The organism is Collinsella aerofaciens, assembly GCF_025289055.1.
Taxonomy (GTDB): Bacteria; Actinomycetota; Coriobacteriia; order Coriobacteriales; family Coriobacteriaceae; genus Collinsella.
The window spans coordinates 1-57,671 of record NZ_JAESIQ010000018.1; the positions used below are offsets into that span (position 1 = coordinate 1).

Genomic DNA, 57,671 nt, shown 5'->3' on the forward strand with positions numbered 1-57,671 from the left:
GCCACGGCGTTGCGGAATAGCCTTAGGCGCAGGGGGCGCTGACGCGGCCCCCCCCTCTTACACCACAAAAATTCGCGCGATCTCCCAATGAGAGCCAACCGGAAACCACGTCCCAGAATCAGCCCCCAAAGTGGGACGCACTTTCCCAACGAGCCTCAACCGGAAAATACATCCCGGAATCCAGCTGAATAGTGGGACACACTTTCCCAATCGGGTCCCAAGCGGAAACTGCATCCCATTCCAGACAAGAATTCCGGGACACACTTTCCGCAAACAAAGAAGGCCACATAACGTGGCCTTCAACTTATATATGTTCGGCGATACACCCAAGACAAGCCACGCCCCAACATCAGGGAGTCTGTCCAGGCGGAGGCATATAAGGTTCATCGCGAGTTCCGCACGCAAAGAAGGCCACTTAATGTGGCCTTCGTCTTGCGCAGGACTGACCGAGCAGGGAACCTTACGTTCCGCGTCGCCGGGCAGACGAACCAGTTATGAGCGACCCGCTACTTGATCTTGGTCGTGCCCGGTGCCAGGTTGGGGTCGGTCTCGTTGGCCTCGGTCTGGAAGTGCTCGGTGTACACGTTCTTGCCGTCGCGGAACATCTCGTAGTACTGCATCTTGGCGTAATCTTCGCGCGCCTTGGTGGCGGCTGCGGCGGCGGCATCGTCACCGGTGACGTTGGAGGAAAGCGCCCAGCGCAGGCTGGCGTCCTCGTAGCCCACCGAGTTGATGGCGGGCAGCGACTCGCGCAGCGTCATGTGCGCTTTCTGGTAGTCGGTCAGCGGTGCGCCGATCAGCTGCATAAGCTGCGTGGACAGGTAGTTGGTGGACAGGTCGTCGACCTCGCTCGTCTGGTCGCAGCCGGCAACGTCGTAGTTGGCCCAGATGATGTAGTCGGTCTGCCACAGACGTTCCTGGTGCGTGGCATCGTCCTCGCCGGTAAACCACTTGTCGTTGAACTTGGACGGGAAGAACGGCTGGTGGTCGCCCCAGAACACCACGACTACCTTACGGTCGAGCTTGCTCAGGGCGTTGAGGAAGTAGCGAAGCGCCTGGTCGGACTGCTCGATGCACGAGACATACTCGTCGACATCGGAGAGCGTGCCGTCCTCGACGGTCTTGGCATCCAGATCGGTCGTATCGATATTCAGGTGCATCTGCTTATCGACCGGCAGCAGACCCGTATCGTAGCCCGAGTGGTTCTGCATGGTCACGTCGAAGATAAACTGCGGATCGGCGTTCTGGTCGAGCAGCTCAAGAATCTTGTCGTAGGTAGCCTGGTCGGTCACCATGCCGCGCAAGGTGTCGGCTCCCTGGAAATCGTTGATGGACAGGAACTGGTCAAAGCCAAAGTCCTTGTAGACGTTCTCGCGGTTCCAGTTGGTTGCGTGATTGGGGTGCATAGCCGTGGTGGAATAGCCGAGCGATTTGAACTGCTCTGCCAGGTTCCCGGTCGTTTCCATGTTGTAGATGGTGTAGGGGTACACGCCCGAGCCCAGGTTGGCCATGGAGTTGCCGGTCATAAACTCAAACTCGGTATTGGCGGTGCCGCCGCCGTAGGCGCTCACGTAGAGCTTGCCGCGGCTGAGGCAGTTGGACAGGCTCTTAAAGTACTGCGGACCCTCGTAGCCGGCGCGCATGTTCTGGTAGATCGACAGATCCGAGAACGTCTCGTTCATGATGGCGATGACCGTGGGCTTCTCGCTGTCGAACTGCTCCTGGGCGGCGGCGCGCTCGTCGCTCTTGGCCGCGTCGGACTTGTCGTAGGCCTTGGCGTACTTTTTGAGCGTGGCCTTGGCATCGTCGACGGAGTAGTCGGCGGGTTTGGGTGGCTTGATGGACTGTGCCGCACTAATAAAGGCAGGCAGGTAGCCCTCGCGCCAGTAGCTCTCGAGCGGACGCCAGGTGTAGACGGTGATGCCGAGAGTGTTGTAGTAGTCGATGAGCGTAACATGCGCGGTCACACCGCCCAGGCACAGCACGGCCACGAGCAGGTTGGTGAGCAGCATGCGCTTGGCGTTGGCGGCGCCCTTCTGACGGTGCGGTGCCACCAGGCCAGCGTACTCGCACAGCAGCATGGCGATGGCGGTAAAGCCCATGGACAGCACACAGAACAGCGAGATGGAGAAGGTGTAGCCGGTGCCGGCGACCGCGGCGGCGGTGGAGATGGCCGAAAGGTCGCCCGGCTGGATGGGCATGGACTTAAACGTGATAACGAAGAACTCGGCAATGCCCAGGATAAAGAGGGCAAAGGCCAGGACCGCGGGGGCTGCGCCGTGGCGCTGGAATAGGAAGAACAAGCCGACCATGAGCGTGGTGATGATGGCCCACTCGAGCAGGATGCACAGGGGGTAGACCCAGGTAAAGTCGTGGTTGGACGATACCTCCATGCCCAGCAGCGCAAAGACGCCGGCGAGCAGCAGGCACAGGACGGCGGCGACGAGCGGTTTGCCCACAAAGGCGCCGCGCAAGCGGGCGAGCTTGCCGGTGGGGGCGGGGGCGTCGGGCGCGGCGAACGCAAAGACGCGCGGGGCGATGCGGTCGCGTGCGATGCTGGCCCAAGCGCAGCCGGTGAGGATGGCGTTGGTCAGGATGAGCATCACAAAGGCGAGCGGCTCGTTTTGAGCGACGAGGCCCACGGCGCCCCAAATAGTCAAAAAGACCTGGAACAGGCCGAAGGCGACGCTCCACCCAAGAGCGCTTTTGGCAACGGTGCCCGACTGAGCGCGAATGGCCTTGGCCTCGCGCAAGACAAGGTAGACGGTCGCCGCAAGACCGACGAGCGAGATGGCGGCAGCGAACATGCTGAGACTCCTCACAAACTAAAACGTACGAAAGCGGGGGTTTACCCGATTGTTACCAAGATATGCGCTGCAATTGGTGTCTGCGCACAACAACCAGCCATATTAACGCGCACGTGTGGCGGTGTGGCGCAATGTAGTGGCGACCTGCGCGATAATGGACGGGAATTACACGGAAACGTAAAGGCTTCTTAAAGAATTAGCGAGGATGAGGCGATGAACGAGCAGGTTTGCACCAAGGCTGTGGATACGTGTGGCTATCCGGTCGAGACCACGGGCAATGCGGTGCTGGACACGTTGGAGCACCGTTCCTCCACGCGTGCCTTCGCGCGCGATGACGACGGCCGCCCCGTGGCGGTGACCGACGAGCAGCGTGCGGCGATTCTGCACGCAGCGAGTCGCGCTCCGTCGGCGGGCGCCATGATGATGTATTCCATCGTGAGCATTCGCGAGCAGGCTACGCTGGACCGTCTGGCCGACCTGTGCGACCACCAGCCCATGATCGCCAAGGCGCCCTGGGCACTAATATTTGTGGTCGATTATGCCAAGTGGATCGATCTGTTTGAGCACGTGGGCTGCTTTGAGCCCGAGTTTGTCGAGCGTACGGGCAAGGCGCCCCGCCGCGCGCCGGGTTTGGGCGACTTTGCCATCGCGGCCCAGGACGCCGTGATCGCTGCGCAAAACGCCGTGGTTGCCGCCGAGGCCCTGGGGCTGGGGAGCTGCTACATCGGCGATATCGTCGAGAATGCCGAGGAAGTTGCCGAGCTGCTGGACTTGCCGCCCTATACCATGCCGCTGTCGATGCTCATCATCGGCACGCCCCGTAAGGAGCGTCCGGCCATTGCGCATCCCGTGGTGAACCTGGTGCACGAGGAGCGCTACTGCCGCGCCGATGCCGCGACCATGGACGCGCAGGTGGCCGAGATGGACGCGATGTTCCGTCCGCATGCCCGCGAGGTGGGGGAGCGCGTCGTGGACATCTATACCCGTAAGCACACGAGTCCCTTTATGGCCGAGATGAGCCGCTCCATGGAGTGGTGGTTCAAAAATTGGCTTGGAAAATGACGAATGTGACAAAGGGAAAGTCCCTTTGTCACATTCCATATCGCCGAGGTGGCTTAAAGGCTGTATAAATGTTTATCTAGCTGGGAAAACAGTGCCATTCAAACATGGGCCGATTACCTATAATTCCTTCGAACATTAAAGTTGGGAGGAAACCGGCTTATGGAACAAAAGGCCAAGGAGGCAGCTTCGCACGCTGCGATTCCTGTGAGCATCTCGGCGATGCTCGTCACGCTGGGCGTGGTGTACGGCGATATCGGCACCAGCCCTATGTATGTAACCAAGGCGCTCGTTGCCGGCAACGGCGGCATCGGAAGCGTCACGGAGGAGTTCGTGCTCGGCGCGCTCTCCCTTGTCGTGTGGACGGTCACGCTGCTGACCACCATCAAGTATGTGCTCATCTCGCTGCGCGCCGATAACCATGGTGAGGGCGGCATCTTTGCCCTGTACAGCCTGGTCAAGCGCTGCGGCAAGTGGCTTATCATCCCCGCCATGCTGGGAGGCGCCGCGCTGCTCGCCGACGGCATCCTGACGCCGGCCGTTACCGTTACCACGGCCATCGAGGGCCTGCGCACCATCCCGGCGGTCCATGCCGTGCTGGGCGATGACCAGGGCCGCGTCGTCGCCATTACGCTCGCCATCATCATCGTGCTCTTCTTGGTGCAGCGCATCGGTACGGCCAAGATCGGTCACGCCTTTGGCCCCATCATGACGCTGTGGTTCCTGTTCCTGGGCGGCACGGGTCTGTTCTTTGTCTTCCAGCACCCCGCCGTGCTGCTGTGCCTCAACCCGGTGCGCGGCATCGCCTTTTTGCTGAGCCCCAACAACCACGCGGGCATCATGATTCTGGGCAGCTGCTTCCTCGCCACCACCGGTGCCGAGGCGCTCTACTCCGACATGGGCCACGTCGGCCGCGGCAACATCTACGCTACCTGGCCGTTCGTTAAGTGCTGCCTGCTGCTTTCCTATATGGGCCAGGGCGCTTGGCTTATGAACAACGCTGCCAACCCCGAGCTCATGGGCATTGCCGACCTCAATCCGTTCTACCAGATGCTCGCCCCGGGCCTGCGCCCGTTTGCCGTCGGCCTTTCCACCGTCGCGGCCATCATTGCCTCGCAGGCGCTCATCACCGGCGCATTCTCGCTGGTGTCCGAGGCCAGCCGTCTGGACCTCATGCCGCACATGCAGGTCTTCTATCCTGCCGAGACCAAAGGCCAGCTCTACATCCCCATGGTTAACAACGTCATGCTTGTCGGCTGCGTCATCGTGGTGCTGCTGTTCCAGAACTCGGCGCATATGGAAGCCGCGTACGGCCTTGCCATTACGCTGACTATGATGTGCACCACGCTGCTGCTCTTCTTCTACCTGCACGAGGAGCGCAAGCTCAAGGTTGCTCCGTGGATCTTCGCGGCTTTCTTCCTTTTGCTCGAAGGCTTCTTCTTTGTGAGCTCGCTCACCAAGTTCTTCCACGGCGGCTACTTCACCATTCTCATGGCTGCACTCATCATGGGCATTATGGTGTGCTGGTACAACGGCACGGCGGTCGAGCAGCGCCAGTTTACGCTGCTGCCGCTGCGCAGCTACCTGCCGCAGCTCAAGCGCCTGCGTGACGACGACCGTTACGAGCGCATGAGCGACAACGTCGTGTACCTGACCAAGGACACCCATACCGACTACATCGACCGCGATATCGTCTATTCGATTTTGGACAAGCATCCCAAGCGCGCCCGCGCCTGGTGGTTTGTGAACGTCGAGACCATGGACGAGCCGCATACCTTTGCCTATTCGGTCGAGACGTTCGGCACCGACTACGTGTTCCGCGTGCATCTGTACCTGGGCTACAAGATCAACCAGCGCGTCAATGCCTACCTGCGTCAGGTTGTTCAGGACCTGGCTGCCACCGGCGAGCTGCCGCCGCAGACGCATGACTACTCGGTCTACAAGGATCCGGGTAACATCGGCACGTTCAAGTTCGTCCTGATCCGTAAGCTTCTGGCGCCCGAAAGCGATGTGGAGCCCAGCGAGCGTACGGCCATCACGCTCAAGTACATCATCCGCCGTGCCGCCGGCACGCCTGCACGCTGGTACGGCCTGGAGAACTCCAACGTGAGCTTTGAGTACGTGCCGCTGTTCACCAAGTTCAAGGCCGTGAACAAGATGCAGCGCCTGGCCCCCAATGAGCGGCCGTAGACGCCGGTGGCTACACGGAGTTAGTTTTTGATGGATAAGCATGAGGCCGGGGAGGCAAACATGGATACAAAGGCGCTCGATGGCCGTGAGGCGGTGGTCGAAATGGTTCGTGAGGCGCGCGTTGACGCCGCCGAAGATCGGTTCTTTACGAATCGTGCCAACATGGACATGGCCGATCGTGTGATTTCGGTCGTGGTGACGGTGTTTGCCGTGGCGTGCGTTTGCGCGCTGCTCGCGCACGTGCTGTTTGTCTAACGATCGCAGGCTGCAAAGGCTATACACTTGGAACCACCACAAGGGGAAACCACCACAAGGGTGCCTGTCCCCTTTGTGGTGGTTTTTGTTTTTGAGAGAGGGGCGGGGCGCTGATGGACGTCCGTACGGACGGCGATATTGCCGATAGCTTTTGGTGGCGGCGCACAACGCTGACGCGCCGCACTCCTCTGTATGACGCCTGCGTATCGGTGGGGCTGCTGGTCGCGGCGACGATTGTGGGCGCGCTGCTCGACCATCCGGGTCTCGCGCCGAGCATCATGATCGTCTATGTGTTCGCCGTTCAGCTGTGCGCATTCTTTACCTGGAGTCGCCTGTATTGCTTGCTGAGCTCGGCTGCCGCCGTGGCGCTCTACAACTTCTTGTTTGTCGACCCGCGCTACTCGCTGTCGCTTATCGACCGCGGCTATCCCGGCATGTTCTTCATCATGTTCGTGGTCTCGCTTGTGTCGAGCTCGATTGCGTTGGCCCTGCGCCGCGCCTTGGCACAGGCTGCCGCCAGCGACCGCCGCACGCATATGGTGCTCGAGACCAACCGCATGCTGCAGCAGTGCGCCGATCAGCATCAGATTGTCCATGCCATGGCCACGCAGCTGGCGCGTCTTTCGGGCTGCCCGGTCGTGTGGTACAGCGCCGACGCCGAGGGCGATGACCTGCTGCCGCGTGCGACGTACACGGCCGTGGGCGATGCCGCGCCGGTGCACGAGCTGGCGCCGCAGATGCCGCCGCGGCTCTCGGCGTCCGCCTATGTGGGAACGCCGCTCGATGCCACCTATGGCGGCTCGGCGTTTTATGGCATCTACCTGACGGTTCGCACAGGCGACGGCTTCGTGCGCTCGGGCGACCCCGCCTCGGTGGTGGGCGTGCTGGCTATCGTTGCCGAGCCCGACGTGCTGACGCATGAGGAACGGACACTTGCCGATGCCATCGTGAGCGAAGGCGAGCTGGCGCTCGACCGCGCCCGCGCCATGGAGGCCCGCGAGGAGGCGGCGGTGCTCGCCAAAAACGAACAGCTGCGCGCCAACCTGCTGCGCTCCATCTCGCACGATCTGCGCACGCCGCTTACCAGTATTTCGGGCAATGCCGATGTCCTGCTCGACCAGGGTTCGACCGGCACCGCGGTGCTCGATGCCCAGACGCGCCGCGGCCTGCTTCTATCCATTCGCTCGGATGCGCTGTGGCTCAACGCCACTGTCGAGAACCTGCTCGCCATCACCAAGCTCGAGGACGGCGGCATGCATCTGTCGACTACGCTCGAGCTCATGGACGATATCGTCGAGGAGGCGCTGCGCCACGTGAACCCTGCCGTGCGCGAGCACGACCTTAAGGTGGTGGCGTGCGATGAGCCGGCGCTCGTCAACGTCGACGCGCGCCTCATGGTGCAGCTGGTGGTCAATCTGGTGAACAACGCCATCACCTATACGCCCGCAGGCTCGCATATCGTGATTTCGATTGGCGTCGACGATGGATGCGTGGCGTGCTCGGTGGCCGATGACGGCCCAGGCATTGCGCCCGAGGACCGCGAGCGAATCTTTGAGTCGTTCTACACCGCCAACCACGGTTTGGCCGACAGCCATCGCAGCGTGGGCCTGGGTCTTTCGCTTTGCCGCTCCATTGCGCTGGCGCATGGCGGTAGCATAGAGGTTGCCGCGGCGGACCCGCACGGCTCGGTCTTTACGATTGAGCTTCCCGTCGCCGACGTTTCGTTTGATAAGGAGTAGCGCCGTGCCGAACTCTGCCGTAAAACCGCTCATCTTGGTCGTTGAGGACGACCCCGCCGTTCGCAATCTTATCGTTGCCGCGCTCGAGGCGCACGGCTTGCGCCATATGGCCGTGGAGACCGCCCATGCCGCCATCGCCGCCGCCTCATCGCAGGCACCGAGCATTGTGCTGCTCGATTTGGGCCTGCCCGATATGGACGGCGTCAAGGTGGTGGAGTCGGTGCGCGCATGGTCGGGCATGCCGATCATTGTGGTCTCGGCGCGCAGCGAGGATGCGGACAAGATTCGCGCACTCGATGCCGGCGCCGACGACTACCTGACCAAGCCGTTTTCGGTCGAGGAGCTGCTCGCGCGCATTCGCACGACGCTCAGGCGTCTCTCGTATGCGCAGATTGGCATGGGTACGTCCGAGGGCTCGTTCGATACCGGTGAGCTGCATATCGATTTTGATGCCGGCATCGCCACGATGGATGGCGAGGAGCTGCATCTGACGCCGATCGAGTACAAACTGCTATGCCTGCTGGCGCATAACGCCGACAAGGTGCTGACGCACCAGTCTATCCTGCACGAGATTTGGGGCACGGCAACCAAGAGCGACCTGGCGAGCCTGCGCGTCTTTATGGGCACGTTGCGTAAGAAGATCGAGTCCGACCCCGCGCACCCGCGCTATATCCAAACGCACGTGGGCATCGGTTACCGATTGGTCACCCAAGGTTAGATCGCCAACCACCATCCCAATATGAGTTGCGGTGAAATAGTTCCTGTTTGGGCCTTTACCAGGCTTTTTAGGAACTATTCCACCGCAACTTTGTTATTTGCCCTTGGGCTTGCTGGCGTAGAACTTCTTCTTTTTGAGCTTGCCGGCAGGAGAGGGTTTGCCGGCAAAGTTCGACTTGCCGTTGCCGGCCTGCGCGTGCGCGGGTACTGCCGCACGGGGCTTGCAGGCCTCGGGATTGCGCAGTTCCTCGGTTCGCTCTGCAATCTCCTCGGCGCTAAAGCCGACCTCGGCCATGGCGTCCTCGATGGGCAGGCGGCGCACGATATAGCAATGGTGCACCTTCTGATTGCGCGCGAAATCCTCGGGGATGGTCTGTGCCGTAATGTCCTCCAGCACCACGCCCGCGCGTGCGAGCTTGCGCGTCTCGGGACGGAAGCCGCGCAGGTTGCAGCTAAAGATGGCATGCCCGCCCTGTGCGAGCAGGCGGGATACGCCGGCCAAAAGCTCAACATGGTCGCGCTGGACATCCCAGGTGCGGCGGCCCATCTTGGACGAGTTCGAGAACGTGGGCGGGTCGACAAAGATCAGGTCCCAGCGGTTGCGCGTCTGGCGCTGGTCACGAATCCAGGCGAGCACGTCGTCGCGCACAAAATGATGCTGCGGTCCCACAAAGCCGTTTTGGCGCATGTTGCGCTCGGCCCAGTCCAGGTAGGTGTTGGAGAGGTCGACCGTCACGGTCTCCTCGACGCCGCCGTCCGCCGCGTAGCAGGTGGCGGTGCCGGTATAGGCAAACAGGTTGAGGAAGCGACGCGCCTGCTTGGCGTGCTCGCGCACCAGGTTGCGGGTGACGCGGTGGTCCAGGAAGATGCCCACATCCAGATAGTCGTCAAAGTTGACGGCAAAGGTGAGTCCACCCTCTTCGATGAGCGGCAGGCGACGGCGAGCGATGTTGGCGCGCTCGCCCGATCCGCCCTTGCCGGCGCCCTGCTTGCCGTACTGCGAGCCGCCGCGCGAACGCATGCGGGCCTTGGCGTGCACATGCTCGGCCGGAACATCCAGGATACGCGGCGCGATGGCCAAGATGTCGAGCATGCGGGCCTGGGCCAGCGCGGGGTCGATGGTCTTGGGCGCGGCGTATTCGGCGATGATGAGCCAGCGGCCCGGCGTCTGCGGGCAGCCCTCGTACAGGTCGATGGCGGCGGAGTAATCGGGCAGGTCGGCATCGTAGACGCGGTAGCAGCTCACGCCCTCGCGCTTGGCCCACTTGCGGCGCAGACGGGCATTCTTGCGCAGGCGGTTGGCGAACTGCTCCGACTCCGGGATGAGCACGGGCAGTGGCTTGCCGTCGCCCAGGTCGAGCGTGGCGGCAGGTTCGGGCGTGGGAGTATCGGCGGCTTCGTCATGAGCGTCTGCGGTCTGTTCCTCGGCATCTGCGCTGATTGCTGCTTCAAATGCCGCGGCGGCGTGGTCGATCGAGGGCCAAATCTCAATAGCCGCCTCCTCGTTGTTGGGCATGACGGCGATCGAGCGCTTGGGCTCGGCGTGGAGCGCGCGGGCCAGCAATCCGTCGCGGGTGAGCGCGGCGACCGGTGCCGAAGCGAGCTCGGGCGCGCGGCGCAGCTCGCCGACCAGCGTCATGGCGTCGTGCATGAGCGAAAGCGGGGTCTCGGTGGTGTCTGCGACCACGGCGGCACTGGCGACGGCGCCCGCATGGTCCAGCACGGTGGCGGGCTTGGCGGCACAAAAGTCGACAAAACGCTTGTAGCCGGCGCACTTGGCCATGCGCTCGGCAGTCTTGCGGGCGGCGGGGTCGATGTCTACGGCCACGATGCGCGCCTGGCGCTCGCGCGCTGCCGCCCCGCGCTCGCGCGCCTCGGCAAGCAGCTGCTCCCACAGAGCGGCGTCGTGCAGCTGCCAGCCCTCAAAGCCCCAGCGCTCGCGTGCGGCGCCCGGGGCGCGGTCGGTCAGAATGTTCACGGCCTCCAGCAGCAGACCGCCGCCGGCGCACGAGGCATCGATCAGCGTGGGAAGGGCTTCGTTCTCGTAATCGTCGGCCGTCAGTTCGCGCTCGCATAGTGCGGTCCAGCCGACCTGCGCCAGCACCAGGGCGGCGTAGTCGGGGCGCAACACGTGTGCGCCCTCGCCGGCGCGGGTCGCTGCGGGCGGCAGGCGTTTGAACAGCGGGTCGCCCGAAAGGTCCAGGCTGATGCTCGCGCGGCGCTGACGCAGCGAAAGCAGCAGGTGAACATCGGGATCGGCGGCGTCGACATCGGCGCGACGGCCCGTGGTTTCGGCCAAGCGGTCGCACAATGCGTCCTTGGCGCGCAGGGCCGAGAAGCGCGTGTTGCGCAGCTGCTCGGTCACGCCGCGGGCGGTGATGGCGATGGTGGCGCCGGGGCGGATGATGGTCTCCCAAGCGATGTCGTAAACGCTGTCGTACAGTTCATCGGCATCCTGCGCCTCAAAGCGCCCGAGTACCACGAACACGCGGCTCGCCAGGCGTGACCACAGACAGGCGCGGTAGCCTTCTTCGAGCTCGCCCTCAAATGTAGCGCGGCCCTTCAGCCGGCGAACATGCGAAAGCCCGAGGCGTTTAAGCTCATCGGCGAGTGCGGACTCAAAGCCCTCGGGGCAGCTTGCGTAAAATTCCATGGGTGACCTCTCTGGTTGCGTCGCTCCATTATATGATGGATACTTCGTTTACTCTCGCCCCCGAAAGGAACCCATATGATTGATGCGTGCCCCGATTCCGCCGTGCTCTTTTTTGACGTGGACGGCACGCTGACGTCGTTCGATCCCGACAACATGACCGACAAGGACTTTTCGGCGGCTTGCCCCTCGCAGGCGGTCGTCGAGGCGTTTCATCGCCTGCGCAATGCGGGTCACCAGGCATTTATCTGCACGGGTCGTCCCTTGTGGCTGATTGCCGATGGTCTGCGTGCTTTGGAGCCTGCGGGTGTCGTTGCCATGGCGGGGGCGACGCTCGAGGTCGAGGGCCGCGTGGTGCATGAGGACTGCTTTGACGAGGGCGTTATCGCGGAGCTTGCACGCCGTATGGCCGCGGCAGGGATTGAGGCCTTTTTCGAGACCAACGTGGCTACTTTTGCCCTGGAACCCGCGGGCGTTGAGCAGTCGTCTCTGGTCGGCACTTCTGTGGTGCACAGCGCCGAGGAAATGCGCGTCGACGGCAGTCTGCGCGTGGGCAAGGTGTGCATCGTCGCGAGCGACCTGGCTCGCGTAGCCAACGATGATGGCTTTATCGATCGCGAGTTTGAGCTGTGCAACACCGGTGGTCAGAATCGCGAGCTGAGCCCCAAGGGCATTGACAAGGGCGTGGGCGTGGCGCGAGCGCTGGAATACCTGGGTCGCACCGGCAACGCGCGCACCTTTGGCTTTGGCGATTCCGGCAACGATCTGGGTATGCTCGCCGCTGTCGAGACGGCCGTGGCCATGGGCAACGCCATGCCCGAGGTCAAGGCGCTCGCCGACTACGTGACTGATGATGTCGCACACGACGGCACCGTCACAGCGATGCAGCATTTCGGCCTCATCTAATGAATCCCGCGTTCTGACGTTTGCCCAAACTGCGACTCTTTGCTTTTACATGCTCAATCGATTTATCAATCCAAACACTGAGGTGTTTATACCGTTCGCCGAGAAGATAAAAAACCGCAGCTCACGCCTTGATAAACGTAGGTAAAGTGTTTAGCAGTTTATCGGCCGTATGCTAACGAAAGGAATCAGGCAGATGGCAATCAAGGTGTTCGCTGACGGTGCAAACCTCGAGGGCATGCTCGACATGTACGAGAACGGCAACGTTCAGGGTTTCACGACCAACCCGTCCCTTATGAAGAAGGGCGGCGTGACGGATTACCGCGCGTTTGCCAAGGAGGTCCTGACCCACATCACCGATGTGTCCGTCTCGTTTGAGGTCTTTGCCGACGACGTCGAGACCATGGAGGTCGAGGCCCGCGAGATCGCTACCTGGGCCGAGAACGTCTACGTCAAGATTCCGTGCGTGACTACCAAGGGCGAGTCCACCGCCGAGCTGGTGCGCAAGCTTTCGGCCGACGGCATCAAGGTCAACGTCACCACCATCTTTACGCCTACGCAGGTCGATGAGATGGTCGAGGCCGTCGACGCCGAGACGCCGTCCATCATCTCGCTCTTTGCCGGCCGCATCGCCGATACCGGCGTCGACCCCATTCCGTTTATGACGGAGTCGGTTAAGAAGGCCGCCGCAAAGCCCAACTGCGAGGTCCTGTGGGCGTCCACGCGCGAGCTCATCAACATTTACCAGGCCGAGGCCTGCGGTTGCCAGATCATCACGGTGCCCAACAGCATCCTGGCCAAGCGCAAGAACATTGGTCGCGACCCGTACGAGGTCTCGCTCGACACCGTGCGCGGCTTTGCCAAGGATATCGCGGCGCTCGGTTTCCATATCCTGCCGTAGCGCGAACACCGACTGTACCGTGGGCTGTTCGCCCCGGCCTTTCCTTTCCCTATCGCTCACGCGCTCCGCGAGGGTCGCGCTAGGCAAAGGAAAGGCCGGGGCTGCCGGCACGAGCTTGCCAGCAAGTTGGCGATTGGCTTCCATATCCTGCCGTGGGCAAAGGTACCCCCGCCTGCGCCGTGCAAAATTGAGAGTATTCAGCAAGGTAAAGGTCTTTATCAGTTAACCGAAGCATGGAACGGCCCCCGTTTTGGCTCTGACGACGCTAAAACGGGGGCTGTTTTTTGCTTTTTCGTCTCTGAGGGGCATCCGGAACGGTGGAATTTGCAGAATACTCGCGATTTTGCACATCGCTACAGGGGGTACCTTTGCTTTGGCGGTTTACTTGCCCTGCACCATGGTGAGCGAGATCTTCTTGCGGTCGCGATCGACTTTTTCGACCCACACCTTCACCGTGTCGCCGACGCGCACCACGTCGCTCGGGTGCTTGACAAAGCGGTTGGCCAGCTTGGAGATGTGCACGAGGCCGTCCTGGTGCACGCCCACGTCGACGAAGGCGCCAAAGTCGACGACGTTGCGCACCGTGCCCTTGAGTTCCATGCCAGGTTCCAAGTCGTCGATGGAAAGTGCCGAGCGGCTAAAGACCACCTCGGGTGCGTCGTCGCGCGGGTCGCGACCGGGCTTCTTGAGCTCGTTGACGATGTCGATGAGCGTCAGGGTGCCGCAGTTCAGATCGCTTGCCAGCGTCGAGATGCTGCCCAGACGGCGCTCGATGTCGGGCACGCCGCCGCGGCTGAGCTCGCTGGCGGAAACGCCGGCGCGCTCCAGGACGGCCGTGGCCACCTCGTAGCTTTCGGGGTGGACGCTCGTGGCGTCGAGCGGGTTCTTGCCGCCGCTGATGCGCAGGAAGCCCGCGGCGTTGAGGTATGCCTTGGGTCCCAGCTTGGGGACCTTCTTGAGCTGGCGGCGATCGGTAAAGGCGCCGTTTTCCTCGCGGTACGCCACGATGTTCTTGGCCACGCTCGGCGTGATACCCGATACGTATCCCAGCAGGCTCGCGCTCGCGGTGTTTACGTCGACGCCCACGCGGTTGACGACGTCCTCCACCACATGGCCCAGGGTGCGCGAGAGCTCGGCCTGGTCAAGGTCGTGCTGGTACTGGCCAACGCCGATGGACTGGGGCGGAATCTTGACGAGCTCTGCCAACGGGTCCTGCAGGCGGCGGCCCAAGCTCATGGCGCCGCGCACGGTGACGTCCAGGTCGGGATATTCCTGGCTGGCGAGCTCGGAGGCGGAGTACACCGACGCGCCGGCCTCGTTGACGATGGTGTATCGCAGTCCGGGTGCCTGCTCGGCAATGAACTCCGAGACGACTTCCTCGGTCTCGCGGCTGGCGGTGCCGTTGCCGATGACGATGGTGTTGACGCTGTCCTTCTTGACGAGGCGGGCGAGCTCGCGCTTGGTGCCGGCGACGTCGTGGCGCGGCTTGGTGGGGTAGACCACGCCGTGGTCGAGCAGCTTGCCGGTCTCGTCCATGACGGCGACCTTGCAGCCCGTGCGGTAGCCCGGGTCGAGCGCGAGCACGCGGGCGCCGCGCACGGGGCGTGCCGAGAGCAAGCCTTCGAGATTCTTGGCAAAGACGTTGATGGCCTCGGTCTGGGCGCGAACGGTGAGTTTGGCGCGGGCCTCGCGCTCCAGCGAGGGGGCCATGAGGCGCTTGTAGCCGTCGGCGATAGCGGCGTCAAAGACGGGCGCGAACACGCCCTGGCGGCGGGGCCAGCGGCTGCCGAGGCGCGCCGTGGCAGCCGCGCTGTCGACGTTCACGCGCACGCGGAGCTTGCCCTCGCGCTCACCGCGGTCGATAGCCAGCACGCGATGGTTGGGTATACGGCGCAGTGGCTCATCATAGCTGTAGTACGGCTCGTAGGGAGTTTTTTCGGCGGGGTCGGTGGTCTCGACGACGATGTCGGCGGTGTTTTGCGTAAAGGCGCGCAGGTCGGCGACGTTCTCGGGGTCTTCGGCCACCGTCTCGGCCACGATGTCGGCGGCGCCGGCGAGCGCCTTCTCGGGCGTGTCGAAGCCGGCCTCCTCGTTGACGTATGCCGCGGCGGCGTCGAGTGCGCTGCCCTTGGCCGAGGCCTGCATGATGATCATGTTGGCGAGTGGCTCCAGGCCGGCCTCGCGGGCCTTCTGCGCGCGGGTCATGCGCTTTTTGCGGTAGGGCTTGTAGAGGTCCTCGACACGCTGGAGCTGCGTGGCCTCGCGAATCTGTTGCTCGAGCTCGGGCGTGAGCTTGCCCTGGGCGTCGATAAGCAGAATAACGTCCTCTTTGCGCTGCTCAAGATTGCGCAGGTAAGACAGACGCTCGTCGAGGGCGCGCAGGGCGACGTCGTCCATGCCGCCCGTTGCTTCCTTGCGGTAGCGCGAGATAAAGGGGATGGTGTTGCCCTCGTCGATGAGCTTGACGGCTGCCTCGACGTTGGCGGCCTTAAGGTTGAGCTCGCGGGCGAGCTGGGCGATAAGATCCATGGGACTCCTTGCGTTTAAGGTGCGTTTGCAGCACAGAGCTACCAAGGATACCACCCGTCCCAAAAGACTGTTTTGGGCCGTGCCACGAAAATGACCTATCTACTACGTTTAACCCGTATGGGTCGGCCATCCCCCGGTTTTCCGAGAATACGCAAGCCGTCTACCTGCAGTTTTAATTTCGCGAAATTAGGCATGGTTGAGAGTAATCGGTTAAACGTAGTAGATAGGCCCATTTCGTGGCGAACGAATCAAGCCTAGGTGCAAAATAGCTCCCGTCCTAGAAAAATCGTCGGCAAGGTAGCAAAAAGCCCCGCGGGCAGGAGGCTGCTCGCGGGGCAAAGAAGAGGGGCTTATTGGTGGCGGACCGAGGGGTTCGGCATGGGGTATCTGCCGCGGTTCGCCCTAAGGCATTACAGCTCGACGAGCTGGCCGGTCTCGGCGGCCTCCTTGATAGCGTTAAGCAGCGTGAGCGTCTTGACGTTATCGGCGGGGGTCACGACGGGCTCGACCTCGCGGCGGACAACCTTCACAAAGTGCTTGAGCTGCATCTTGTGCGGCAGTGCCGGGTCGACGGCCGGAATCTCCATCTGCAGCGGCTTGTGCCAGTTGGAGGCGCCGTCGTAGGAGAACTGGTGCAGGCGGGGCAGCGACAGGGCGCCCTTAGTGCCGCCGATAAAGTAGGCGTCGGCGTCGAAGGGGCGGTACTGCGGATCCTCGCGAGCGGTTGCCTCCCAGTTCCAGGGGCTGGCGGTGGCGTCGGAGATGGTCATGCTTGCGAGCGCGCCATCGGCAAAACGGACGTTGACCACGGCGGAGTCCTCGGTCTCAAAACCGCGGGCGGCGCTGGACTGCATACCCTGGACGGCAACAGGCTCGCCCAGCAGATAGCGGAGCAGGTCGACGTCGTGAACCAGGTTGACCAGGATCGGGCCGGCACCCTTCTTGCGGCGCCACTCGACATCGAAATACTCGTCATTCTTATAGATCATGTAGTGGAAGCTCGACACGGTGAGCTTGCCCAGCTCGCCGGACTCGATGATCTCCTTGGCCTTGTTGACGAAGGGGTTGTGGCGACGGTGCTGACCTACGAGCACGGGCACGCCGGCGGTCTCGGCCTCGGCGGCGAAGACCTGGGCATCCTCGAGATCGTTGGAGATCGGCTTTTCGATCAACGGCACGATATTGCGCTTCACAGCCTCGCGGGCAACGCCCAGGTGCAAGTCGTTGGGGGTGGCGATAATGACGGCCTCGGGTTTGACCTCGTCCATCATCTGGGCGGGATCGGTGTAAAACGGCACGCCGGCGGCCTCGGCCGTGGCGCGAGCGCCCTCAAAGGCGTCGGCGATGGCGACGAGTTCGGCCTCGGGTTCCTCGGTGACAAAGCGGATGTGGTTGCGGCCCATGGCGCCGGCGCCGATAACGGCAATGCGGACGGGGTTGAGCTCAGACATTTCGACTCCTTAATACTGGTGACCGGTGGGATGCGACAAAGGGGCTGTCCCTTTGTCGCATCGGTAAAACTAGGCGGACTTCTTCTTGCTGTCGGAGACCATCATGTAGACGGTGAGCACGACGGCGATGGCGGCGATCACAATGGCGCCGTAGAAGGACTGCTGGTAGGCGGCGCTGCCGGCCTCGGCGTGATACAGCACGGCGGTGATGGGCTGGCTGATCCAGGTGGAAGCGGCATAACCCAAAAACATGATGCCGTAGTTGACGCCGATGTTGCTGGTGCCAAAGGCGCCACCGGTGAGCGGCGGGTAGATGACGAGCAGAGCGCCAAAGCTAAAGCCGAGCAGGGCGAGCGCCACAAAGAACATGCTCTGCGTAAAGCTCATCGACATGATGACGAGTGCGACGATGGTGACGACAAGGCTGATGAGCAGCGACTTATAGGCGCCGAGCTTGTCGATGATCTGGCCAAAGGACAGACGGCCGACCAGGTTGGCGCAGGTGTTGACGGAGACGACCACGCCGCCGAGGGCGACGGCCGCGGCGCTCGTGGGGTCGGCGAAGAGCTGGACGGCGGCGATGGAGGCAACCTTGCCCACGAGCAGGGTGCCCGCGGTGGCGGCAAAGGCGAAGGTGACGATGAGGACCCAGAAGCGCGGGGTCTTGACCATCTCGCCCGGGGTGAGGTCGCCGAAGGTGCCGGCATGCGCGCCACCCTTGGGGGCCTCGAAGCCCTCGGGCAGCCAGCCGGCCTCGGGGGCCTTCAGGAACAGGGCGGAGGCGGCGATTGTCACAAAGAAAATGACGCCGAGCGCCTTAAGGGCGCCAAAGATGCCCAGGCTCGGGATGAGCAGCGAGGCGAGCACCGGGGACAGCACGGCGGGACCGGCGGTCGAAGCGGCCAGGGTGATGCCGGAGGCGAGACCCTTCTTGTCGATGAACCACTTTTGGCCGGTGGTGAGCGCGGGGTTGTAGCCCAGGCCGTTGCCGATGGCGGCGACGAGCGAGAACCACAGGTAGAACTGCCACGGCTCGGTGACGGTGCCGGACATGAACCAGCCCAGGCCGTAGCACGCGGCGGCGGCGATCACGACGTTGCGCGGGCCGATCTTATCGGAGATGCGGCCGGCGAAGATGCCCGTCACGGCCATGATGGTCTGAAAGACCGGGAAGGCCCAGGTAAGAGCGCTGGACCACTCGGGGTAGACGGCGAGCAGGTTCTTGCTCACGACGGAATACAGCGCGATGGAGCTGATGAAGAACATGGTGACGCACGCGGCGGAAAGCACGACGGCGCGACCCTTGTTGGAGTTGGTGGAAGCCATTGGACTCTTTCTAATCGATACGGGGGAGGAACAGGCGTGTCTGCGGGTCCTCCCTGTCGGGTTGGTTTACTGGTCAGTCGGCTTGGCGACGCCGGACTCATCGGACCAGAGCTCGACACCCTTGTTCTTAAGGTAGTTGTCGGCATAGGCGCGACGGCCGCCGGGTTTGGCGGTGAGGTCGCCCATCATGTTGGAGAAGCCGCCGTCGACCTTGATGGCGTCGCCGGTGGTAAAGTCCGAGCGCTTGGACGCCAGGAACATGACGGCGTTGGCGATATCGCTGACCTCGCCGATGCGGCGCGTGGCGATCAGGCGGCTGCGGCTCTTTTCGACCTCGGGGTCGGCGTAGAAATTGGCCGACATCGGGGTCTTAACGAAGCAGGGCTCGACGCAGTTGGAGCGGACGCCGTAGGGGCCCCACTCGGCGGCGAGCATCTTGGACATCATGTTGACGCCCGCCTTGGTGGAGCTGTACACGCCCGAGAACGTCTCGGGGGAGTGGCTGGCGACGGTCGAGATGTGCACCAGGCGGCCCTGGCCGGCCTTGATCATCTCTCGACCAAAACGCTGCGAGGTGATGAAGTAGCCGGTGAGGTTGACGTTGAGCACCTGCTCCCAGTCGCTCAGCGGCAGGTCCTCCATGGCGGCGAAGCGCAGGATGCCGGCGGTGTTGACGAGGACGTCGACACGGCCGAAGTCGGCGATGGTGGCGTCGACGGCGGCCTGAACCTCGGCCTCGTCGGTGGCGTTCATCTTGTAGCCCTCGGCGTGGATGCCAAACTCGGCGGCGAGGTCGGCGGCTGCGGCCTTGACCTTTTCCTCGTCCAGATCGAGCAGGACGACGTTGGCGCCGTTGCGGGCGAACTCGCGGCAAATCTCGACGCCCATACCGCCGAGCGCGCCAGTCACGGCGCAGACATCGCCCTCGAGCTTAAGCCAATTGCTCATAGGAACTTCCCTTCTTGTGCCTCCCGGTGGGTCGCTCCCATTAATCGACCCACGTGGTTTTCGCTGGTTATCGTATGCTTTACATTTGCGCAGGTGAATTGCATATTTGTTAGAATGGCGTTAACCAATGGTTTATAGCTCGCAAGACAATGCGCCTTTAATTGAGTGTGTGACCTGCCAAAAAGACCCCCTTCGGCAGTGCATGGGCATACGTCTGGAAACAGGAGATTGACGTGTACGATCGACGACTCGAGGCCATATCGGCCGCCGCTGAGTTGGGAAGCTTCTCGCGGGCGGCGGCAAAATTGCGCGTGTCGACCCCGGCGCTCGTCAAGCAGGTGTCGGGCTTCGAGGCCGAGTTTGGCATCACGTTGTTCGAGCGCTCGCATTCTGGTGTTAAGGTGACGCCGGCAGGTGCTCTGCTGGTGGACGATGCACGTTCGATCATGCGGCAGTCCGAGGACGCGCTACGCCGTGCCCGACGCGCGGCAGGCGATGGCGGGGCCGTGCGTCTGGGCGTGTCGATGATGTGTCCGGGGCGCCAGACGCTGTCGATGTGGACGGGCGTACACGAGCTGGAGCCATCGTTGCGCTTCGAGATCGTGCCGGTGAGCGACCTCTACGACGAACGCGAATCCGTCATGCGCAGCCTTGGTCGCGAGGTGGATGTAGTGCAGTCGAGTTTTTCGACCCCGCGCTGGGGTGATGCCTGCCAAAAGCTCCGCATCGTTAACGTGACGTTTTATATCGACGTGCCACGGACGAGCCCGCTGGCGCGCAAGAAACGCATTACGGTTGCCGACTTAGAGGGCATGCGCCTGCGCGTGCTCCGCCACGGCAACGACGCTATGGACAGCCTGCGTATCGATCTGTTGGCAGACGGCGGCGTGGACGTGATCGATGTGGACAGCTTCGACTTTGCGCTCTTTAACGAGGCGGAGGAAAAGGGCGACGCGGTACTCACCTGCGGAGCGTGGTCGGGGGTGCACCCAGCCTTTGTGGGCGTGCCGTTCCTGTGCGGCCGCGAGGTGCCGGTCTTTCTGCACTACCCGCTCGAGCCCACCCTCCAAGTCCAAAAATTCGTCAACGCCATGGCCCAACTCCTCAAGTAGCTCATTTAGGACGGGTTTAGCGGTCCTCGCGTTGCGGGTCGGCTGTCTCGGCTGCCTTTACGCGGTTCTTATCGACGTACATGTTCTTGTCGGCCTGGGAAAAGAGCTCGCGCATCGTAGGCGGTTCATCAAAATCACTGGAAAGCGCATAGCCCACCGCATAGCTGATAGGCATGTCGGGGTGAGCCTCGGAATACTCGTTCACGTTCGTACGAACCCGAGCGAGACAGGACTCCACGGCAGCCCGATCGGCATCCCACAGCACCGCGATAAACTCATCGCCGCCGTCGCGGCCCACAAAGCACGTCTCGGACGCCACACTTCCCAGTTGCCGGGCAAAAGAACGGATGTATTCGTCGCCCTTCTCGTGGCCGAAGCTGTTATTGACCGTATGTAGATTGTTAAGGTCGAAGACGCACACCGCAACGGGCGCCTCCGCGGAGACAGGCTGCTCCTGCCCCAAGACCTCCTCGCACTTGTTCTTGTTGGGCAGTCCCGTGGCTTCGTCGAGATAGACTTTGCTCTGCAGCTCGCGATTGAGCGCGGCAGTTCGCACCGCGCGAACAAGCTCGACCGCAAAGGTCGCCACCAAGCCCACGATGTCGATGATCACCAAGCCCTCGAGATAGTTGAGCGCCGACGCCTTCTCCTGAGAGTAGTCCTCTGCGAGTCGCGTAGCATCGTCGCAAATGCCAAAGAACTCCTCGCTCATGGAGATGATGTCGGTGTTCTCGTAGCCGACTTCGCGCACGCGGGCAATCTCGGTGCGAAGCTCATCAAAGTAGTTTGCAAGCTCGGTCATCTTTGCCTGATACTCGTCGTCGTCGAGACGGACGAGGTTGAGGTCGTCACTTCCGTAACGCAAACCGTTGATGTATGAATCCACGGCTTTGAGCAGGTCATCTTGAGGCTGGCCCGCGTCCTCGAGCTTAACGATTCGCTGCGTGGTACCGCGCACCAGACCGGCATAGTTGACCACGCGTGCCGTGCCCTGGATATCGGAGACGAGCAGCATAACATTGATGAAGAAGAAGATGAGAACTGCCGTGAGCACCATCATGAGCAGGCGCACCGCCTGGCTGGCCTTCTTGGCGACAGAAGTGTTCACAAGTTCACTTCCCTAAATGACAAAAGAACAGGTAGCACGCAGTGTGCTGAAATTCATGGGTGGTTAACTCTACCATATGGGCCAGCAGCCTTAAACTGCAGCAGACGCTCGTCCAAATTGGCGTGACGCTTGCCTTGTTGTTCTTGACCTGGCCGCGCTATCGGACATGCTTCTGGTCTTTGATCACCATGGGAAAGTTCATCCCGTTTTGTGCGTCTAGAGTGGGATGCGGCTTCCCAAAGGTGCCGTTAGGGGAAATCACATCCCGGTTTACTCCCTTGAAATGGGATGCCGTTTCCCGGAGGGGGTCCAGCGGGAAACGGCATCCCATTTTGGGCCCGAAAAGTGGGATACGGTTTCCGGCCGGCATGAATAAAGCCTCCGCAGCTCGTGTGGCTGCGGAGGCTTTATTCGTTGCGGTGCATTGTGTTTGGGTCGTTGAGATGAGTCGATTTGCCCCGAAAGAGGAGGGCATTGACCTTAGGGTCATGCCCGACGAATGAGCGGCAAATCGGCCATCTCGGCGAGCCGAACTACTCCAGCTCAAACGCTCCGGTATAGAGCTGGTAGTAATACCCGCGCTTGGCAATCAGCTCGTCGTGGTTGCCGCGCTCGATGATGCGGCCGTGATCCAGACAGATGATCGCGTCGGAGTTGCGCACGGTGGACAGGCGGTGCGCGATGACAAACGTCGTGCGGCCTTCCATGAGCTTGTCCATGCCGGCTTGCACGATGGCCTCGGTGCGGGTATCGATGCTCGACGTGGCCTCGTCCAGGATCATCGCCGGCGGATCGGCGACGGCGGCGCGTGCGATCGAGATCAGCTGGCGCTGGCCCTGCGACAGCTGGGCGCCGTTGCCGGTGAGCATCGTGTCGTAGCCGTCGGGCAGGCGGGTGATAAAGTCGTCCGCGCCGGCGAGCTTTGCTGCCGCGATGCACTCCTCGTCGGTGGCATCCAGATTGCCGTAGCGGATGTTATCCATCACGGTGCCGGTGAACAGGTTTACGTCCTGCAGCACCACGCCCAGCGAGCGGCGCAGGTCTGCCTTGCGGATCTTGTTGACGTTGATGCCGTCGTAGCGAATCTTGCCGTCGGCGATGTCATAGAAGCGGTTGATGAGGTTGGTGATGGTCGTCTTACCGGCACCGGTGGCGCCGACAAACGCGACCTTCTGGCCCGGCTTGGCAAACACGGACACGCCGTGCAGCACCTCGTGGTCGGGCGTGTAGCCAAAGTCGACGTTGTCCATGACCAGGTCGCCACGCAGCGGCACGTACTCGATCTCGCCGGTTGCGCGGTGCGGATGTTTCCACGCCCACATGCCAGTGTGGTGGTCGGCCTCCTCGAGCTGCCAGGTATCGGGGTTCACCTGAGCGTTGACAAGCGTCACATAGCCTTCGTCGGCTTCGGGCTCCTCGTCGATGAGCTCAAAGATACGGTCGGCGCCGGCGAGGCCCATGACCACGGCGTTGATCTGCTGCGAGATCTGGCCGATCTGTCCACAGAACTGCTTGGTCATGTTGAGGAACGGCACCACGACGGCGATGGACAGCGCCATGCCCGAGATGCTCAGGTTGGGCACGCCCAGCGCTAGGAAAATGCCGCCGGCCAGTGCGACCAGCACGTAGAGCAGGTTGCCCAGGTTCATAAGGATGGGCATGAGGATGTTGGCGTACATGTTGGCCTTCTGCGAGACCTCGAAGAGCTTTTCGTTGCGCTCGTCAAAATCGGCTTCGGCGGCAGACTCGTGGCAGAATGCCTTGACGACCTTCTGGCCGTTCATGACTTCCTCGATATGGCCCTCGACAACGCCGAGCTCGGTCTGCTGCGCAATAAAGAAGCGCGCGGAGTTGGAGCCGAGCAGCTTGGTCATAAAGGTCATAAAGGCGACGCCGGCAATAATGACCAAGCACATCCACACGCTGTAGTACAGCATGATAAAGAACACCGTGACGATGACGATGACCGTCATGAGCAGGTTGGGCAGCGACTGGCTGATCATCTGGCGCAGCGTGTCGATGTCATTGGTGTAGTGGCTCATGATGTCGCCGCGCTGGTGCGTGTCGAAGTAGCGGATCGGCAGGTCCTGCATGCGGTTGAACATCTTCTCGCGCAGCTTCTCCAGCGAGCCCTGCGTGACGATGGCCATGGCGCGGTTCCAGAAGAGCGAGGACAGGATGCCGATGCCGTAGATGCAGGCGAGGGTGGTCACGAGCTGTGCGATCTTGGGCTGCGCGGCTCCCCAATCGCCCGACTGCCACGATTCGCTAATAATCTGCAGGGCGCTCTGAAGGAAGGTCGCGCCGATGGAGTTGATGATGGCGCAGAGCACCACGCCGGCGACGACGAGGGGCAAAAGCACGGGGTAAAAGCCAAAGAGCGTCTTGATGAGGCGCGACATGGTGTCGCCCTTGCGGTTGAGCGCGCGCTCGGCGGTCGTTGCCTTACTCATGTGCCTCGCCTCCTTCCTGGGTCTGAGCTTGCGTTACGGATGCCTCGGTGTCGGCCTCGACGGCCTCTTCGCCCTCGGCAGACATCTTGTTTTGCGAGGTAAAGGTCTCGCGGTAGATTTCGCTCGTCTTAAGCAGCTCGTCATGGTTGCCGATCTGCGCGATGCGGCCGCCCTCCATGACGATGATGCGGTCTGCATCCTGTACGGAGCTAATGCGCTGGGCGATGATGAGCTTGGTCGTGTTGGGCAGATAGCTTGCCAACCCTGCGCGAATCTTGGCGTCGGTCTTGGTGTCGACGGCGCTGGTGGAGTCGTCCAGGATCAAGATCTTGGGGCGACGCAGCAGGGCACGCGCAATGCACAGGCGCTGCTTCTGACCGCCGGAAACATTGGAGCCGCCCTGCTCGATCCAGGTGTCGTAACCCTTGGGGAAGCCGTCGACAAACTCATCGGCGCAGGCCAGATGTGCCGCCTCGCGGACTTCCTCGTCGGTGGCGTTCGGGTCGCCCCAGCGCAGGTTCTCGGCGATGGTGCCGCTAAACAGCACGTTTTTCTGTAGCACCATGGCCACTTGGTGACGCAGTGCGTCCAGGTCGTAGTCGCGCACGTCCATGCCGCCCACGCGCACGGTGCCTTCGGTGGCGTCGTACAGGCGGGCGATGAGGTTTACGAGCGTGGACTTGGCCGAGCCGGTGCCGCCGATGATGCCGATGGTCTCGCCGCTCTTAATGTGCAGGTCGATATCGTCGAGCGCCTGGCGCTTCGCATGCGCGGAATACTTAAAGCTCACGTGGTCAAAGTCGATGGAGCCGTCGGCAACCTCGAGCACGGGCTCGGCGGGATCGGCGATCGTGGGCTCGGCGGCCAGCACCTCGGTAATGCGGTGCGCCGATTCGTCGGCCATGGTCACCATGACAAAGATCATCGACAGCTGCATCAGGCTCATGAGGATCTGAAAACCGTAGGTAAAGATCGAGGAGAGCTGGCCCACGTCGAACAGCGTGCCCTGGCTCGTGATGATGAGCTTGGAGCCCAGGTAGATGATGACGACAAACGCGCCGTTGACGCAGATGTTCATCATGGGGTTGTTAAAGGCGAGCAGCTTCTCGGCGCGGGTGAAGTCCATCTGGACGTCGCGTGCGGCGGTCGCGAACTTCTCCTTCTCAAAGTCTTCGCGCACATAGCTCTTGACCACGCGCATGCCGGTGACATTTTCCTCGACGGACTCGTTAAGGGCGTCGTACTTGTGGAACACGCGCGAGAAGATGGGGCGCACCTTAAAGATGATAAAGAACAGTCCAAAGCCCAGTAGCGGAATGATGACCAGGTAGACCATGGCGACGCTGCCGCCCATGATAAACGCCATGGTAAAGGCGAAGATCAATACCAGCGGCGCGCGCACGGCGATACGGATAATCATCATAAAGGCCTGCTGAACGTTGTTGATGTCGGTGGTCAGGCGCGTGACGAGCGAGGAGCTCGAGAACTCATCGATGTTGGCAAAGCTGAACGTCTGGATCTTGTAGAACAGGTCGTGACGCAGGTTCTTGGCGAAGCCGCAGCTCGCATGGCTGCAGGTGACGCCGGCAGCGGCACCAAAAGCAAGCGACGTCAGCGCGATAAGCACCAAAAAGCCTGCGGTGGGAAGCATCTCGGCTACGGTGGCGCCGTCTTTGATGGCGTCGATCAGGTTGGCAGTGATAAATGGAATCAGCATCTCGCAGAGCACCTCGCCAAGCACGAGCAACGGCGTGGCAACGGTGACTTTCATATAGTCGCGGATGCTGCCCATGAGGGTTTTAATCATCCAGTTCCTCCCAGGTTACGCGGATTTTATCGAGCATTTCGGCGAGGTCCTCGCGCTCGTCGTGGGTGAGCGCGCTAAAGGCGCGCTCTCTAAAGCGGATGCGGGCCGCCTGGTCGATGCGGGCGTTTTCCCGGCCGGTTTCGGTCAAGCGAATGGTGAGTTGTCGTCGATCCTTGGGGTTACGGCTGCGCTCGATGAGGCCGTTGACCTCGAGCTTGGACAGGATCTCGGAAAGCGACCCCGGCTTGAGGTCAAAGTGCATGCCGAGTTCCTGCTGCGACATCTCGCCGCCGGGCTGCTTGGCCAGTAGGCAGATGATGGGCGCCTTGCCGGACACGCCTCCGCCATGAAAATGCATGTAATGGCCGCAAAAGCCCAGGCCGCTCAGGATGCGCTTGGCGAGTTTGTCTTCAGCGCTGACCGCTTCGGGTATGTCTACCGGTTGCGACGGGTCACCGCCGGGCTCATGCGGAAGGACGAGTGGTTCAACACACATATCTAAGCTTCGCTCCTCTCTTTAGTTAGGTAGTGGAATTGTTTTGTGCCTAACCAATTTAGGAGCGCATAGATTGATTGTCAAGGTACCAAACTAGTGGTTACGCGGTTTTACCAAACCGCGTAACGGCTCGACGCTGCGCGGGCCGCATTTGGGCAATCTGACGTTCAACTTCAAGGGCGCGACCAAAAGGTCGGCGCCCTTTCGTTTCACGTCATCTTGTCTCAAATGCGACCCGCTCGCTGCCGCTGCCAAAACATCGATAGTCGTTGGGGACGTTCTTGTTTGACTAGTCATTTAAGAACGTCCCTAACGACTACGTCCTCAACCTGTGATTCCGCCACGGTCCGCTTCGGCGCATGTGATCCCTTGTGGACGGAGGAAAAGGGATCATTTTCCGAAACCTTTTCGCAACAATGCGCTCTTCGCGACCGTAGCGCCCGTTCACAACGTCCCCTGCGCTACACTTAGTCGCACTGTGGCGCCGTTGCGCCGCGCCCGATCCAAGGGGGACACTCATGAAGAATACTCAGCTGCTGCTGATCAACGATATGTGCGGCTACGGTAAGGTCGCGCTTTCTGCCATGCTGCCGGTGCTGTCGCACATGGGTTACCGTATCCACAACCTGCCGACGGCCCTCGTTTCCGATACGCTCAACTACCCCAAGTTTTACATCCACGACACCACGGAGTACGTGCGTCAGAGTCTTGCCATCTGGGAGGAGCTCGGCTTTGAATTCGACGCCATCTCGACCGGCTTTATCGTGACCGAGGAAGAGGCGCGCATCATCTCGGACTTTTGCCACCGCCGTTCGCAAAAAGGCACCAAGGTGTTCGTCGACCCCATCATGGCCGACAACGGCAGGCTCTACGCCGGCGTGCCCGAATCGACCATCGGCCTTATGCGCAGCCTGGTCGAGTGCGCCGACTACGCGGTGCCCAACTATACCGAGGCGTGTCTGCTCACCGATACGCCTATGGCCGAGCAGATTACGGCCGATGAGGCTCGTGCGCTCGTGGACGCCATGCTCGCGCTGGGCGCCAAGTCGGTGGTCATTACGAGCGCGAAGGTCGACGGGGCGAGTGCCGTCATCGGCTACGACCATGTGGCGGGAGAGTACTTCACGATTCCCTTTGAGCTGATCCCGGTGTATTTCCCGGGCACGGGCGATACGTTCTCGTCGGTGCTCGTGGGTCGCGTTATGGCCGGCTGGAGCTTACAGCGTGCGACGACCGACGCCATGCGTGTGGTGGCCGAGCTTATCGAGCGCAATGCCGACCAAGAAGACAAGTCGGCCGGCCTTCCCATCGAGGCCTGCCTGGATGTGATCGACCATGAGTAACGCCGGCGAGGGCGGCGTCAAGCCTGCGGGCGAGAACGGGCCGCTCGGTGCGCCGCGTGGCAAGCGTCCGCGTATCCGCGTGAGCTGCGTGGACCAGCTGGGTGCGTGCCGTTGTCACCATGGTCACAAGCCGGGAGACGTCTTCGACTTCGATCGAGACCGCGGCAAGATGTGCGCTATGGCCTGTCACGTGGGCTTTCCCTATATCGATATCCTGCGCTATGGCGGAACCGTGCCTGGCAACGAGCCTGGTGCGGCAAAGTTCTGCTGCCCCGAGGTCGATACGCTGAACGTCTGGCTTGCCGAGATCGTTGACGAGTAGTCGAGCGCAATGTGACAAAGGGGCAGCCCCTTTGACACATTCGCCGGTGATGCCCCTTCTTTTGCTTATAATTTCAAATCTCTGCATTTCATCCGATTTTAGGTTCTAAAAATTCTGCGTTTCATCGATAATCAAGCATATAAAACTTTGCATTTCATTCGATGACACCGAGGGGAGAGCCTATGCTGCGCAGGAAAATAGCGGCAGAGCTGGAGCGTTGGCTGAAGTCTTCCGAGCAAAAGGCCTTGTTCATTACGGGTTCTCGCCAGATTGGCAAAAGCTATTCGATTCGCGCATTTGGCAAAGCCAACCATGCAACCTACATCGAGCTTAACCTCATGGAAAACCGCCAGGCAAAAGATGCTCTTCTCGAGGCGCGGAATGCCGATGATTTCATCAGCAGGGTGACGCTTCTTTCGGGAAAGTCGATTGCGCCAGGCAAAACGCTCGTGTTTATCGATGAGGTCCAAGAGGCCCCCGACATCATGACGATGGCAAAGTTCCTTGTTGAGGACGGGAGGTGCCGCTGGGCGTTTTCGGGGTCAATGCTCGGGACTCAGTTCAAGGGCGTCAGGTCCTATCCCGTGGGGTATGTTCACGAGCTTAGGATGTTCCCGCTCGATTTTGAGGAGTTTTGCTGGGCAACCGGGGTGAGCGAGGGGGCTCGCCAAACGATACGTGACGCGTGTATCAGCGAGAGGCCCATTCCTGATTACATTCATGACGCGATGATGGCAAACTTCAGGACCTATACCGTTGTCGGCGGAATGCCGGAGGTCGTGCAGCGTTTCCTTGACACGCAGGGCGACCTTGCCTCTGTTCGTCAGCTACAGTCAGAGCTCAACGAACAGTACCGACGGGATATTTCCAAGTATGCAAGCGGGCGTGCCCTTCAGGTGCAGAGCATCTACGATCAGCTCCCCATTATGCTTGAGGGCGAACACAAGCGTTTCGTGCTCAATTCCATTGACCCCAAGGCGCATTATGAGAAGTACCAGCGAGATTTTGTCTGGCTTGTCGATGCCGGCGTTGCTCTCAAAGCCGATATCGTAACCGAGCCAAAGTCGCCCCTGCTCAAGACGGCACGGCCATCGCAGTTCAAGCTATACCAATCGGATACGGGCATGTTGATGGCGCGCTACCCCGTTGGAGTCGCCCAAGCGGCGTATCTTGATAGCAAGGAGCCCAATCTGGGCGGCATTTACGAAAACGTGGTGGCCCAGCAGCTGACTGCCCAAAATCGCCAGCTTTACTACTATCAGACAAAAAAGCGCGGTGAAGTGGACTTTGTGGTCGATGGACCGGATGGGACGGCTGTTCCGATCGAGGTTAAATCGGGCTCCTATTACCACGCGCACGCTGCGCTCGGCCATGTGCTTGATACGGCTGAATATGGCGTAAGGCTCGGGATTGTTTTCTCGAGAGGCAACGTTGAGCGCAACGGAGCGGTTCTCTATTTGCCGCTATATGCGACCTGGGCCCTTTCGGATGTTTTGGGCGACTCCTGTGCCGAGGGGATAAAGCTGGAGGTCAAGCCGGTCTAGGGCCAGTCCCGGATGTGACAAAGGGACAGTCCCTTTGTCACATCCGGGAGTGTGGATTTTTTCCTGTTTAGGGCGCACTTGAACGCTCAAAGCGGGAGAAAATCCACGCTTGTTTCGCGCCGAAGGCGTGGCCCGCGACTTCGCTTGCCTACAGCTGCTCGAGCATGGCGGTGCAACCGGCGAGTACATCGCGGTAGGTGGCATCGAAATTGCCGGTGTACCAGGGATCGGCTACGTCGCCGGGGCGCTCGGTCCAATCGAGCAAGCGCGTAATCTTGCCGTCGGGGTCGTCGCCAAAGATGCGACGCAGGCCACGCGCGTTCTCAGCATTCATATAGACAATATGATCCCAGTCGCCATACTCCGCGCGACGCACCTGACGTGCACGATGTGCGACGACGGGAATCCCGACCTCGCGCAGCTTGGCAACGGTACCGTGGTGTGGCGGGTTGCCGATCTCCTCGGTCGACGTTGCAGCGGAATCAATGACAAACTCCGCCTCGCGTCCAGCGCGGCGCACCAGCTCGGTAAACACGGACTCGGCCATCGTCGAGCGGCAGATGTTTCCATAGCAGATGAACAGTACACGTTGCATATGCGGTTTCCTTTCGATCGCCATCATCGAGCTCGAGTATCGCATCTACGCCTGCGCCATCGCCCTCTTGCGTTCCCAGCGAGCCAACTTAATCGTCACCAGCGTAAGCACCCAGGCCACAAGCGAGAACGCGGCACCCACTGCGCCTACATATGCAATGCCAACGCTGCTTACCACGGCGCCGCCCACTGCGGTGCCAAACGAGATGCCGACGTTAAACGCCATGGGCTCAACCGAACTTGCGAGTACCATCGACTTGGGATGGCGGCTGCGTGCCACGTCCATAAAGTGCGTGATGCACGACACCGAGAACAGGTACATGAGCAGCGCCAGGCTAAAGACAAAGACCAGCGCGAGCGGCATGGTGCCGCCCACAGCAAACAGTCCGAGTAACGCTGCAGCCTGCAGCACAAACGTCACGAGTAGCGCCTTCATGCCAAAGCGCGCATCGATCCATCCGCCCAGGATGTTCGAGATCAGGCAGAACACGCCGTAGGCCATGAGCGTGGTACTGGCTTCGACCGTGCCCATGCCCAGCACCTGCTCAAGATAAGGCGTCACGTAGCCGTAGAAAACGTAGACCGACCCCACGCCAAACAAAAAGATGAGCATGCCGGTGATGATGCTCGGCTCGCGTAGCAGACCCGCCTGCTCGCGAAAAGTGGCGGGCTCGTCGGTTTGCCCAGCGCGCGGCATAAACGCCACGAGCGCTCCGCAGATCAGAACGGCAAAGGCCAGCGTGCCGTACATGGCCACGTGCCAATCGAGCGTGTCGGCCACAAACTTGCCGATCGAAGTGACAAAGACCATTGCCACGGAAAACGCACCATATACCACCGAGATGGCAAGCGAAGTTTGCTGCGGAGACAGAAGCTCGGGGATGTACGTCACGCCCACGGCGAGCAGTGCGCCCGAGACGGAGCCCAGGATGATGCGCGAGATGAACAGCACCTGGAAGTTGGGCGCCAACGCCATGACCAGGTTGCCGAGCACAAAGACGATGCTGTAGCACACGAGCAGCTGGTAGCGGCGAAAACGCCCCGTACTGAGCGCGAGCACCGGCGTCGAGATAGCGTAGATCAGTGCGAACACGCTAATAAGTTGGCCTGCGGTGGCAAGCGATACGCCGAGTTCCGTCGCTAGGTCGCTTTCGATGCCGATGACCACGAACTCGGAGCAGCCGAGCGAAAAACCTAACAACACGAGCAGCGCCAGGCAAAGATTGGTGCGCGCAGGTGAAAGCGCGGCGGCGGTTGACTTGCTTTTAGGCGTGGTTGCGGCGGTCAAGGCTGTCACTCCAATGTCGCATTAATAAGCGGGATTCAATCCCTGCAACTCTAACAGAATGTGACAAAGAGACAGTCCCTTTGTCGCATTGCGCTGCCGGCCAGTCGCCCAAACCGTCACAACATTCGGCGAAAATCTCGAAATCGAGGAAAAGCGTCGAATGTTGTGACGGTTTTTGTGTCCGGCGCGGGTGAGCTTCGGTGTCGTCTGGGGGTATAAAACTAGCGAGTGTTTATTTGCGAGGCCTAAGGGGCGCCCCGTATGGATATCGATAACTTTGAATGGTGGTATAGCGAGGGTGAGACTCCGGACGAGGGGTGGGACGAGCCTACGCCGCGTGGCGTGTCGAGCGACGAGGACGAGACCGGCAACGACGTCGCCGCCGACTCGGACGCCGCCCTCGATCCCGTCGAGCCCCTGACCTTCGAACAAGCTTGGGCCCAGGCCGAGGCAGACGAGGCCAAGGCCGACGCTACGGCCACGCTCGGCGAGCCAGCCGACATGTCGATCTCGCCGGCAAAGACCCCGCAGCCGCGTCACACCATCGATCCCGACAGCACGGCATCCTTCAGTATTCTCGACGTGCCCTCGCAGGGCGCTCAGGCGCCCGCACCCACACGTCGCCCCAATCTGTCTCGCGAGGAAGATGCAGGACGTCGCTCTCCGCTTGGCCCCATCCTTATCGCCTTCATGGCCGGCGTTATCGCATGCTCGGTAATTGGAAACGTCTGGAGCCATGTCGAGCAGCAGCGAAAAGACGCCGCCAGGGTCGAGATGTCTGTCGAGCAATCGCTCGGCCGCACGCGCTCGGTACATGTGTCGGTCGAGGTCAAGGACGGCGCGACGTGGGACACCGCGCGCGGCGACAGCCAAATGCTCATCCATATCGTGGGGCGCACGCTCAAAGGGCAGACGATTGACGAGTATCAATACGTCAATTCCGCTGGTGACGGCATCGAACTTAAGCCCGGCGACTACGAGCTCACCGTCGATGAACCGCCCGTCGCCACCGACGGCACGCGCTTCCGTGCCTCAAAGCGCATGGTTCCCGTGAGCTTTAACTCGCAGGCGCCCGATACGGTCGACACCACGCCACAGGGCGGGTTTGACCTTTACGTAGATACCCAGTAGGCGCTCGCCGCTCATTCCGCTATGGCTACTCAATAATCGCCTGCCGTCCCGTCCCGCCGCCAAGAGTGGGACAATAGCCCTCGACACTATTGTTTACTTTTGGAGGAAGTAGCATGTCTACCGTCACTACCATCAAGCGCGGCGGCCTCACCGCGGCCATCGATTCCATGGGCGCCCAGCTCACGAGCCTTGCTCTCAACGGCAACGAGTATCTGTGGCAGGGCGACCCCGCCTTTTGGGGCAAGCATGCGCCCATCCTGTTCCCCATTGTGGGTTCGCTGCGCAACAACACGGCAACGTCTGCGGCCGGCACCTGCGAGATGCCGCGCCACGGACTCGCGCGCATCGTCGAGCACAAGCTGGTCGAGGTTTCGGAGGACGGCTCCTCGGTAACGTACGAGATCACCGACACGTCCGAGTCGCTCAAGGCCTTTCCGTTCCACTTTAAGCTCAACATGACCTATGCCCTGACCGGCGACGCCATCCTCACGCAGACCTTTGCCGTCACCAATACCGGCGACGTGGACCTGCCGTTCTCGGTGGGCGGCCACCCCGCATTTAACGTACCTGCTCCCGGTGCCGAGGACGAGGCGTTCGAGGATTACGAGCTGGCATTTACCGAGGCTTGGACCAACGAGGCCCCCATCATCACGCCCGATGGCCTCATGACGTTCGAGGGCAGCTACAAGGCTCCCGATAACTCGGACGTGCTGCCCATCACGCACCGCAGCTTCGATAACGACGCCATCATGTTCACCGATACCCCGGGCTCCACGCTCACGCTGCGCGGCCGCAAGTCGGGTCACGGCGTCAAGATCGACTTTGAGGGCTTTAAGTACATTGGCGTGTGGTCTGCCGCCAACGACGCTCCGTTTGTGGCGCTCGAGCCCTGGACCGGTCACACCACCATGGACACCGAGGACGATGTCTTTGAGCACAAGGTCAACACCATCACCCTGGCCCCGGGCGAGACGGACAAGCGCAGTTTTAGCGTTACCTTGCTCTAGAGGTTCCGCCGCTCGGTCGATGCTGCGCGTCGTCCAGAGCGACAAGTTGTCATTCAAAAGGCAAGGCATAGACCTTCTGGTCATGCCTTGCCTTTTTCATGCCACTTGTTCGCTCTGGACGTCGCTCGCCGGCATTGCCAAAACATCGGCGTCCCCAATGACTACCGCGTGTCTATTAATTTTTCGAGCTTGTGCTGCGCTGCTAGTTGCTGGCGTATATCCTGTTAAGTCGTCAGCATACGATTCAACAGGGAAGGCAGATTATGCATTCTCCCCATCAACGCGACGCGCATCCACAGCCGGTATGCAGCCGTCGCATCTTTTTGGGTAGTGCTCTCGCTGCGAGCGCTTCTGTCGTCGCCGGCGCACTTGCCGGTTGCCAGCGCCCCTCCACGCTGGAAGTAGTTCAGCCCACGACGGGTGGCGGTCGCGACGACCTGTCCGATTCCGTGATCGGCAAGGACAAGATCCGCATCGGCATGGAGGCGGCCTACGCCCCGTACAACTGGCAGGTCTCCGAAGCCAGCGAGTACACCATCCCCATCGACAACGTGCAGGGCGCCTATGCCGATGGTTACGACGTGCAGATCGCCAAGATCGTCTGCAAGGCCCTCGGTGGCGAGCCCGTTGCCGTCAAACAGAGCTTCTCGGGCCTTATCGACTCGCTCAACAACGGCCAGATCGACCTCATCATCGCCGGTATGAGCGCCACGCCCGAGCGCGAGGAGTCCGTCGGCTTTTCCGACCCGTACTTTATCGGTTACTTTGGCCTGTTCGTAAAAGAGGGCTCGCCCTATCAGAATGCGACCAAGCTCAGCGACTTTAGCGGCGCAACGGTCCTCGGCCAAAAGGACACCATGCTCGATACCGTCATCGACGAGATCCCGGGCGTTGTCCACAAAAACCCGGTCGACTCGGTCCCCACGGTGTTTTCGAATCTGCTGCAGGGCACTTGCGACGCCGTGACCTACAACACTGAGAACGAGAAGGGCTATATGGCCCAAAACCCGGGTATCGTGCCGATTCAGTTTGCCGATGGCGAGGGCTTTAAGCAGGAGGTCACAGCAAACGTCGGCTGCCGCAAGGGCTCGGATAAGCTGCTTAAGCTCATCGACAAGACACTCAAGGGCATTAGCCAAGAGGAGCGCGACCAAATGTGGGACGCGTGCCTCGACCGTCAGCCGGCATAGGGAGGCAGCATGAAAACCATTAATCGTCTGGCCTCCTTTATCAAGGCCGACCACCGTTATGTATACCTGGGCACGAGCGTCATCGCGGCGCTCGGCCTGGCGTTTAGCCAGCGCAACCCCACGCCGATGAGTTTCTTGGCCCCCACCGGTATCTTCCAGGATTGCCTTTGGGCGATTCTTTGGGCCTGGCTCGTCGTGTCGGCGGCGGCGCTGGTCACCAAGCTCATGCACTGGAACGACTATCGCGAAAAGTCGCCGTTCGCATCCGAGCGCTGCCGTCGTGGCGCACGCCTGGGCAGCTACGTCGTGGTCGCCATCGCGGCAGTTTTCTTTATCGACCGCTGCGTCATGTCGTTTATCGACCTGGTGCAGGTGAGCATTGTCTCGGATTCCAACCCCAGCGACTTTTTGTCGAGCCTGGTCTACATGACCTACAAGAGCGGGGACTTCTTCATTCGCGGTATCGAGATCACCATCGCGCTTGCCACCTTCGGCACTGTCATCGCATTCTTCCTGGCGCTGCTCTTCGTGTTCCTACGCATTCAGACGTTCGACCGCGTGGATAACGACCTGGTGCGTTTCTTTAAGAGTATCGGCCGCGGCTTTGCGACCGTCTACTCCACCATCGTGCGCGGCACGCCCATGATGGTCCAGGGCCTGCTCATCTATTACGCGGGCTTCACCGTTTTGCGCGGCATGGGCTTCGAGACCGCCCAGGCCAACCAGATCTGGAGCACCTTCACCGCCGGCCTCGTCACCATCTCGCTCAACTCCACCGCCTACATGATGGAGGTCCTGCGCGGCGGCATCGAGTCCATCGATCCCGGCCAGGCCGAGGCAGCACGCTCGCTGGGCCTGTCGCAGTGGCAAGCTATGCGCAAAGTCGTGTTCCCCCAGGGCATTAAAAACGCGATTCCGGCGCTCACCAACGAGCTCATCATCAACATCAAGGATTCGTCGGTGCTTTCGGTCATCGGCGTGTTTGACCTCATGTACGCCACCACCACCGTCGCCGGCGTGTACTACCGCCAGATGGAGGTCTACTGCGTGGCGCTCGTGGTCTACCTGATCCTGACGCTCGTGGCGAGCCGCCTGCTCGAGGCCTTTGGCAAAAAGCTTGGCGCCGAGGCTCCGGTCACGCTGCCCAGCTCCAACTAGGCTCAAGACGAGGAGAATCATCATGGCAGATACCGCCACTACCGGCACCGCGGCCGCCGCACAGACCAATGAGCCGCTCATCCGCGTCGAGGGCCTGCGCAAGAGCTTCGGCTCGCTCGAGGTACTCAAGGGCATCGACCTGTCCGTTAACCCCGGCGAGGTCGTCACCATTATCGGCGCCTCAGGCTCGGGCAAATCGACCTTTCTGCGCTGCCTCAACCTGCTCGAGACTCCGGACGCGGGCCATATCTGGTTCCACGGCCAGGACCTTACGGCCGAGCGCTGCAACATTAACAAGCTGCGTGAGGACATCGGCATGGTGTTCCAGGGCTTTAACCTGTTCAACAACATGGATGTGCTCGACAACTGCACGCTTGCGCCCGTCACGCTCAAAAAAAATGAGCAAGGCCGAGGCCGAGAAGGTCGCGATGGAGCATCTGACGAGCGTGGGGCTCGAGAAGTTCGCGCACGCCGCCGTGGGTCGCCTGTCCGGTGGTCAAAAACAGCGCGTGGCCATCGCGCGCGCCCTGTGCATGAATCCGCAGATCATGCTGTTCGACGAGCCGACCTCCGCACTCGACCCCGAGATCGTGGGCGAGGTGCTCGAGGTCATGCGCAAGCTCGCGGCCGACGGCATGACCATGGTCGTCGTCACGCACGAGATGGCCTTTGCCCGCACGGTGTCCGACCGCGTGGTCTTTATGGACAAGGGCGTAGTGCTCGAGGATGCCGCGCCGGCGGAGCTCTTTGGCAACCCCAAGCACCAGCGTACCCGCGAGTTCCTTTCGCGTTATCTCGAGGACAAGTAACCGACCGCAAACGCTTATGTAGCGGGGCCGCTCCGGTGGGGCGGCCCTCGTCATCACAATCGAAAGGATGCCATGGCCGAGGTTTGGCGCTTCTTTGCGCATGAGGATGATTTTGCCGATTTGGACAAGGCTGGTGCGTGCGAGCGCCTGGGCCGCGTGCTATCGTTTCCGACCATCTCGAGCATGGATGCCGAGGCGGTGAACTGGCAGTCGTTCGACGACCTGCGCGCGTATATGCAGCAGGCTTGGCCGCACGTATTTACGGCGGGTAAGGTCGAGCTTATCGACCATTCGCTATTGGTGACGCTTAGCGGTTCCGACCCTGCCCTCAAGCCCATTATGCTCATGGGCCACATGGACGTGGTTCCCGTGGTGCCCGGCACCGAGGACGATTGGACGCACGCCCCCTTTAGCGGGCATGTAGACGACACCTACATTTGGGGTCGCGGCGCCATCGATATGAAAGACCAGGTCGCAGGCATTCTCGAGGCGGTTGAGTATGCGCTGGCGCACGGTTGGCAGCACGAGCGCACGCTGCTCCTGGCCTTTGGCCAGGACGAGGAGACTACGCAGTACGGCGCAGGCGCCATCGGTCGCGTGCTCGAGGAGCGCGGCATTGAGCTTGAGTACCTGATCGACGAGGGCGACTACCGCATCGTTTCGGCTGCCGAGTACAGCGCGGGCGAGGACTGGCTCATGCACGCCGACCTTGCCGAGAAGGGCTATGCCGATATCGTGCTCAAGACGAAGAGTGAGGGCGGGCATTCGTCCAACCCCTACGGTGGCACATCGCTCGAGGTGCTCAGCCGTGCCATCACCGCAATCTGTGATATCGAGTGGCCGACGCGCGTGACCGACTTGCTTGCCGCCCAGCTCGTCGAGTTGGGGCTCTACACGGCCGATGAAATTGCCGCCAACGGGGATGCCATTGTCCGCGATTGCCTCGCCAGCAAAAAGCTCTATCCGCTGGTGACGACCACCTGCGCGCCCACGCAGATCGAGGGTGGCAGCACCGGCGCCAACGTAATGCCGCAGAATATGTGGGCCAATATCAACTTCCGCATGCTCGAGGGCACGAACGTGGCCGACGTTGTGGCGCGCTGCTGCGAGTCGGTTGCCGCGGCGGGCCTTGTCGGACGTGTGGAGGTCGAACTCGGCCCCGGCAGCTCTGAGCCCTCGCCGTCCCCGCGCATCGGTGGTCCCGGCCTCGAGGCGGTTCGCTCCATCGTCGCCCGCTATTTCCGTGATCCAAAGGGGGCGGAGGAAAACGGATCATTCGAGCCAGTGGCAATTGTGCCCTCGACCGTGATCGGTGCGACCGACGCTGCCAACTATCAGCGCATTTGCCCTGAGTGCATTCGTTTCTCGGCCTTTGTGGTCGACGATGACGAGTGCGACCGAGGCGTCCACGGCACCAACGAGCGCATTACCCGCCGAGTCTACCTTCAGGGTGTCCGCTTTTTCATCGCTCTGCTCCACACGCTCTAGAACCCAACAAAGGGACTGTCCCTTTGTCGGATTCCGTGCGGGTTATATGCAGGTTTGCCTGCGCACGCTATCATGTATGGGTTAGACCGCAACTATGTACCCCATACGCGAAGGGATGCGCATGTATCTGAGGATCGACATGTTCTAGCCGGGCTTACCCCCGCAGCGGCGCCCCGCGCCCCATCAATTCTGCCGATTTTCACCTTCACGCATATAAAGGAGTCCGTCATGCGCGACAAGCTCGAAAAGATCATCAAGGCCTACGAGGAGCTCGAGAAGAAGCTTTCCGACCCGGCCGTCGCCTCCGATATCAAGGAGTTCACGCGTCTCAACAAGGAATACGCGCACCAGTCCGACCTCATCGCCGCCTCGCGCGAGTACATCGGCGCGCTCGATGACATCGAGGCTGCCAAGGAAATGCTGCACGATACCACCGATGCCGATGAGAAGGAGATGCTCCAGATGGACATCTCCGAAAACGAGGCCAAGCTTCCCCAGCTCGAGGAAGACATCAAGTACATGCTCATCCCGAGCGACCCCAACGACGACAAGAACACCATCGTCGAGATCCGCTCCGCCGCCGGTGGCGACGAGGCGGCCATCTTCGCCGGCGACCTGTACAAGATGTATCAGCGCTTTTGCGAGTCGCGCGGCTGGAAGACTACCGTGCTCGACTCCAGCCCCAGCGAGGCCGGTGGCTTTAAGTCCATTGAGTTCAAGGTCGAGGGCGACCGCGTCTACTCCGTTATGAAGTACGAGTCCGGCGTGCACCGTGTCCAGCGCGTCCCCAAGACCGAGTCCCAGGGCCGCATTCAGACCTCCACGGCTACCGTCGCCGTGCTTCCCGAGGCCGAGGAGATCGACGTCCAGATCAACCAGTCCGACCTGCGCATCGACACCTACTGCGCCTCCGGCCCTGGCGGTCAGTGCGTTAACACCACCTACTCCGCCGTGCGCATTACCCATCTGCCCACCAACACCGTGGTGCAGTCGCAGGAGCAGCGCTCCCAGATCCAGAACCGCGAGGTCTGCATGCAGATGCTGCGTGCCCGTCTGTACGAGATGGAGCTCGAGAAGCAGCAGGCCGAGCTCGGTGCCGAGCGCCAGAGCCAGATCGGCCATGGCAACCGTTCCGAGAAGATCCGTACCTACAACCAGCCCCAGGACCGCGTGACCGATCACCGCATCGGCTTCAACTCCACCTACAACGGCGTCCTTCTGGGCGATCAGCTCGGCACCGTGATCGAGGCACTCGCCGCCGCCGAGCGAGCCGAGAAGCTGGCGCAGGCTGTGTAGTGGGTTACGCGGTTTTGCCAAACCGCGTAACGGCTCGACGCTGCGCGACGTCCAGAGCGACAATTTGTCATTCAAAAGGCAAGGCATGACCAGAAGGTCTATGCCTTGCCTTTTTCATGCCAACTTGTTCGCTCTGGACGTCGCTCGCTGTCCGGCCTCTACCTACGGCGTTGCCATCGCTGCCGAAGACGGCAATTGGTTAGTTGGCACTTAGGGACGTTCCTTTTCTGTCGGCAGTTTGGGACACTCCTGGCTTAGTAGTCATTGGGGACGTTCTTAAGCGACTAGTCAAATAAGAACGTCCCCAATGACTAGGTTGGGCACATTGCTTTGTGAGTTTATTCAATCTTCTTTAATAACAATTAAGTTGTTTACCTGCTTAAAGTTACTTATCATTTTTAAAAAAATTGCTCGAAAAAGCGTCCGAGAAGTCGCGGGGCGATTTTTGATGGGTCGTGCGTCAAGCGATGTGGCAAGTTCTTGGTTAGATATTGGTCAGTTTTGGGCAACCTTGCCAAAAGCTTGACGAATGCAGATTTAGACGTCGACGAATGAACATTTTAGGCAGGTTCCAAGCAAAATTCTGGGCTGATTCTCGATAATCGCTTCCAATCGTCCCTTGCCGCGTGCCGCCCTCGCGTACAATCTGCTCCGACATTCGCGCGCCGTCCGGCGCTTAAGAGGGGAGGGCCCCATGGCAAACGAGATTTGGACCATCAAGCGTTGTCTCGAGTGGACCAAGGAGTACCTGGCCGAGCGCGGCGAGGAGCACCCCCGTCTTTCTGCCGAGTGGCTGCTCTGCGCTGCCACGGGTTTGGCACGCATCGACTTATATATGCGCATGGACGAGACGCTTAACGCGGCTCAGCTCGAGACCATGCACGCGGCCGTTGTTCGTCGCGCTAAAGGTGAACCGCTGCAGTACATCACCGGCAGCACGCAGTTTCGCATGATCGACGTCACGTGCGCCCCCGGCGTGCTCATTCCGCGTCCCGAGACCGAGATGCTCGTCGAGGAAGTCCTCAATTATCTGGATGCCGAGGTGCTGAGCCCCGAGGCTGCTGCCCGTCAGCGTGTTGAGCTGCCTTGGAACGATGAGGTCGAGGAGGCACGCAAGGCTGAGGCCGCGCTGGCAGACGAACGCGCGGCCGCCGAGCGCCGTGCCGCTAACCTGACGGCTGCCGATGAGGCGGCGCTAGGCGGCGACGTACTGGGCAGCCGTGCCTATGCCGAGGAACTGGCCGATCGCGAGGCCGAGGAAGCCGCCGCGCAGGCAGCAGAAGCCCAAGCCGCGGAAGCCGCCGAGTCCGAGCTCGACGAATACGGCATCGCCATCGAGGGTGCCGGCCAGGAGACGGCTTTAGCTCAGGATGCCGCTGCGCCTGCCCCAACCGAGCCCTGCACTGCCCGCGTTCTCGAGGTCGGCTGCGGCACGGGCTGCATTTCGCTCTCCCTTGCCTGGGAGCGCCGCGGCCACGTTACCTGCACCGCCACCGATATCGAGCCGCGCGCTATCGATCTGGCCACCAAAAACCGCGACGCCCTCGGCCTCACGGCAGATGAGGTTGCCTTTAGCCTCACCAACCTGGTGAGTTCCATTCCCCGCGAAGAGTGGGGCACCTTTGATGTGCTTGTCTCCAATCCGCCCTACATTCCGACCGACGTCATGCGCTCACTGCCGCACGAGGTCAAGGACTTCGAGCCCGACCTGGCGCTTGAGGGCGGCGCCGACGGCCTCGATATCTTCCGCCGCCTGCTCAATGCGGCGCCTTACATGCTGCGCGCCGGCGGCCTGTTTGCCTGCGAGCTCTACGAGGGTGCCCTCGACGCCGCCGCCGAGCTCTGCCGCCAGGCGGGTCTCTCGGACGTGCGCATCGTCCGCGACCTCACCGATCGCCCCCGCATCGTCCGAGCCATCGTCACCGAGCCCAAACAGCGTCAGTAATATTCATTAACTGGTTAGCAAAAATTATAAAGTAGTTTATAATTAGGACGGCCGAAAGAGGTCGGCCCATGCAACCTCCTACCTTTCGGGAAATCATTGCCCTACTCAAGCACGATGGATTCGTGAAGGTCGCGCAAGTCGGTAGTCATGCTAAGTATGTTTCTGGTGACCGTGTTGTCACCGTGAACGGCTCTGGTGGTGATCGACCAAAGAAGGGCACGTGGGCAAGTATTCGTCGCCAAGCTGGATGGTAGTTGGAGGCAAAATGAGGCAGCGATTTACCTATGACTGCGTTCTCATAAAAGAAGACGACGGTTACTGCGCCAGCTTCCCGCAGATTCCCGGCGCCTTTGCCGATGGCGATACACGCGAAGAAGCGATTGCCCATGCCACCGAGGCGCTGATGGCGTTTTTGGCCGACGACCTCAACAACGGTTTGACTCCGGCAGGGTACGAACACTCGGCCGAGGTCGTGGCCCTTTCAGTCGAAATCGACCACGAGGACGCTCGGGAAGCGGCGTGCCGAACATTTAAAGACGCAGCGCTGGACCTCAAAGTCTCCGCTCCACGGATTACCGCGCTGGTCAAAGCCGGAAAGCTCGATGTTGAACTCGTCGACGGCCGTCGGATGATAACGATAGACAGCATCGAGCGCTACGCCGCCCAAGAACGTCACGCCGGAAGACCAAAGAAGTCTGTAGCCTTCCAATAACCCCCTCACTTTCACCGACTACTAGAGCCGCTCACCAAACCAACATGCACTCTGGCCAAATAGGTTGAACGTTTCGTGCGAGAATGCCCCTCAGTAAACAAACTTTCACCAGAGCGTAAGGGGCTGGCATACACATGCAGACGGTCTATCGGGTATACGAGGGAACGCGCGAGCCGCATCGGCTCGCCGTCGAGCGCACGGCCGAGGTGCTCGGCCGCGGCGGCCTGGCCTTGATCCCGACCGAGACCGTCTACGGTGTCGCCGTGGCAGTCAACGCCTTCTCGGACGCCGTGCCCCAAGATACAAGCGAATTCCCATCGTGGCCGCGCGATCCGCAGGCTGTCGTCAATGGCGCCGCGGTCCCCGCGCTCGGTACCGGCTACCGCCGCATCTTTACCCTCAAGCAGCGCAAGCTCACCCAAACGGTCGCCTGGCTGGTTGATAATGCCGAAGCACTCGACCGCTATGGCGTGGATATCCCCGAAGAGGCTCGCGTACTCGCGCGACGATGCTGGCCGGGAGCCCTGACTATCGTGGTCAAGGCGGCCCCCTGCGTGCCGACCTTTATGCGTGCCGCCGACGACACGGTGGCTCTTCGCGCGTCGGCCTCGCCTGTGGTCCAAGCGCTCATCCGCGCCTGCGGCAGTCCCCTTGCCTGTACGAGCGCCAACACGCACGGCGCGCCCTCGCCGGCAAGCTTTGCCGCCGTCGAGGGTCGCATCCTGGAGGGGGTCGATGTGGCCGTCGACGCCGGTGAGACCCCGTGTCGCGACGCCTCGACCATCGTGTCGTTCCAGCACGGCGGGCTCCAGATCCTGCGCCAAGGCGCACTTCCCGCATCAGAGATCGAACGGGTCCTGTCCGACCCGATGCAATAGAAAGGTGTAAGCGATGTCGTTGAATCTGGGCAGCCTGGGCATGGAAGATGCCTCGTTTAACTTTGGCGGTTCCTACATCATGGCGCTCGACTGCGGCACCACCTCGGTACTTGCGACCATCGTCGACGAGTACGGCTGCATCGTCGCGCAGGCACGTCGTAGCGTCAAAACCAGCTTCCCGCGTCCCGGTTGGATAGAGCAAGACCCCATGGAGGTGCTTGCCAGCCAGATCGGCGTGATGATGGAGGTCCAGTTTAAGAGCGGCATCCATTCTGACCGCATCGCCGCCATCGGTATCTCCAACCAGCGCGAGACCACGGTGGTGTGGGACCGCATAAGCGGCCAACCCATCTATAACGCCATCGTGTGGCAATGCCGTCGCACCGCACCTCTGATCGACGAGCTGGTCGAGCGGGGCGCAGAAGAGCTGGTGCGCTCCCGCACGGGACTCACGCTCGATCCGTATTTCTCGGCTTCCAAGGTGCAGTGGATCCTCGACAACGTCGACGGTGCGCGTGAGAGCGCGGCGGCGGGCGACCTCATGTTCGGCACCATCGACACCTGGCTCATCTACAACCTCACCGGCAGTCAGGTCTTTGCCACCGACTACACCAATGCCAGCCGCACGGCGCTCTTTAATATCCATACGCTCGATTGGGACGACGACCTGCTGGCGCTCTTTGACGTTCCACGTTCCATGATGCCCGAGGTTCGTTGGAGCTCGGGCGACTACGGCCGCGTCGCGAGCGACATCATGACCAACATGCCGCCCATCATGGGCGTGGCGGGCGATCAGCAGGCGTCGCTGTTCGGCCACTGCTGCTTCCATCCCGGCCAGACCAAAAACACCTATGGCACGGGTTGCTTTATGCTCATGAACACCGGCGACGAGGTCGTCGAATCCAAGAACGGTCTGGTCTCCACGATCGGTATCGCCGCGGACGGCAAGATCAGCTATGCGCTCGAGGGTTCTATCTTTGCCGCCGGCTCAACCATGAACTGGCTGCGCAACAACATGGGCATCATCTCGAGCGTGAGCGAGTCGGCACAACTCGCCGCTTCGATTAGCGACAACGAGGGCTGCTACTTCGTTCCCGCCTTTGCGGGTTTGGGTGCTCCCTGGTGGGACCCGCATGCCCGCGGTATCGTGTGCGGTCTGACCGGCGCCTCGAGCCGTGCGACCATCGTACGTGCCGCCTGCGAATCCATGGCATATCAGAGCTACGACGTGCTGCGCGCCATGGAACAGGACGTGGGGCTTTCGATTGAGCGCCTGTCTGTCGATGGCGGTGCCTCGCGCAACGAGTTCATCATGCAATTCCAGGCTGACCTGCTGGATATCCCCGTGCTGCAATGCGAGACGGTGGAGACCACGGCAATCGGTGCCGCGTACTTGGCGGGTCTTGCCGTCGGCTATTGGGAAGACCTTGAAGAGCTGGAGCAAAATGCCCAGATCGTTAGGACCTTCCTTCCCTATATGTCCGCCGAGCGTCGCGAGCAAAACCTTGCGGGCTGGCGTGATGCAGTCAAGCGCTCGCTCAGTACCGCACAGTAGGGCTGCGATGGGCTGCTCGATACAACAAACCGCTAAACTTATGCATGGCGTGCGGCGGCAACATTGCTGTGCGCCTTGTCAGCAAGGTCGTTTTGCGGCCGCAACGAAAGGGGCAATCAACCCATGACCGTCACCTACGATACGTCCCGTGTGACGCTTGTCGATCACCCGCTCGTCCAGCACAAGCTGTCGATCCTGCGCGACAAAAACACCGGCACCAACCAGTTCCGCCAGCTCGTGCGCGAACTCGCGCTTTTTGACGGCTACGAGGCCATGCGCGACCTGCCCATGGAAGACGTCGAAGTCGAGACCCCTATCACCACCGCAACGTTTAAGCAGCTCGCCGGCAAGAAACTCGCCATCGTGCCCATCCTGCGTGCGGGCCTTGGCATGGTCGACGGCATCCTCGACCTGGTGCCCTCCGCTCGCGTGGGCCACATCGGCATGGAGCGCGACGAGGTTACCCATGAGCCGCACGAGTATTACTGCAAGATGCCCAAGGATATCGACCAGCGCATCTGCCTGGTCGTCGACCCCATGCTCGCCACGGGCGGTTCGGCCGAGATGGCCATCAGCTACCTGCGCGAGCGCGGTGTCAAGGACATCCGCATGCTGTGCATCGTCGCGGCCCCCGAGGGCCTCAAGTCGCTGACTGAGAAGGACCCCGATGTGCATATCTATACCTGCGCCATCGACGACCATCTCAACGAAGCTGCCTACATCGTTCCCGGCCTGGGCGACGCCGGCGACCGCATCTACGGCACGCTGTAATCTCTGGGCCATACCGGCTAACGTCGAAAATACGAAGAAATGGTGCGCGCGGGCGAGCAAAAGACGACCACGCGCACTCCTGTTAACGGACGTTTTGCCCTGCAGGGTTCGAGAAAAACGTATTACCGTACCTGCGGCATAAAGAAGGTCTTAAGAAAACGAACAGGTGCGTATTAACCGATGCTTTTTCGGTTGTACTTTAGCGATTGGCTCGTACAATAGTCACCAATGTTTGGCGGGAACTGTTCTGTAAGGCGTTAAAAAGGAAAGTGAGGACGCCAGTGTTTCAGATAGCCGATCTGCTCGCTATCGTTGCAGGTGCCATCGCGGGCGCGATTGCCTTCCTTCCCTTTGTCTTTACGCTCAAGCCGGTTCTTGACGATAAGCAGAATGCGGACATGCTCAAGGGTATGGTGAGTCTCGCGGTCTCGGCAATCGCGTTGCTTGTCTTTACCTTGGTTGTGTTTGTGTTGTTCGGAGAGGCATTTCGCATGTTCCTCCTGGGCGAGGCGATCGGCTTCGTGGCCTTTATGGCCGCCTGCGCGGTTCGCGTCGCCAAGGCGCTGCGAGATCCTCATGAGGTCGAAAGGTAAGTCGTGGAAATTTTTGAAAAGCTGCCTGATGAGATTAATCATCTGGTCAGCGAGTTCAGCTCCACCCCTGTCGTGGGCGATCTGAGCTGCGGCATCACGCAGTACTCGTTTTGGCTGATCGTCTCCACGATCGTGCTCCTGATCGTCCTGGCCGTGTTCAAGAAGAAGCAGACCCTGGTTCCCAAGGGCTTCTTCGTCAACGGTTTCGAGTACATCATCGAGTACGTCGAGAACGATATCGGCAAGGGTGTCGTGGGTGAGAACTGGAAGAAGCACTTCCCGTTCCTGTGCTCGCTTTTCCTGTTCATCCTGATCAATAACATGATCGGCCTGATCCCGGGAATGAAGCCCGGCACCGGCGCAATCGGCTCCACCGCCGCACTCGCCATTTTCGCCTTCGTGTACTTCATCTACTACGGATGCAAGGCTCACGGCGTGATCGGCTACATCAAGAGCCTCGCCCCGCAGGGCGTGAGCTTCCCGATGAACGTGCTCGTGTGGGTCGTCGAGCTTTTCTCGACCTTCCTGCGCCTCATCACGCTCGCCGTCCGTCTGTTCTGCAACATGTTCGCAGGACACGTGGTCATGGGCTCGTTCGCCATCATGGCGAGCATGTTCATGCAGCCGCTGCTTCAGCAGGTTTCCGCGGCCCACGCCGTCGGCGCCCTGCCTTCGCTGGCCTGGCTTGCCATCCTTATCCTGATCTATGCGATCGAGCTTGTGGTCGGCGCCATCCAGGCTTACGTCTTCACGGTCCTTACCGCCGTGTATGTCTCCGAGGCAGAGGAGGTCGCGGAGGAGGAGTAATCTTCCGTTCGCGCCTTAAAGGTAAGGCAATTCGTTAAACCGCCGGTGCCCGTACCCATGGAGCCCGGCAGTTATAAAAAGGTTATCCTGCGTGAAATAAGACACGCACGACAAAGGAGGAATCGTGGGAGTTATCGGTTACGGTCTCGGTGTTATCGGCGCTGGTCTTGCTATCGGCCTGTCTGCTCTGGGTGCTACGGGTGCTATGGCCCGTCAGCCTGAGGTCCAGGGCCGCGTGTTCACCGTCTTCATCATGGGCTCCGCCTTCGGCGAGGCTCTGGCTCTGATCGGCTTCGTTGTCGCGCTGATCGTTAAATAGCACGGAGCGTCAAGTATGAATCTTTCATCCCAGAAGAGCGCGATCGCACTCTCCGCGTCCGCGGCCGCGCTGCTTATGCCGGTTTCCGCGTTCGCCGAGGACGGCGCTGCCGGTGCGGACATCCTCATCCCTAAGATGGCGGAGTTCATCCCGGCGCTTATCGCCTTCCTGATCATCTGGATCGTGCTGGCCAAGGTCGCCCTGCCGGGCATCATGAAAACCATGGAGGAGCGCGGCAAGAAGATCGAGGAGAGCCTCGACGAGGCCGAGAAGACCAAGCAGGAGGCTATCGCCAAGCGCGCTGAGTCCGACTCGATCGTCACCGACGCCCGTCGTCAGGCTGCCGACATCGTTCTCGAGGCCCGTAAGGACGCCGAGTCCGAGCGCGCCCGTATCATCGAGGCTGCTCACAAGGAGGCCGAGGAGATCATCGCCAAGGCCCATACGACCGTCGAGGACGAGCGCAAGTCCATTTACGCCGGTGCCGCGAGCTCCATCGCCGACCTGTCCGTTGCCGTCGCCACCAAGATCGTGGGCGAGGCACTCGAGGACGATGCCGAGCAGAAGAAGCTCATCGAGCGCTACATCCAGGAAGCAGGTAGCCTGAATGCCGACTAGCCGCTATCAGGACAAGGTGCTCGAGACCTACGCGCGCTCCCTTCTGGAAGCCGCTAAGGCCGAGGACCATGTGTTTGAGGACCTCGAGATGATCGAGCGCCTGGCTTCTGCCAGCCCCGAGATCATCGCCGTGCTCGACACCATGTCCAAGCGCGACCAGCTCGACCTTCTTCCCAAGGTGGCAGCTGCCTTTAAGTATGTTGCCGAGGAAGACGAGGATGTAGTGGGCGTGACCGTCACCACGGCGATCCCGCTCGACGACGAGCTGCGTCAAACCATCACTAAGAAATGCGAGCAGGACTTCGGCCGCAAGGTATTCCTTATCGAGCAGGTCGACCCGTCTATCGTGGGCGGCCTGGTGCTCGAGGCCCGCGGCGAGCGTCGTGACATTTCCGTCAAGACGCAGCTGCGCATCGCGCAGGAGACCCTCGCAAACTCTGCTAATTCGTACGGAGGTGAAGCCTAATGTCCGAAACCCTCAATGCCCAGGATATCGCCAAGAAACTGCAGGAGCAGCTCACGAGCCTCTCCGCGACGGTCGATACGCATGAGGTTTCAACGGTCGATGAGGTAGGCGACGGCATCGCGCGCGTCTCCGGCCTCAAGAGCGCCATGGCAGGCGAGCTTCTGGAGTTCAAGAGCTCCGATACCGGTGAGACCGTCTTCGGCCTTGCCCAGAACCTTGACCGTGACGAGGTCGGCGCCGTTCTGTTCGGTGCCGTCGACTCCATCAAGGAAGGCGACGAGTGCCGCACCACTGGCCGCGTTATGGATATCCCCGTGAGCCGTGCCATGCTCGGCCGCGTCGTCAATCCGCTCGGCCAGCCCATCGACGGCCTGGGCGACATCGTCGCTACGCACCGTCGCCCCATCGAGTTCAAGGCTCCCGGCGTCATCGATCGTACCCCGGTGTGCGAGCCGGTTCAGACCGGTCTGCTCGCTATCGACTCCATGGTGCCTATTGGCCGCGGTCAGCGTGAGCTCATCATCGGTGACCGTAAGACCGGTAAGACCGCCATCGCCATCGACGCTATCCTCAACCAGCGCGGCAAGGGCATGGTCTGCATCTATGTCGCCATCGGCCAGAAGGCCTCCACGGTTGCCAACATCCGCGAGACCCTCGCTCAGCACGGTGCGCTCGACTACACCATCATCGTTTCGGCCACCGCTGCCGATTCCGCCCCTATGCAGTACATCGCGCCTATGGCCGGTGCCGCTATTGGCGAGTTCTTTATGTACAACGGCGAGGACGGCAAGCCCGCCAGCGAGACCAACCCCGGCGGCCACGTGCTCGTCATCTACGATGACCTGTCCAAGCAGGCTGTGGCCTACCGTCAGATGTCGCTGACGCTGCATCGTCCGCCCGGACGCGAGGCCTATCCTGGCGACATCTTCTACCTGCACTCTCGTCTGCTCGAGCGTGCCGTCAAGATGTCCAAGAAGAACGGTTACGGCTCCATGACGGCACTGCCGATCATCGAGACCCAGGACGGCGACGTCTCGGCCTACATTCCGACCAACGTCATTTCCATTACCGATGGTCAGATCTACCTGCAGTCCGAGCTCTTCTTCCAGGGTCAGCGCCCGGCAGTCGACGTGGGTATCTCCGTGTCCCGCGTCGGTGGCGATGCGCAGACCAAGGCCATGAAGCAGGTCGCCGGCAACCTCCGTCTGGACCTCGCTTCCTATCAGGAGCTCGCTGGCTTTACGCAGTTCGGCTCCGACCTCGACGAGGCTACTCAGAAGCAGCTGACCCACGGTGCTCGCATGACCGAGCTCCTGAAGCAGCCGCGTTACAAGCCGTTTGAGGTTGGCGAGCAGATCGTTACGCTGTTCGCTGGCAACGAGGGCTTCCTGGATGACCTGGAGATCGCCGACGTGCTGCCCTTCCGTGCCGAGCTCATCGAGTACATGGACAATGGCTTTGGTTCGCTGCTCGACAAGGTTCGCGCCAAGAAGATCGATGATGACACCAAGGCTGAGCTCTTGCGCGTCATCGGCGACTTCAAGCAGCAGTTCATGGCCAAGCACCATTCGGATGTTTCTGGATCAGAGGAGAACTAAGCCCCATGGCCAACCTTCGCGACATTAAGAAGCGAATCTCCTCGGTTACCACGACCAAGCAGATCACGCGCACGATGGAGATGGTCTCTACGGCCAAGATTCGTCGTGCCCTCGATCGCTCCAAGCAGGCCGAGCCCTATAAGGAGGCGCTGACCGACGTCATGTTGACGGTCGCCGGCGACGCCTCCTGTTCGGGCACCGATCCCATGCTGCAGAAGCATGAGAGCGTCAAGCATGGCCTGATTGTCGTTATTGCCTCGGACCGCGGCCTTGCCGGCGGTTTCAATACGACGGTGGAGCGCACGGCCGAAAAGCTCGCCGCTTCTTGGGCGAACGACGGCATCGAATGCGAGATCATCGCGTGCGGGCGTAAGCCGGCCACGTATTTCCGTGACCGCGCAAACGTTGTCATGCACTTTGAGGGCAACTCCTCTGAGCCCGATTTCAATCAGGCCCGCATGATCTCCTCTCATATCTGCGATGCGTATCGTGCCGGTGAGCTTGACCGTGTCGAGCTTGTCTACCACCACGCCAAGAACCGCGTGGATCAGGAGCTTCGCGTCGAGCATCTGTTGCCGCTCGACCCTGAGATGATCGCTATGGCCCACGGTCCGCGTAAGAACGAGACCGACGCCCCTAAGCGCATCTCGTCCACGTTCGAGTTCGTGCCCTCTCCCGAGCATGTTCTCGGCAAGCTTGTGCCGTCTTATATCCTGACGGTCATCTACCAGGCCCTGATCGATTCGGCGGCTGCCGAGCAGGGTGCACGCCGCAAGGCCATGCACTCCGCGACGGAAAACGCCACCGCGATCATCTCGACCCTTACCCGCACGTATAGTCGCGTGCGCCAGGCTTCGATCACGACCGAGATTAACGAGATCGTCGGCGGAGCCTCAGCATTGGAGGAACAGTAATGGCTAATAACACCGTAAAGCTTGCGGTCGAGGAAGCCACCAAGAAGACGACTGCCGGTGATGGTCGCATCGTGCGAATCATCGGTCCTGTCGTCGACGTCAAGTTTGACGGTGCGGTGCCCCCGATCTACAACGCGCTCACGGTCGAGGCCGAGACCCCGATCGGTCATCTGAGCACGATCCTCGAGGTCGAGAGCCAGCTTCCGGGCGGCGTCGTCCGCACGGTCGCCATGTCCTCGACCGACGGCCTGCAGCGCGGCCTCATCGCCACCGATACCGGTGAGCCCATGAAAATGCCCGTTGGCCCCAAGACGCTCGGCCGTATTTGGAACGTCATGGGCAAGCCCGTCGACGGCAAGCCCATGCCCGAGGTGGAGGAGTTCTACCCCATCCACCATGCAGCGCCCCGTTTCGACGAGCTCACCACCAAGACCGAGATCTTCGAGACCGGCATCAAGGCCGTCGACCTGCTCGAGCCCTACATCCGCGGCGGCAAGACAGGTCTGTTCGGTGGCGCCGGCGTCGGCAAGACCGTTCTGATTCAGGAGCTCATCAACAACCTCGCCCAGGAGCACGGCGGCACCTCGGTGTTCACCGGCGTCGGCGAGCGTACCCGCGAGGGCACCGACCTGTTCCTCGAGATGAGCGAGTCTGGCGTTATCGACAAGACCTGCTTGGTCTATGGTCAGATGAACGAGCCGCCCGGAGCGCGTCTGCGCATCGGTCTGGCCGGCCTTACCACCGCTGAGTACTTCCGCGATCGTGGCCAGGACGTTCTGCTGTTCATCGACAACATCTTCCGCTTCTCCCAGGCAGGTTCCGAGGTTTCCGCACTGCTGGGCCGTATGCCGTCCGCCGTTGGTTACCAGCCCACGCTGGCAACCGAGATGGGCGACCTCCAGGAGCGCATTACCTCGACCAAGACGGGCTCCATTACCTCCGTCCAGGCTGTCTACGTCCCCGCAGACGACCTGACCGACCCGGCGCCTGCCACGACGTTTACTCACCTCGATGCCACCACGGTTCTTTCGCGTAGCATTTCGTCGCTCGGCCTGTTCCCGGCTATCGACCCGCTCGCGTCTTCCTCCGACGCTCTCGATCCCTCGATCGTCGGCGAGGAGCACTACCGTGTCGCTGTCAAGGTCCAGGAGCTCCTGCAGGAGTACTCCGACCTTCAGGACATCATCGCCATTCTGGGTATGGACGAGCTGTCCGAGGAGCAGCGCCTTACGGTCAACCGTGCCCGTAAGATTCAGCAGTTCCTCTCGCAGTCCTTCCACGTCGCCGAGAAGTTCACCGGCAACCCCGGTGTCTACGTCCGCGTCGAGGATACCGTCCGCTCTTTTGCCGAGATTGTCGACGGCAAGGCCGATGACCTGCCCGAGCAGGCTTTCCGCTATGCTTCCACGATTGAGGACGTGCGCGAGCGCGCCCGCAAGATGGGGGAGAAGTAGGTTATGCGTATCCGCATCGTGTGCCCCGTGAGCTGCGCCTATGAGGGCGACGCTGCGTTTGTGTCGATTCCGTCCACGGATGGCGAGTTTGGCGTTCTGCCTGCTCACTCCAGCGAGATCTGCACGATCGACCGCGGTTACGTTCGCGTTTCCGATAAGGCCATGGGCACTGTCGACCACACGTTTGCCGTGGCCGGCGGCTATGCCCAGGTTGCGGACGATGTCGTGACCGTTCTCGCCGAGCGCGCTTGCGATTTGGCGACCGTCGATGCCGACAAGCTTAAAGCTGATATTCAAGGTTTTGAAGAGAAGCTGGGTAATTTGTCGGAGGATGATGCACGCCGCGCCTACCTCTATAATGAAATCGCATGGTGTAAGCTCAAGCTTGCCCAATAGTCAAACGATTTAGCGTTCGACCATTTGCGAACACATCATGCCCGGGATGGCCCAGCCACCCCGGGCATGCTTTTTGAAAGGGTAGACCTTGGATATTATCCGCGTTGAGGGTGGCCACGCCATCGGAGGCTCCGTGCCCGTTTCGGGCGCCAAGAACTCCGCGCTCAAACTCATGGCGGCAACGCTTCTGGCGCCGGGCAAGACGACGCTGCAGAACGTGCCCGATATTTCCGATGTCCACGTGATGGGCAAGGTGCTCAAAGGCATGGGCGCTACGATCGATGTTCTCGACGAGCACACGCTCGAGATTGATACCTCTCAGGTCGATTCATGGGAGGCCCCCTACGAGCTCGTTGCCAAGATGCGCGCTTCCACCGCCGTCATGGGACCCCTGCTGGGCCGCTTCCATCGCGCCAAAATTGCCATGCCGGGCGGCTGCAACCTGGGTGCTCGCAAGATCGATATGCACATTCTTGGTCTTGAGGCCCTGGGCGTTGAGTTCGATACCGCCCACGGTTACATCAACGCTAATGCGCCCCAAGGTCTGCGCGGTACCACCGTCACGCTCGAGTTCGCCAGCGTCGGTGCGACCGAGAACCTCATCATGGCCTCTGTGCGCGCACAGGGCACCACGGTTATCGATAATGCCGCCCGCGAGCCCGAGATCGTCGATCTCGCTAACATGCTCAACGAGATGGGCGCCAAGATTGTTGGCGCCGGTACGCCCGTCGTGACTATCGAAGGCGTGGAAGAGCTCCATCCCGTTACCCATCGCGTGGTGGGCGACCGCATCGAGGCCGGTACCTTTATCGTTGCCGGTGCGTTGATGGCCGACGATCGCGGTGTCGACGTCACGGGTTTTTGCCCCATTCACTTGGGCATGGTGCTCAAGAAGATGGAGCTCATGGGTATCGACTGCGAGCGCGTCGAAGATGGCGTCCATGTGAACCGTGCCGAGCGTATCAAGCCGGTCGACATCCAGACGCTTCCGTTCCCCGGTTTCCCGACCGACATGCAGGCGCAGATTATGGTGCTCTCCGCCCTTGCCGACGGCAGTTCCGTTATTACCGAAAACATCTTCGAGAATCGCTTTATGTTTGCCTCTGAGCTGGTGCGCATGGGTGCCGACATTCGTATCGAGAGCCATCACGCCATGATTCATGGCGTCAAGGGCTTCTCGGGTGCACAGGTTACCTCGCCCGATCTGCGTGGCGGAGCGGCCCTCGTCGTAGCGGGCTTGATCGCCGACGGGACGACCGAGGTTTCGGCCATCCATCACATCAAGCGCGGCTACGAGCAGTTTGTCGAAAAGCTGCAGGCGCTCGGCGCGCATGTCGAGCATGCTACCGTCCCCGATCCCGTCATCTACTAATACAGGTTGCCTATGTTTAATAAAAAGCCCCTCGCGGATACCACCGCCCGAAGACCCTCAACTGGTGCGCAGGCCAAGATCTACAGTCGCGATAACGTGGCTCGCTATTCCGAGCGCGCTCGTCAACGTCGTCGTAGCCACACGATTCGTCGCGTCGCGCTCATTGTCGTGCTTGGCGTGCTGCTGAGTGCCACTACCGCTGCCGGCCTGTGGTTTGCCACCATTATGGGCAAGCTCGGCGATTCTAATGTCATTACCGACAATCTGCGTCGGGTTCTGGTTGACACCGATGAGGCAAAGGATCCGTTCTACGTGCTGCTTCTTGGCACCGACGGCCGTCCGGGCGAGGATACGTACCGTGCCGACTCGATTATCCTGGCACGCATCGACCCCACGCAAAAGCAGGCGACGCTCATTTCCGTTCCGCGCGACACCAAGGTCGAGTACAAGGGCGAGACCATGAAGATCAACGCCTGCCATACCGTTGGCGGCGCCGAGGCCATGGTCGAGGCGGTCAACGAGCTGTGCGGTGTTCAGATTTCCCACTATGCCGAGGTCAGCTTCGACGGTATGCAGGCGCTGATTGATTCGGTTGGCGGTATCGACATTAACGCAACCGATGATGTTGACGACCCCGAGCACCTGGATATTAAGATTACCGCTGGCCAGCAGCATATGGACGGTGCCACCGCCCTTACCTATGCCCGCTGCCGCTACACCTATGCCGACGGCGATTACACGCGCATGCGCCACCAGCGTCAGGTGCTTGGCGCCCTTGCCAACCAGATTCTCAATAACTTCGATGCCACGAAGATCTTTGGCCTGGTTAATTCGCTGTCCGATATGCTCGTAACCGATATGAGCGTTCAGGATATCGTGGCTACGGTCAACGCCATGCGCGGTATGGATGTCGACGGTATCTACTCGGCCAACCTGCCCTCGTACGCCGACGACAGCACCATGATCGACGGTGTGAGCTACGTCTTTGTCTACGAGGACGAGCTCAAGGAAATGATGGAGCGCGTCGATGCCGGCAAGGATCCCAAGGGTCCCAACACCATGGGTCTTTCCGACGGTTCCAGTTCTACGATCGGCGACCTGAACAACAACACGTCTGACGACTACGCAAACGGTACCGCAACTTCATCGGTCAGCTCTGACGATTCCGATGACTCAGGCGATTCGAGCGATTCGGACTACTACGAAGAGCCCACCGGCGACGGCAACGGCTACGAAGCCAACTACTAGAGTTACGCGGTTTTACCAAACCGCGTAACCAGTTGACGCTGCAAACCCGCCAGAGCGGCAATCTGCCTTTCAACTTCGGCGGCATGATCAAAAGATCAATGCCACCTCGTTTCAAGGCACCTTGCTCGCTCTGGCGGGTTTTCGCTGTCGGTGCCAAAACATCGGCGTAACACTTGGCACATGGGTAGTCATTGGGGACGTTCTTAAACGACTGGTCAAAGGGGGCACTCTTGATGCACTTGGCACTTGGGGACGTTCCTTTTGTACCGGCAGTTTGGGACACTCCTTGCTTCAAGAGGCTGGCGTGCGTCAACCTATTCTCGTTGCAGTAAAAAAACCGCCCCGTTCTTGGTTGAGGACGGGGCGATTCGTCTTTTGGACTTGTGCAGCCAGGCTTATGCAAAGCGGGCGACGAGCTCCTGGAGCACGTCGGTCATCTTGACGAGCGAACTGACCGGGACGAACTCGTTGACGCCGTGGTAGCAATAGCCGCCGGTGGAAAGGTTGGGGCAGGGCAGACCGCGGAACGACAGCTGAGCGCCGTCGGTGCCGCCGCGAATCGGCAGCACTTGGGGCTCAACGCCGCAGGCAAGGTAGGCTTCCTTGGCAACATCAATAAGCTCGGGATAGTCACGAACGATCTCGGCCATATTTCGATACTGCTGCTTAATCTCGACCGTCACGCGCTCCTCACCCAGACGCTGGTTGAGCATCGAGGCGGCGGCATCAACAAGGTCGAGTTTCTGCTGGAACTTGGCGGCGTCATGGTCGCGGACGATATAGCGCGCTGTGGCGTGATCGACGGTCGCAGATACACCCTCAAGGTGATAAAAGCCCTCGTAGCCTTCCGTATACTCCGGGCGCTGCACGTAGGGGAGCAACGCGTTGAAGTCACAGAACAGATTGCCTGCGTTGACCATGCGGCCCTTGGCGTCACCGGGATGGATGGACTGGCCCTCAAAGTGAACAGTTGCCTCGGCGGCGTTAAAGCACTCCCACTCCAGCTCGCCAATGGGACCACCGTCGACCGTGTAGGCGTACTTGCAGCCAAAGGCCTCGATGTCCAACAGCTCGGCGCCGTGACCGATTTCTTCGTCCGGGCAAAAACAAATGCCGAGTGCGGGGTGGGGCAGCGAGGGGTCCTGAGCGATACGCGCGACAAGCGCCATGATCTCGGCGACGCCGGCCTTGTCGTCAGCGCCCAGCAGCGTGGTGCCGTTACTGCAGACCAAGTCCTCACCCACAAGGTCGTTCAGGGCGGGAAGCTTGGCGGTGCTCATGGCCACGGGCTTGCCGTCAACGGTACCGCAGACCAGGTCGCCGCCTTCGTAGTGCACAATGTGCGGCTTCACACCGGCGCCCGGCGCAACCTCGGTGGTGTCGAGGTGTGCGATCAGGCCCAGGGCGGGCTTGTTCTCCGCGCCCGCGCTCGCAGGAATATGCGCGCAGACGTAGGCATGCTCGGTCACATGGGCATCGGTCGCGCCGAGCTCGCGCAGCTCCTCGGCCAGGATGTTGGCAAGGTCAAACTGAACGGTGCTCGAAGGCACCTGGTCGCAGTTTGCATCCTCGGATTGCGTGTTGATTTGGACGTAGCGCAAAAAGCGCTCAAGGACGTCGGGGTTCGTGGCGTTGTTTTCCATAAAGACCGCTCCAATCTTGGTCGTCGTGTGCAACAAGAACTCTAGCACGGTATGCCACGGCATACCGCGACACTTGGATGGGGTAGAATCAGCCTTTGAAAGCAGAAGGGACGGAAGGTCATGGATACGACAAATAGCTCGCGCGAGCTGCACCTAACAGTGGCGAACGAAGACTACTTGGAGTGCATGGTTCGCATCGAAAACGAAGAAGGGGAGACCAATGGCGTGCGATCGGTCGACATCGCGCAGCGTCTTGGTGTCTCCAAGGCATCGGTCAATAAGGCGGTTTCGGCGCTTAAGGCGTCCGAGCTTGTCGAGCAATCGCATTACGGCAAGGTCATCCTGACCGACCGTGGTCGCGAGGTCGGTACGGCTATCTGGTACCGTCATCGCCTTATCCGCACGTTTTTGGTCCAGGAGCTCGGCGTCGATTTTGAGCGGGCCGATTCCGAGGCGTGCATGATGGAACATGCGCTTTCCGAGGACACGATGAGCCGCTGGCTCGCTTATCTCGAAAAACAGGGAATCAGCGTCGAGGAATAGCGAAACTTATATATGGATACGAGTTATTACAACCGCCCCGGCGGCGAGGAACTTATGCGCCGCATGTCGAGCGAGACCCTGTTGACGCAGGGCCCCATGGGCAGCGTGCTGATGAGTGAATACGATGCCGCCGACATCCCACCGGCGTTTTGGAACCTTGCCGAGCCGCAGACTGTTTCTCGTATCCATCGCCTGTATGTCGCCGCCGGTGCGCAGGT

General features: G+C 60.9%; 49 protein-coding genes and 1 pseudogene (1 of these 50 running past the window's edge). 37 read left to right on the top strand and 13 right to left on the bottom strand.

The features are described from left to right. Window positions 1-506: 506 nt before the first annotated feature. On the bottom strand, window positions 507-2,807 hold the full coding sequence (locus tag JMJ97_RS06485) for an LTA synthase family protein (protein WP_260699584.1): 2,301 nt from the start codon (window positions 2,805-2,807) through the stop codon (window positions 507-509). A 213-nt stretch (window positions 2,808-3,020) separates the two neighbouring features. On the opposite strand from JMJ97_RS06485, the gene JMJ97_RS06490 reads away from it, so the two are divergent. The 5 genes from JMJ97_RS06490 to JMJ97_RS06510 all read left to right on the top strand — a co-directional run bounded on the left by JMJ97_RS06490 (window position 3,021) and on the right by JMJ97_RS06510 (window position 8,768). Continuing rightward, complete coding sequence (locus JMJ97_RS06490; RefSeq protein WP_118388490.1) at window positions 3,021-3,869, top strand: nitroreductase family protein; 849 nt, start codon at window positions 3,021-3,023, stop codon at window positions 3,867-3,869. 159 nt (window positions 3,870-4,028) lie between these two features. Continuing rightward, entirely contained in the window at window positions 4,029-6,056 is a 2,028-nt protein-coding gene (locus JMJ97_RS06495; protein WP_035138754.1) for a KUP/HAK/KT family potassium transporter, read from the top strand. A gap of 30 nt (window positions 6,057-6,086) precedes the next feature. Then, window positions 6,087-6,311: a hypothetical protein gene (locus tag JMJ97_RS06500; RefSeq protein WP_260699585.1), complete on the top strand. Its 225-nt coding sequence runs from the start codon at window positions 6,087-6,089 to the stop codon at window positions 6,309-6,311. 113 nt (window positions 6,312-6,424) lie between these two features. Beyond that, window positions 6,425-8,050, top strand: a complete 1,626-nt coding sequence (locus JMJ97_RS06505; RefSeq protein ID WP_260699586.1) for an ATP-binding protein — start codon at window positions 6,425-6,427, stop codon at window positions 8,048-8,050. A 4-nt stretch (window positions 8,051-8,054) separates the two neighbouring features. Beyond that, complete coding sequence (locus JMJ97_RS06510; RefSeq protein WP_260699587.1) at window positions 8,055-8,768, top strand: response regulator; 714 nt, start codon at window positions 8,055-8,057, stop codon at window positions 8,766-8,768. Between the two features lie 93 nt (window positions 8,769-8,861). On the opposite strand, the gene rlmKL is transcribed toward JMJ97_RS06510, so the two are convergent. Then, window positions 8,862-11,420, bottom strand: a complete 2,559-nt coding sequence (gene rlmKL / locus JMJ97_RS06515) for a bifunctional 23S rRNA (guanine(2069)-N(7))-methyltransferase RlmK/23S rRNA (guanine(2445)-N(2))-methyltransferase RlmL (protein WP_260699588.1) — start codon at window positions 11,418-11,420, stop codon at window positions 8,862-8,864. A gap of 75 nt (window positions 11,421-11,495) precedes the next feature. Between rlmKL and JMJ97_RS06520 the strand changes: the two genes are divergently transcribed. Continuing rightward, window positions 11,496-12,323: an HAD-IIB family hydrolase gene (locus tag JMJ97_RS06520; protein ID WP_260699589.1), complete on the top strand. Its 828-nt coding sequence runs from the start codon at window positions 11,496-11,498 to the stop codon at window positions 12,321-12,323. A gap of 193 nt (window positions 12,324-12,516) precedes the next feature. Next, window positions 12,517-13,221 carry a transaldolase gene (locus JMJ97_RS06525; RefSeq protein WP_199576330.1) on the top strand — a complete coding sequence of 235 codons (705 nt, stop codon included), beginning with the start codon at window positions 12,517-12,519 and terminating at the stop codon, window positions 13,219-13,221. A 381-nt stretch (window positions 13,222-13,602) separates the two neighbouring features. Here the strand turns inward: JMJ97_RS06525 and JMJ97_RS06530 are convergent, their stop codons facing one another. From JMJ97_RS06530 to JMJ97_RS06545, 4 genes are all read right to left on the bottom strand, one after another. Beyond that, a complete protein-coding gene (locus JMJ97_RS06530; RefSeq protein WP_260699590.1) occupies window positions 13,603-15,750 on the bottom strand; it encodes a Tex family protein in 2,148 nt (715 codons plus the stop codon). 410 nt (window positions 15,751-16,160) lie between these two features. Continuing rightward, window positions 16,161-17,201: a Gfo/Idh/MocA family protein gene (locus JMJ97_RS06535; protein ID WP_260699591.1), complete on the bottom strand. Its 1,041-nt coding sequence runs from the start codon at window positions 17,199-17,201 to the stop codon at window positions 16,161-16,163. A 69-nt stretch (window positions 17,202-17,270) separates the two neighbouring features. Beyond that, complete coding sequence (locus tag JMJ97_RS06540) at window positions 17,271-18,527, bottom strand: MFS transporter (protein ID WP_260699592.1); 1,257 nt, start codon at window positions 18,525-18,527, stop codon at window positions 17,271-17,273. A 66-nt stretch (window positions 18,528-18,593) separates the two neighbouring features. Beyond that, a complete protein-coding gene (locus JMJ97_RS06545) occupies window positions 18,594-19,475 on the bottom strand; it encodes an SDR family NAD(P)-dependent oxidoreductase (RefSeq protein ID WP_118934451.1) in 882 nt (293 codons plus the stop codon). 233 nt (window positions 19,476-19,708) lie between these two features. Between JMJ97_RS06545 and JMJ97_RS06550 the strand changes: the two genes are divergently transcribed. Further along, window positions 19,709-20,587, top strand: a complete 879-nt coding sequence (locus JMJ97_RS06550; protein WP_215693943.1) for a LysR family transcriptional regulator — start codon at window positions 19,709-19,711, stop codon at window positions 20,585-20,587. 16 nt (window positions 20,588-20,603) lie between these two features. Here JMJ97_RS06550 and JMJ97_RS09610 read toward each other — a convergent pair whose 3' ends face one another. The 4 genes from JMJ97_RS09610 to JMJ97_RS06570 form a co-directional block, all read right to left on the bottom strand. Then, complete coding sequence (locus JMJ97_RS09610) at window positions 20,604-21,695, bottom strand: GGDEF domain-containing protein (RefSeq protein WP_260699594.1); 1,092 nt, start codon at window positions 21,693-21,695, stop codon at window positions 20,604-20,606. 533 nt (window positions 21,696-22,228) lie between these two features. After that, entirely contained in the window at window positions 22,229-24,148 is a 1,920-nt protein-coding gene (locus JMJ97_RS06560; RefSeq protein ID WP_260699595.1) for an ABC transporter ATP-binding protein, read from the bottom strand. Continuing rightward, on the bottom strand, window positions 24,141-25,955 hold the full coding sequence (locus JMJ97_RS06565) for an ABC transporter ATP-binding protein (protein WP_260699596.1): 1,815 nt from the start codon (window positions 25,953-25,955) through the stop codon (window positions 24,141-24,143). The genes JMJ97_RS06560 and JMJ97_RS06565 overlap by 8 nt, the downstream gene beginning before the upstream one ends. Continuing rightward, on the bottom strand, window positions 25,948-26,451 hold the full coding sequence (locus tag JMJ97_RS06570) for a MarR family winged helix-turn-helix transcriptional regulator (protein WP_260699597.1): 504 nt from the start codon (window positions 26,449-26,451) through the stop codon (window positions 25,948-25,950). Before JMJ97_RS06570 ends, JMJ97_RS06565 begins: the two co-directional genes overlap by 8 nt. Before the next feature lie 518 nt (window positions 26,452-26,969). On the opposite strand from JMJ97_RS06570, the gene JMJ97_RS06575 reads away from it, so the two are divergent. From JMJ97_RS06575 to JMJ97_RS06585, 3 genes are all read left to right on the top strand, one after another. Continuing rightward, on the top strand, window positions 26,970-27,794 hold the full coding sequence (locus tag JMJ97_RS06575; protein ID WP_260699598.1) for a PfkB family carbohydrate kinase: 825 nt from the start codon (window positions 26,970-26,972) through the stop codon (window positions 27,792-27,794). After that, complete coding sequence (locus JMJ97_RS06580; RefSeq protein WP_260699599.1) at window positions 27,787-28,116, top strand: TIGR04076 family protein; 330 nt, start codon at window positions 27,787-27,789, stop codon at window positions 28,114-28,116. The genes JMJ97_RS06575 and JMJ97_RS06580 overlap by 8 nt, the downstream gene beginning before the upstream one ends. Before the next feature lie 182 nt (window positions 28,117-28,298). Further along, window positions 28,299-29,660, top strand: coding sequence for an ATP-binding protein (locus tag JMJ97_RS06585; RefSeq protein ID WP_260699601.1), 1,362 nt, complete (start codon window positions 28,299-28,301; stop codon window positions 29,658-29,660). 148 nt (window positions 29,661-29,808) lie between these two features. Here the strand turns inward: JMJ97_RS06585 and JMJ97_RS06590 are convergent, their stop codons facing one another. Both JMJ97_RS06590 and JMJ97_RS06595 read right to left on the bottom strand, forming a co-directional pair. Further along, window positions 29,809-30,255 carry a low molecular weight protein-tyrosine-phosphatase gene (locus JMJ97_RS06590; RefSeq protein ID WP_260699603.1) on the bottom strand — a complete coding sequence of 149 codons (447 nt, stop codon included), beginning with the start codon at window positions 30,253-30,255 and terminating at the stop codon, window positions 29,809-29,811. A gap of 45 nt (window positions 30,256-30,300) precedes the next feature. Then, window positions 30,301-31,542, bottom strand: coding sequence for an MFS transporter (locus JMJ97_RS06595; protein WP_260699604.1), 1,242 nt, complete (start codon window positions 31,540-31,542; stop codon window positions 30,301-30,303). A 261-nt stretch (window positions 31,543-31,803) separates the two neighbouring features. Here JMJ97_RS06595 and JMJ97_RS06600 point away from each other — a divergent pair, with 261 nt between their 5' ends. The 24 genes and pseudogenes from JMJ97_RS06600 (at window position 31,804) to JMJ97_RS06710 (ending at window position 55,267) form a co-directional block, all read left to right on the top strand. Further along, on the top strand, window positions 31,804-32,673 hold the full coding sequence (locus JMJ97_RS06600) for a hypothetical protein (RefSeq protein ID WP_035138779.1): 870 nt from the start codon (window positions 31,804-31,806) through the stop codon (window positions 32,671-32,673). Window positions 32,674-32,786: 113 nt separating this feature from the next. Beyond that, a complete protein-coding gene (locus tag JMJ97_RS06605; protein ID WP_035138780.1) occupies window positions 32,787-33,680 on the top strand; it encodes an aldose 1-epimerase family protein in 894 nt (297 codons plus the stop codon). 263 nt (window positions 33,681-33,943) lie between these two features. Beyond that, window positions 33,944-34,870 carry a transporter substrate-binding domain-containing protein gene (locus JMJ97_RS06610; protein WP_260699607.1) on the top strand — a complete coding sequence of 309 codons (927 nt, stop codon included), beginning with the start codon at window positions 33,944-33,946 and terminating at the stop codon, window positions 34,868-34,870. 9 nt (window positions 34,871-34,879) lie between these two features. Continuing rightward, window positions 34,880-36,028 (top strand): amino acid ABC transporter permease, encoded by a 1,149-nt coding sequence (locus JMJ97_RS06615; protein ID WP_260699609.1) that lies wholly within the window; start codon window positions 34,880-34,882, stop codon window positions 36,026-36,028. Between the two features lie 22 nt (window positions 36,029-36,050). Then, window positions 36,051-36,837, top strand: a pseudogene (locus JMJ97_RS06620) (amino acid ABC transporter ATP-binding protein). Between the two features lie 72 nt (window positions 36,838-36,909). Next, window positions 36,910-38,325: a M20/M25/M40 family metallo-hydrolase gene (locus JMJ97_RS06625; RefSeq protein WP_260699611.1), complete on the top strand. Its 1,416-nt coding sequence runs from the start codon at window positions 36,910-36,912 to the stop codon at window positions 38,323-38,325. A 228-nt stretch (window positions 38,326-38,553) separates the two neighbouring features. Then, window positions 38,554-39,621, top strand: a complete 1,068-nt coding sequence (gene prfA / locus JMJ97_RS06630) for a peptide chain release factor 1 (RefSeq protein ID WP_035138783.1) — start codon at window positions 38,554-38,556, stop codon at window positions 39,619-39,621. 694 nt (window positions 39,622-40,315) lie between these two features. Then, entirely contained in the window at window positions 40,316-41,566 is a 1,251-nt protein-coding gene (locus JMJ97_RS06635) for a N5-glutamine methyltransferase family protein (RefSeq protein WP_260699614.1), read from the top strand. A gap of 68 nt (window positions 41,567-41,634) precedes the next feature. Further along, window positions 41,635-41,820: a type II toxin-antitoxin system HicA family toxin gene (locus tag JMJ97_RS09680; RefSeq protein ID WP_089573106.1), complete on the top strand. Its 186-nt coding sequence runs from the start codon at window positions 41,635-41,637 to the stop codon at window positions 41,818-41,820. Then, window positions 41,787-42,278, top strand: a complete 492-nt coding sequence (locus JMJ97_RS06640) for a type II toxin-antitoxin system HicB family antitoxin (RefSeq protein WP_260699615.1) — start codon at window positions 41,787-41,789, stop codon at window positions 42,276-42,278. Before JMJ97_RS09680 ends, JMJ97_RS06640 begins: the two co-directional genes overlap by 34 nt. Before the next feature lie 134 nt (window positions 42,279-42,412). Continuing rightward, window positions 42,413-43,156 carry an L-threonylcarbamoyladenylate synthase gene (locus JMJ97_RS06645; protein ID WP_260699617.1) on the top strand — a complete coding sequence of 248 codons (744 nt, stop codon included), beginning with the start codon at window positions 42,413-42,415 and terminating at the stop codon, window positions 43,154-43,156. A 13-nt stretch (window positions 43,157-43,169) separates the two neighbouring features. Next, window positions 43,170-44,711, top strand: a complete 1,542-nt coding sequence (glpK, locus tag JMJ97_RS06650; RefSeq protein WP_260699618.1) for a glycerol kinase GlpK — start codon at window positions 43,170-43,172, stop codon at window positions 44,709-44,711. A 123-nt stretch (window positions 44,712-44,834) separates the two neighbouring features. Next, a complete protein-coding gene (gene upp / locus JMJ97_RS06655) occupies window positions 44,835-45,482 on the top strand; it encodes a uracil phosphoribosyltransferase (RefSeq protein ID WP_117746943.1) in 648 nt (215 codons plus the stop codon). Between the two features lie 281 nt (window positions 45,483-45,763). After that, window positions 45,764-46,075: a hypothetical protein gene (locus tag JMJ97_RS06660; protein ID WP_035138788.1), complete on the top strand. Its 312-nt coding sequence runs from the start codon at window positions 45,764-45,766 to the stop codon at window positions 46,073-46,075. A 3-nt stretch (window positions 46,076-46,078) separates the two neighbouring features. Beyond that, entirely contained in the window at window positions 46,079-46,882 is an 804-nt protein-coding gene (gene atpB, locus JMJ97_RS06665) for a F0F1 ATP synthase subunit A (RefSeq protein WP_022094263.1), read from the top strand. Window positions 46,883-47,006: 124 nt separating this feature from the next. Then, window positions 47,007-47,201, top strand: coding sequence for an ATP synthase subunit c family protein (locus tag JMJ97_RS06670; RefSeq protein WP_022094262.1), 195 nt, complete (start codon window positions 47,007-47,009; stop codon window positions 47,199-47,201). Between the two features lie 15 nt (window positions 47,202-47,216). After that, a complete protein-coding gene (atpF, locus tag JMJ97_RS06675) occupies window positions 47,217-47,819 on the top strand; it encodes a F0F1 ATP synthase subunit B (RefSeq protein ID WP_006235712.1) in 603 nt (200 codons plus the stop codon). Beyond that, window positions 47,809-48,285: a F0F1 ATP synthase subunit delta gene (locus JMJ97_RS06680; protein WP_260699621.1), complete on the top strand. Its 477-nt coding sequence runs from the start codon at window positions 47,809-47,811 to the stop codon at window positions 48,283-48,285. The genes atpF and JMJ97_RS06680 overlap by 11 nt, the downstream gene beginning before the upstream one ends. Then, on the top strand, window positions 48,285-49,883 hold the full coding sequence (gene atpA, locus JMJ97_RS06685; RefSeq protein ID WP_006235714.1) for a F0F1 ATP synthase subunit alpha: 1,599 nt from the start codon (window positions 48,285-48,287) through the stop codon (window positions 49,881-49,883). The genes JMJ97_RS06680 and atpA overlap by 1 nt, the downstream gene beginning before the upstream one ends. A 5-nt stretch (window positions 49,884-49,888) precedes the next feature. Beyond that, the gene (atpG, locus tag JMJ97_RS06690) at window positions 49,889-50,797 is read left to right on the top strand and encodes an ATP synthase F1 subunit gamma (protein ID WP_006235716.1); all 909 of its coding nucleotides are present in this window, start codon (window positions 49,889-49,891) and stop codon (window positions 50,795-50,797) included. Continuing rightward, window positions 50,797-52,251: a F0F1 ATP synthase subunit beta gene (gene atpD / locus JMJ97_RS06695; RefSeq protein WP_006235717.1), complete on the top strand. Its 1,455-nt coding sequence runs from the start codon at window positions 50,797-50,799 to the stop codon at window positions 52,249-52,251. The genes atpG and atpD overlap by 1 nt, the downstream gene beginning before the upstream one ends. 3 nt (window positions 52,252-52,254) lie before the next feature. After that, entirely contained in the window at window positions 52,255-52,647 is a 393-nt protein-coding gene (gene atpC, locus JMJ97_RS06700; protein ID WP_006235718.1) for an ATP synthase F1 subunit epsilon, read from the top strand. Window positions 52,648-52,735: 88 nt separating this feature from the next. Further along, on the top strand, window positions 52,736-54,019 hold the full coding sequence (murA, locus tag JMJ97_RS06705; protein ID WP_035138796.1) for a UDP-N-acetylglucosamine 1-carboxyvinyltransferase: 1,284 nt from the start codon (window positions 52,736-52,738) through the stop codon (window positions 54,017-54,019). A gap of 12 nt (window positions 54,020-54,031) precedes the next feature. Next, the gene (locus JMJ97_RS06710; RefSeq protein WP_260699624.1) at window positions 54,032-55,267 is read left to right on the top strand and encodes an LCP family protein; all 1,236 of its coding nucleotides are present in this window, start codon (window positions 54,032-54,034) and stop codon (window positions 55,265-55,267) included. A 395-nt stretch (window positions 55,268-55,662) separates the two neighbouring features. On the opposite strand, the gene pepT is transcribed toward JMJ97_RS06710, so the two are convergent. Continuing rightward, window positions 55,663-56,910, bottom strand: a complete 1,248-nt coding sequence (gene pepT, locus JMJ97_RS06715) for a peptidase T (RefSeq protein ID WP_260699626.1) — start codon at window positions 56,908-56,910, stop codon at window positions 55,663-55,665. Window positions 56,911-57,030: 120 nt separating this feature from the next. Here pepT and JMJ97_RS06720 point away from each other — a divergent pair, with 120 nt between their 5' ends. Beyond that, window positions 57,031-57,453 carry a metal-dependent transcriptional regulator gene (locus JMJ97_RS06720; RefSeq protein ID WP_260699628.1) on the top strand — a complete coding sequence of 141 codons (423 nt, stop codon included), beginning with the start codon at window positions 57,031-57,033 and terminating at the stop codon, window positions 57,451-57,453. 12 nt (window positions 57,454-57,465) lie between these two features. Continuing rightward, on the top strand, window positions 57,466-57,671 hold the start of the coding sequence (locus JMJ97_RS06725; protein WP_260699629.1) for a homocysteine S-methyltransferase family protein. It continues 688 nt past the right edge of the window; only the first 206 of its 894 coding nucleotides appear in the window; the start codon lies at window positions 57,466-57,468; its stop codon lies off the right edge, out of view.

Bases quoted from the DNA above. Each gene is read 5' to 3' on its own strand.
- JMJ97_RS06485 (WP_260699584.1), bottom strand. From the start codon at position 2,807: ATGTTCGCTGCCGCCATCTCGCTCGTCGGTCTTGCGGCGACCGTCTAC.
- JMJ97_RS06490 (WP_118388490.1), top strand. From the start codon at position 3,021: ATGAACGAGCAGGTTTGCACCAAGGCTGTGGATACGTGTGGCTATCCG.
- JMJ97_RS06495 (WP_035138754.1), top strand. From the start codon at position 4,029: ATGGAACAAAAGGCCAAGGAGGCAGCTTCGCACGCTGCGATTCCTGTG.
- JMJ97_RS06500 (WP_260699585.1), top strand. From the start codon at position 6,087: ATGGATAAGCATGAGGCCGGGGAGGCAAACATGGATACAAAGGCGCTC.
- JMJ97_RS06505 (WP_260699586.1), top strand. From the start codon at position 6,425: ATGGACGTCCGTACGGACGGCGATATTGCCGATAGCTTTTGGTGGCGG.
- rlmKL (WP_260699588.1), bottom strand. From the start codon at position 11,420: ATGGAATTTTACGCAAGCTGCCCCGAGGGCTTTGAGTCCGCACTCGCC.
- JMJ97_RS06520 (WP_260699589.1), top strand. From the start codon at position 11,496: ATGATTGATGCGTGCCCCGATTCCGCCGTGCTCTTTTTTGACGTGGAC.
- JMJ97_RS06525 (WP_199576330.1), top strand. From the start codon at position 12,517: ATGGCAATCAAGGTGTTCGCTGACGGTGCAAACCTCGAGGGCATGCTC.
- JMJ97_RS06530 (WP_260699590.1), bottom strand. From the start codon at position 15,750: ATGGATCTTATCGCCCAGCTCGCCCGCGAGCTCAACCTTAAGGCCGCC.
- JMJ97_RS06535 (WP_260699591.1), bottom strand. From the start codon at position 17,201: ATGTCTGAGCTCAACCCCGTCCGCATTGCCGTTATCGGCGCCGGCGCC.
- JMJ97_RS06540 (WP_260699592.1), bottom strand. From the start codon at position 18,527: ATGGCTTCCACCAACTCCAACAAGGGTCGCGCCGTCGTGCTTTCCGCC.
- JMJ97_RS06545 (WP_118934451.1), bottom strand. From the start codon at position 19,475: ATGAGCAATTGGCTTAAGCTCGAGGGCGATGTCTGCGCCGTGACTGGC.
- JMJ97_RS06560 (WP_260699595.1), bottom strand. From the start codon at position 24,148: ATGAGTAAGGCAACGACCGCCGAGCGCGCGCTCAACCGCAAGGGCGAC.
- JMJ97_RS06565 (WP_260699596.1), bottom strand. From the start codon at position 25,955: ATGATTAAAACCCTCATGGGCAGCATCCGCGACTATATGAAAGTCACC.
- JMJ97_RS06570 (WP_260699597.1), bottom strand. From the start codon at position 26,451: ATGTGTGTTGAACCACTCGTCCTTCCGCATGAGCCCGGCGGTGACCCG.
- JMJ97_RS06575 (WP_260699598.1), top strand. From the start codon at position 26,970: ATGAAGAATACTCAGCTGCTGCTGATCAACGATATGTGCGGCTACGGT.
- JMJ97_RS06580 (WP_260699599.1), top strand. From the start codon at position 27,787: ATGAGTAACGCCGGCGAGGGCGGCGTCAAGCCTGCGGGCGAGAACGGG.
- JMJ97_RS06585 (WP_260699601.1), top strand. From the start codon at position 28,299: ATGCTGCGCAGGAAAATAGCGGCAGAGCTGGAGCGTTGGCTGAAGTCT.
- JMJ97_RS06590 (WP_260699603.1), bottom strand. From the start codon at position 30,255: ATGCAACGTGTACTGTTCATCTGCTATGGAAACATCTGCCGCTCGACG.
- JMJ97_RS06600 (WP_035138779.1), top strand. From the start codon at position 31,804: ATGGATATCGATAACTTTGAATGGTGGTATAGCGAGGGTGAGACTCCG.
- JMJ97_RS06605 (WP_035138780.1), top strand. From the start codon at position 32,787: ATGTCTACCGTCACTACCATCAAGCGCGGCGGCCTCACCGCGGCCATC.
- JMJ97_RS06610 (WP_260699607.1), top strand. From the start codon at position 33,944: ATGCATTCTCCCCATCAACGCGACGCGCATCCACAGCCGGTATGCAGC.
- JMJ97_RS06615 (WP_260699609.1), top strand. From the start codon at position 34,880: ATGAAAACCATTAATCGTCTGGCCTCCTTTATCAAGGCCGACCACCGT.
- JMJ97_RS06625 (WP_260699611.1), top strand. From the start codon at position 36,910: ATGGCCGAGGTTTGGCGCTTCTTTGCGCATGAGGATGATTTTGCCGAT.
- prfA (WP_035138783.1), top strand. From the start codon at position 38,554: ATGCGCGACAAGCTCGAAAAGATCATCAAGGCCTACGAGGAGCTCGAG.
- JMJ97_RS06635 (WP_260699614.1), top strand. From the start codon at position 40,316: ATGGCAAACGAGATTTGGACCATCAAGCGTTGTCTCGAGTGGACCAAG.
- JMJ97_RS09680 (WP_089573106.1), top strand. From the start codon at position 41,635: ATGCAACCTCCTACCTTTCGGGAAATCATTGCCCTACTCAAGCACGAT.
- JMJ97_RS06645 (WP_260699617.1), top strand. From the start codon at position 42,413: ATGCAGACGGTCTATCGGGTATACGAGGGAACGCGCGAGCCGCATCGG.
- glpK (WP_260699618.1), top strand. From the start codon at position 43,170: ATGTCGTTGAATCTGGGCAGCCTGGGCATGGAAGATGCCTCGTTTAAC.
- upp (WP_117746943.1), top strand. From the start codon at position 44,835: ATGACCGTCACCTACGATACGTCCCGTGTGACGCTTGTCGATCACCCG.
- atpF (WP_006235712.1), top strand. From the start codon at position 47,217: ATGAATCTTTCATCCCAGAAGAGCGCGATCGCACTCTCCGCGTCCGCG.
- JMJ97_RS06680 (WP_260699621.1), top strand. From the start codon at position 47,809: ATGCCGACTAGCCGCTATCAGGACAAGGTGCTCGAGACCTACGCGCGC.
- atpA (WP_006235714.1), top strand. From the start codon at position 48,285: ATGTCCGAAACCCTCAATGCCCAGGATATCGCCAAGAAACTGCAGGAG.
- atpG (WP_006235716.1), top strand. From the start codon at position 49,889: ATGGCCAACCTTCGCGACATTAAGAAGCGAATCTCCTCGGTTACCACG.
- atpD (WP_006235717.1), top strand. From the start codon at position 50,797: ATGGCTAATAACACCGTAAAGCTTGCGGTCGAGGAAGCCACCAAGAAG.
- atpC (WP_006235718.1), top strand. From the start codon at position 52,255: ATGCGTATCCGCATCGTGTGCCCCGTGAGCTGCGCCTATGAGGGCGAC.
- JMJ97_RS06710 (WP_260699624.1), top strand. From the start codon at position 54,032: ATGTTTAATAAAAAGCCCCTCGCGGATACCACCGCCCGAAGACCCTCA.
- pepT (WP_260699626.1), bottom strand. From the start codon at position 56,910: ATGGAAAACAACGCCACGAACCCCGACGTCCTTGAGCGCTTTTTGCGC.
- JMJ97_RS06720 (WP_260699628.1), top strand. From the start codon at position 57,031: ATGGATACGACAAATAGCTCGCGCGAGCTGCACCTAACAGTGGCGAAC.